The sequence below is a fragment of the Streptomyces sp. NPDC004539 genome, from assembly GCF_040610055.1.
In the GTDB taxonomy this organism is placed as follows: Bacteria; Actinomycetota; Actinomycetes; order Streptomycetales; family Streptomycetaceae; genus Streptomyces.
On record NZ_JBEXLS010000007.1, the window covers coordinates 211,097 to 268,767 of the forward strand.

A 57,671-nucleotide genomic window follows, 5' to 3' on the forward strand; every position below is an offset into this window, starting at 1 on the left:
GTGGTCATCGGCCGCCCGCCGAGCGACGCGGCCTCGCTGCGGGAGCGGACGGCCCTGTCGGGCGCGATCGACGCGGCGCTGGAGGACGACGCGGTGCGGGAGGTCGTCCTCACCGGCGCGGGCGGAGTCGGCAAGTCGCAGCTCGCCGCGGCGGCCTTCCACCGGTTCCGGCAGCCCGGCGGGGTACGGGTGTGGGTGCCCGCCTCGTCCCGCCAGTCCGTTTTCACGACGTACGCGCGCGCGTGGCGGGTGGTCGCGGGCGGGGAGAGCGGAAGCGGCTGGGACGACGAGACACAGGCCGACCTCTTCACGGCCTGGCTGCGGACGACGACGCGGCCATGGCTCGTGGTCCTGGACGACGTCGACGACCCGGCCGACCTGCGGGGCGTCCGGCCGGCCGGTGAGCACGGCAAGAGCATGGTGACGACCCGTCGGCGGGACGCGGCGCTGATCCGCCCGTCCGCACGGATCGTGCCGGTCGGAACCTTCGCCCCCGAGGAGGCCGTCGACTACCTCCGCTCACGGCTCACGGCCGACGAGGACGGCACAGGGGACCTGCGCGCCCTGGCGGACCGGCTCGGACACTTCCCGCTCGCCCTGTCCCAGGCGGCGGCGTTCCTCATCGACACCGGCATGCCCCTGACCACGTACCGCCGCCTCCTCGACGACCAGCGGCAGACGCTCTCCGATCTGCTGCCGGCCACCTCCCCGGCGGACGAGCACGGCGAAACCGTGGCCACCGCCTGGCAGCTCGCCCTGGACCGGGCGGAGACACTCGCGCCCGCCGGAAGCGCCAGAGCCACCCTGGAACTTCTGTCGATGCTCGCACCGGACGGCATCACGGAGGCGCTGCTGCACACGCGGGCGGCTCGCCGCTGGATCGTGCGCGCGGGGGACGGCCACGCCGAACGGGCCGTGCTCCTCTCGCTGCGGGCCCTGCACCGGCTCAGCCTGGTGACCCACGACCCCTCTCGCACACCCGCCTCGGTCGAGGTGCACGCCCTCGTGCAGCGCGCGGCGCGCGAGAGCGTGCCGGAGCAGCTCCGGCCGCGCCTGGCCGTGGCCGCCGCCGACGCGGTCGAGGAACTCTGGTCGGCCACGGCGGAGTGCGCGTACGAGCCCGAGACGCAAGCGGGCCTGTACCGCAGCGTCGAAGCCCTGCGCCGGACGGCGGGCCTCGACCTGCTGGGGGACGGGCGCATGCACCCCGTCCTGCGCCGGATCGGCCCCTACCTGGCCGGACTGGGCCGAGACCTGGCCGCGCGGGACGTCTGCCAGGAACTACTGGCACCGGCACGCGCCCACCTCGGGGACGAGCACCGCGACGTCCTGTACCTGCGCTGCCGCGTGGCCCTGGCCGCCGGCGAACTGGGGGACGCGGCGTCGACCCGGGCGGAGCTGGAACACATCCGCCGGGACGCCGAACGGATTCTGGGCCCGAGGGACCCCGACACCCTGACGGTACGGCTGCACGAGGCCCGTTTCCGGATGGAGGAGGGCGCGGTGGCCGCCGCCCTGGACGACTTCACCGAACTCGCAGGCCGGGCCGCCGACGGACTCGGCGCGGACCACGCCCTGGTGATCGACGCGCAGAGTCATGCCGCTCTCTGCCGCGGCCTGGCGGGCGACGCCATCGGCGCGCGGGACGCCTGCGCCGCTCTCGTCGAGGTGCTGGAGCGGCGGTACGGCCCGGGGCATCCGCTCACGCTGAGCGCCCTCACCGACCTGGGCAGGTGGACCGGCGAGGCGGGCGACACGCGCGCGGCGGTCGACATCTACCTGCGGGCGGTGGCACGCCTGGAGTCCGCTGTCGGCCGCCTCCACCGGGACACGCTCATCGCCCGGCACAACCTCGCCTACTGGCGGGGCCTGGCGGGCGACCGGGGGCTCGCGGTCGAGGAGTTCACCGCCGCCGCCGAGGACGCCGAGCGCGCGCTCGGCGCCGACCATCCGACGACGCTCACCTACCGCGTCAACCTGAACTTCTGGCGCGGCCTCGCCGGCGAGCCGGCCACGGCGCTCACGGAGCTGGCCGCACTCCAGCCCAGGGTCGACGGCGTGCTCGGCGCCGACCACCCGCGAGCGCTGCGCACCCGCCAGCAACGCGCCGAACTCCTGGAACTCTCGGGCGACAGCGCCGAGGCCGCCGCCCTTCTCACCGCGCTCCTGGCCGACATGACCCGCGTCCAGGGCGGCGACCACCCGCGCACCCGCGAGGCCGCGGAGGCGCTGGCGCGCTGCACCGGGCGGGAGGCGGGGTGAGAGCCGGCCGTGGTGCCGACGGTCAGGTGTCCTGAACTGTCGGCGGCAGGGAGGGGTGCGGGGAGGGGCGCAGGGAGGGGTGCGGGCAGGGGACCTGCTCTTCCGCGAGCCCGCGCCTTCCGCGAGCCCGTGCCTTCCGCAAGCCCGTGCCTAGCGCTCGCCCAACAGCCCCCCGGCGTCCCGCAGCACCCCCGAGATCCGTTCCAGCGCCGCCTCGTCCCGGGCGACCGCCTCCAGGACCGGCCCCCGCGCGGTGCCCCAGCGCCGGGCCACCGCCGACGGGTCCTCCCCGGTGAGCAGCCCGGCGGCCTGCGCGGCGGCACCGAGGGCGACGAGCTCCTTGGCCTCGGGGACCTGTACGGGACGCCCGGAGAGGCGTCGTACGGTCTCCTGCCAGGCGCGGCCCCGCGCACCGCCGCCGATCAGCAGGAGCGGCGCGGAGCGGTCCGCGTCCTCGTCGAGGACGAGGTCCAGCGCGCCCAGCAGGGAGTGCACGGCGCCGTCGTAGGCCGCCTGGAGGAGCTGGCCGGCGGTCGTGTCGTGACGCAGGCCGTGCAGGACGCCGGAGGCGTTCGGGAGGTTCGGGGTGCGCTCGCCGTCCAGGTAGGGCAGGAGGGTGACGCCGGTGGAGGGCTCCACGGCCTCCCGGTCGAGGCCCAGGAGGGCTGCGACCTTGTCGACGGCGAGCGTGCAGTTCAGGGTGCAGGCGAGGGGGAGCCAGTCGCCGTGCGCGTCGGCGAAACCGGCCACCGTGCCGGTCGGGTCGGCGGGGCGCCGCTTCGACACGGCGTAGACGGTTCCGGAGGTGCCGAGGCTCAGGACGGGTGCCCCGGGGCGCAGGCCCAGGCCGAGGGCCGCCGCCGCGTTGTCGCCGGTGCCGGCCGCGACCAGGGTGCCCTTGGCGAACGGCAGGCCGCGGCGGTCCCGGACGGTGCCCGCGACCTCGCCGGGGCGCACCACGCGCGGCAGGAGCGCCGGGTCGAGGCCGACGTGGGCGAGGATCTCCTCGTCGTAGCCCTCCGTCCCCGAGGCCCACCAACCCGTCCCGGAGGCGTCCCCGCGGTCCGTGGTGCCCTCGCCGGTCAGCCGCCCGGTCAGGTAGTCGTGCGGCAGCCGTACGGCCTTCACCGCGCGCAGCGCCTCCGGCTCGTTCTCCGCGAGCCACGCCCACTTGGTGACCGTGAAGGAGGCCGCCGGGACGGAACCGGTGCGCTCCGCCCAGAACTTCGCGCCGCCCAGCTCCTCCGTCAGCCGCCGCGCCTGCGGGGCGGAGCGGACGTCGTTCCACAGCAGGGCGGGGCGGACCGGCTCGCCGTCGCCGTCCAGCGTCACCAGGCCGTGCTGCTGCCCGCCGACCGACACCGCCGCGGCCTCGCGCGCGGGCTCACCGCACTGCCTGAGCGCCTCCTGGAGCGCCTCCCACCACTGGCGCGGGTCGCTCTCCCGCCCGGCCCCCGAGGAGACCGTGTGCGCGGCCTGACCGCTCGCGACGACCTCGCCGGTCGCCACGTCGACGACGAGCGCCTTGGTCGACTGCGTGGACGAGTCCACGCCGACGACGAGCGGACCTTCGGCTGCTGACATCGGGCTCTCCCTCAATTTTCACGGCTCGGCGAGATCGGTCTTCCCTCGGATGCGTCCGCATACTAATTTGTAAACGGCCATGACGAAATAGTCGTACGTAGCAAGGAGCCGCGGTATGAGCTACCAGCCCACCCCCGAGGACAGGTTCACCTTCGGCCTGTGGACCGTCGGCTGGCAGGGACGGGACCCCTTCGGCGACGCCACGCGCGCGGCGCTCGATCCGGTCGAGACCGTTCAGCGCCTGTCGGAGCTGGGCGCCCACGGCGTCACCTTCCACGACGACGACCTGATCCCCTTCGGGTCCTCGGACAGCGAGCGCGAGGGCCACATCAAGCGCTTCCGGGAGGCCCTCGACACGACCGGCATGAAGGTGCCGATGGCCACCACCAACCTCTTCACCCACCCCGTCTTCAAGGACGGCGCGTTCACCGCGAACGACCGCGACGTACGCCGCTACGCGCTGCGCAAGACGATCCGCAACATCGACCTCGCCGCCGAACTGGGCGCCGAGACGTACGTCGCCTGGGGCGGCCGTGAGGGCGCCGAGTCCGGCGCCGCCAAGGACGTCCGCGTCGCCCTCGACCGGATGAAGGAGGCGTTCGACCTCCTCGGCGAGTACGTCACCACGCAGGGCTACGACCTGAAGTTCGCGATCGAGCCCAAGCCGAACGAGCCGCGCGGCGACATCCTCCTGCCGACCGTCGGCCACGCGCTGGCGTTCATCGACCGCCTGGAGCGGCCCGAGCTGTACGGCGTGAACCCCGAGGTGGGCCACGAGCAGATGGCCGGCCTCAACTTCCCGCACGGCATCGCGCAGGCGCTGTGGGCGGGCAAGCTGTTCCACATCGACCTCAACGGCCAGTCCGGCATCAAGTACGACCAGGACCTGCGCTTCGGCGCCGGTGACCTGCGCTCCGCGTTCTGGCTGGTCGACCTGCTGGAGAGCGCCGGGTACGCCGGTCCGAAGCACTTCGACTTCAAGCCCCCGCGCACCGAGGACTTCGACGGCGTGTGGGCGTCCGCGGCCGGCTGCATGCGCAACTACCTGATCCTCAAGGAGCGCGCGCTCGCCTTCCGCGCCGACCCGGAGGTCCAGGAGGCGCTGCGCGCGTCCCGTCTCGACGAGCTGGCCCAGCAGACCGCCGCCGACGGCCTCGACGCGCTCCTCGCCGACCGCTCCGCGTTCGAGGACTTCGACGCCGAGGCCGCCGCCGCCCGCGGCATGGCCTTCGAGCGCCTCGACCAGCTCGCCATGGACCACCTCCTGGGTGCCCGAGGCTGATCCCCGACTCCACGCGCGCGTGCCGGTTGGTGTCCAGGGCGGCCGGAACGGGTGACCGTACCGGCCGAACGGGCACGCGCGCGTGGGCGGTACGGGGGATTCGGGGGCGGGGGTGCGGGCGGGGTCCGCTCCGGTGGGCGGGTGGTCGGTGGGCGGGTGCGTCAGCCGGGCCTCCGTCGCGGGCCGTGCCCCTCATCCCCGCGCGTACGGCGTGTACGTCCCCTCCCCGGTGTTCCGTGCGTGGAATACGCCGGAATCATGTCCTCCCCGGCATGACCCGGTACCAAGCTTCCGCGCGGGGCTCGCCGCCGGGTCCCGGGCGGCCTCAGGGTGGATGCCATGGCCACTCCGCCCATGCCTCCGCAACCGCCCTCGGGCGGTGGTTTCGGACCACCGCCGACCGGCGACCACCGGCCCTTCCCGGGCCGCCGCAAGCGCCGTACGCCCCTGTTCGCCGCCCTGGCCGCGCTGCTCGGTGTCGCGGTGGTCCTGGTCGTCGTCCTGACGACCCGGGGCGGCGGCGCGAACGACGACAAGCCGCCGACCGCCTCGACGACGTCGGCCCCCTCCGTCAGACTTCCCAGCGGCCTTCCCACGAGCCTCCTGCCGACCCGGCTCCCCACGCGCCTGCCGACGGCGATACCGAGCGGGCTCATTCCCAGCGGGCTGATCCCGAGCGATCTGGAGTCACTGCTGCCCTGAGGCGTCCGCGTCCTGGGAGCGGTGCCCGACCGTCCGGCGGCTGTGCGCCGGCGGGCGCGTCTGAAGGCGGGCCGGGCTCATGCCGGCGTGTCTCCTCGCTCCAGACCTTCCTCGTCCCCGGACGCCGCCGCCAGAGCCGTGGCCGGGTCCGGGGACGGTCCGCCGACGGGGGTCCAGTGGCCGTTCCGTCTGCGGTAGGGCCACCAGCGGCCCGCGCGGTCCAGACGTATCTGGGCGGGCGCCCCGACCACCGTCCAGCGGTTGGCGCGCGGCCGGAGCGCGGGGCGTTCGTCCGGCTCCCAGGCCGCGTCCAGAGCCGCACGCGCGCGTGCCGCCGCCCCGCCGTCCGGGGTCCACTCCTCCTCCAGGACCGACAGCGCGACCGCCCCGCCCTCCCGCCACGCGCGGACGGCGAGGCCGAGCCCGTCACGGTCACGCCCCGAACCCGCCGCGAGCCGGTCGGCCGCACCGGGGGCCGACGGGTCCTCGGCGGCGAGACGGACGGCGTCCTCGGACAGCGTCCACCCGGTCGCCGGGAGCGGGCCGCGCAACGCCTCCCGGAGGAGCCGGTGCGCCTCGCGGGCCGTGCTCGCGGCCAGGACCTCCAGAGCGGACGGGACGACGCCCCCGGGCGGCTCGGTCCCGGTGTCCAGGGAAGGCGGCACACCCAGGCTCGCGGGCAGCTCCGGCGGGGCGGGCAGCTCGGCGGGCACGGACGCGTACGCCGAGCCGGCGTCGACGCCCTCGGGGCGGGACGGGTGCGCGGGGGCGGCGGCGCTGGCCCGGAGGCCGTCCAACAGAGCCTGTTCGGGGCGCCCGCGCAGCAGCAGGAGGACGAGGGGGTGCTCGTCCAGGAGACGGGCCACCTGGTAGCACAGCGCGGTCGTGTGCCCGCAGTGGTCCCAGGCGCCGCAGTCGCAGGACGCCTCCAACTCGCCCAGCCCCGGCAGGAGATCCACACCGGCGGTCGCCGCGTCCTCCACCAGATGCGCCGGCATCTCGCGGTCGAGCAGCGCGGCGACGTACCCGGCCCGCCCGGCGGCGAGCGCCAGCAGCCGGTCCCAGCCGGCCTCCGACAGCTCCGGCAGCAGGACGTCCGCGCGGTGCGCCGTACCGTCCCGGTCCCGGACGACGGCCGTCGCGCGGCCCGGGCGCACCGACACGGCGCCGACCGCGCCCCCGCGCGCCAGGCGCCGGCCGGCCCGGATCTGGGCGCTGTCCAGCACGCCGTCCTCCAGGGCGGCGACCCAGCCCCGCCCCCACCACGTGCGAGTGAACGCCTGCCCGCGCGCGGGCGCCGCCACCTCGAACGTCGACTCCCCGTACCCCTCACGCCCGCTCATCGCGTCCCCCTCGCAACTCCACCAGTTCGGCCAGCTCGGCGTCCGTCAGTTCCGTGAAAGCCGTCTCGCCCGAGCCGAGCACGGCGTCGGCCAGCTCCCGCTTGCGGTCCAGCATCCGCGCGATGCGGTCCTCGACCGTCCCCTCGGCGATCAGCCGGTGGACCTGCACCGGCCGGGTCTGCCCGATGCGGTAGGCGCGGTCGGTGGCCTGCGCCTCGACGGCGGGGTTCCACCAGCGGTCGTAGTGGATGACGTGTTCCGCCCGGGTGAGGTTGAGCCCCATCCCCGCCGCCTTCAGCGACAGCAGGAACACCGGCACCTCCCCGTCCTGGAAACGCCCCACCATCGACTCGCGTGCCCCGACCGGCGTCCCGCCGTGCAGGAACTGCGTGGCGACGCCCCGCGCGCGCAGATGCCCCTCGATGATCCGGGCCATCGCCACGTACTGCGTGAACACCAGGACGCCCGCACCCTCGGCGAGGGCGCCGTCGAGGAGCTCGTCGAGCAGCTCCAGCTTCCCGGAGCGTCCGGTGACCCGCGGCCGGTCCTCCTTGAGGTACTGGGCGGGGTGGTTGCAGATCTGCTTGAGGCCGGTCAGCAGCTTCACGACGAGTCCGCGCCGTGCCATGTCGTCCGCGTCCGCGATCAGGGCGAGCGTCTCGCGGACCAGCGCCTCGTACAGGCCCGCCTGTTCCGGGGTGAGCGGCACCGGGTGGTCGCTCTCGGTCTTCGGCGGCAGCTCCGGGGCGATGCCCGGGTCGGACTTGCGGCGGCGCAGCAGGAACGGTCCCACCAGCCGGGCGAGCCGCTCGGCGGCGGCCGGGTCGGCGCCGCCCTCCACGGCACGCGCGTACCGCGCGCGGAACGCGGTCAGCCGGCCCAGCAGACCCGGTGTCGTCCAGTCCAGGATCGCCCACAGCTCGGAGAGGTTGTTCTCGACCGGGGTGCCGGTCAACGCCACCCGCGCGCGTGCCCCGACGGTCCGCAGCGCGCGGGCCGTCGCCGCGTACGGGTTCTTCACGTGCTGCGCCTCGTCGGCGACGAGCAGCCCCCAGGGCACCTCGCCGAGCCGGGCCGCGTCCAGCCGCAGCGTGCCGTACGTGGTGAGGACGAACTCGCCGTCCGCGAGGGCCTCCAGGTCCCGGCGCGGCCCGTGGAAGCGGCGCACGCGCGTGCCGGGCGCGAACCGTTCGATCTCGCGCTGCCAGTTGCCCATCAGCGACGTCGGACACACCACGAGCGTGGGCCCCGCCGACCCGGGGTCGGCCTGGCGGTGCAGGTGCAGCGCGATCAGTGTGACGGTCTTGCCGAGACCCATGTCGTCGGCGAGACAGCAGCCGAGGCCCAGGGACGTCATCCGGGCCAGCCAGTCCAGCCCGCGCCGCTGGTAGTCCCGCAGGGTCGCCGCGAGCGCGGCCGGCTGGGCCGTCGGCTCCCGGTCCCCGGGCGGCGTCAGACGCTCCCGCAGGCCCTCCAGCCAAGCCGTGGACCGCACCTCGACGAGACGGCCGTCGATCTCCGCGGAGCCCGTCAGGGCCGCGCCCAGGGCCTCCATGGGGTCGAGCTTGCGGTCCTGCCGGGAGCGGGCGAGACGGACCTCCTGAGGGTCGATCAGAACCAACTGCCCGCGCAGCCGCACGAGCGGGCGGTTCGCCTCCGCGAGCCGGTCCAGCTCCTCCCGGGACAGCTCCCGCCCGCCCAGCGCGAACCACCAGCCGACGCCCACCGGAGCGTCGGCCGACAGGAACGACGGCGGCCGTCCCCGCCCGTCCGGCGGGCCCACCACCGCGCGCGTGGTCAGCGTCCGCGACAGCTCCCTCGGCCAGCGCACCTCCACCCCGGCACCGGACAGCGCGCGCACCCCGTCCCCGAGGAGGTCCTCGACGTCGTCGTCCAGGAGGTCCACGGAGTCCGGGACGGAGGCCGACAGCAGGGGCGTCAGGACGGGCCAGGCGCGCGCCGCGCGGCGCAGCGCCAGCAGGACGTCCATGCGCGTGCGGGAGCCGAAGGCCGGAGCGGTGTCCCCGGCGGCGCCCTCCGGAGCGGCCCACACGTCCGCCGCGTCGGCGACCACCCCGGGATCGGTGAGGGAGTGGACCTGCGGCACCGCGCGCAGCCGTGGCGTCTCCCCGGGACCGTCGAGTCCCGACACCTCGACGCGCAGCGAGATCCGCACCCCGGCGTCGTGCCCCGCCGCGACGTCGGCGGCCCACGCGCGCGCGTGCGGCAGACGCTGCGGAAGCGGTGACCCGTAGGCGGGGCCGCCCGACAGGAGAGGCGCGGCGGGGGAGCGCGGCAGGGTGTCGGCCACCGCGTCGAGGAAGGCCCGCAGCAGCCGCTCCGGGACCGGCAGCCGGGGCTCGGGACCGTCGTCGACGGGCACGGCGTGCGCCTCGGGCAGCATCGCGGCGGCCAGCCGCCGGACGCGCTCCACGTCGTCGGGACCGAGCGGTCCGGCCCGCCACGCGTCGTGGTCGCCGGGGGAGAGGCCGGGCAGCAGCAGGCCGCGCGCCACGAACTGGAGGTTAGGAACAGTTCGGTTGTCTCAGGTGCCTATCTGTCTCAGCAACTCCCCGGCGAGGCTCCAGGATGGTCGACTTCGAACTGCGCGAGCAGTGTCTCAGCGGCAGCCGGGAACCGTTGCTCGTTCGTAACCTTAGAGCCGTTGTACGGCCAGCCTGGAGGCGCTGTGGAGGGAAGCGGTGTCACGATGACCGGCAGACTGCGGTTGACCTGCTGGTGTCGGCATCTGCCCACGCTTCGGCGATTGTGCTGGGGGCTGCGTTGCCGAGCAATGCGCATGCGAGGCGGCGCTGAGCTTGCACACTGACGGGCACCGAGAAGCGTTCATCAAAATTAGAAAGAATGTGCAACGTTCCCTGGCCAGCCCACTCGGCTGTCGGCACGAGGAAGGGCATGCGCACTTCGCCCAACTCCTGCCCGCTGTCGGCACGGGCGAGCCGTAGGGTGTAGTCCTGCCCCGCCGAGATGACGAGCTTGCCGTCTACCCGCAGCAGTACGGGCAAGCTCTCGTGTCCGTGCATCGGATACTCGGACCAGGTTCCGGTTTGCGCGTTCCGCGTGTAACGGAATACCTGGCCTGTGATGCTCGCCGTGAACAGGCTCTGCCCGGGGCCCGGGGTCAGCAACAGTGCCGGGCGGGTCGAGATCTGCTCGGACGAGGCCTTAACCCGGCCTCTCGCGTCGATGATGTGGGCTTCTTGCCCTCGGTTGGTATCGGCCAGAAGCAGAGTGCCGTCGTCGGACAACACCATGCCTCCTAGGGAGGTGCGCACTGAGGTGCGCGAGACTTCCTTGGGTGCGGCGCCGCCGGAGATCTTGTAGGTGATCACCGAACGTCCCCAGAAGGCGAAGAGGAGATTCCGTTCGTCGTCGAAGGCCGCTCCGACGGGAGTCAGGATTTCGTTGCGGGTCTGGGACGACGCGTTTGCCGGGACCGAGGGTCTGGGCAGAGGGAACGGCTCGCCGATACCGTTCTTGCCGATATTCGTGAGCAGGATGCCTTTGGTATTCGTCGGTGTGGCCACGAGATTGTGATTCTGGCTGAAGGCTGTGGGCTGTCCGCCGGTGTTGCGTACACGGTCTCCGAGAGCGCGATATGCGAGGACCTTGCCAGTCCGTGAGTCGGTCAATGTCAGTTGCCCTGGTCCCCATATCCCACCGCCAACGACCAGTACTCGGTCGCGGTGATCAAGCGGGTAGACGGCGAGGGCGGACCACAGCCTTCGGTCGGTGGCGCCCGTCGGTTTCGGGCCTCGGTAGATCCGGATATCGCCCTCCGACGTAGGAACGGCAACGGTGTCTCCGTCACTGCTGGCTGCGGCGATATTTCCGGGGTGGCTGTTGGCCGCGTAGAAGGTGCCGCCGCCCAGAGCATCGCTCTCCTCGTCTAGCGAGGTCAGAGTGTCGACACTGATCTCCTTGACGCCGTTGGCGAGGGCGACCAGCACGGAGTCCGTACCGGGCCGGTACACCGCTCCGGGGTCAAGCACCAGCTGTACGGGCTTCCTGAGCTCTGTGAGGGTGGGAGACAGGAAGTAGAGCTTGCTTCGGTCGACTGCGACGATGCGGCCCTTGCTGACGCACATGACGGACGAGCCGGCCGAGACCAGTTTCGCCACGTGAGAGGGAGAGCTGGGGGCGTTGGCGCTCCACACGGTGACGGTCTTGTCGGTGCCGGTGACGGCGAGAGTGCTTGCAGAGGAGAAACACACCGAACGCACAGGAGATGGACGTCGGCCCAGGACGAGTGGCTTCTCCCCTGGGCGTTCTGCTTTCCGCCAGAGCAGCACTTTGCCGTCTGTGGTTCCCGCCGCCAGGGACTGAGCCTCGGAGTCGAAGGCGAGAGAGACGGCGGACTCAGCCCCGTCCAGGGTTCGCGTGGCCGTGCCGGTCGAGGCATCCCACATCTGTAGCCCGGCTTCACTGGAGACGGCCAGCAGGTGTCCCTTTGGCGCGAAGGTCATGGCGTTCACCGCGTGAGGTGGGTGAGCGGGGGTGACGTCCTCGACCTGTTGGGTGTCCCACAGGTGCAGGTTCCGGTCGGCGCCGACAGCGGCCAGGTAGCGGCCGTCGGCGCTGAGCGCCAGTTGGCGCAGACGGGGCAGGCGGGTGGGAACAATACGGCTGAGGTCCGTCTCGCTTCTGCTGGCCGCCAGCAGAGCTTGCTGGGCGCGCGGATTGTCGGGGTCCAGGACCGAGGCCGCGAGCGCTCTCCGCAGCGCGTCGGCGGGGCTGTCGGGCCCGGTTTGGAGGGCGGCTGAGGCGAGGTCGTCTGCTGCCTGATGGTTCTTGTTGTCCTGGCTGGACTGTAGCCAGTTCCAGCCGAGGCCTGCGGCGGCGGTCAGCATGAGGGCGGTCAGGAGCGAGATGACCGCTGTGCGTCTGCCTTTGGGTCGGCGGGTGGCTTTCCAGGCGTCGGCCACATCGCGGCGAGGTCGAATCATTCGGTCGCCTGCCGAGGACGGGGCGGACGGGGCTGCTGCCGGGCGGTGGCCGATTGCTACTACCAGAGGTGTGCTACTGGGCAGGCTGAGTTGTTCCGGTGGTGGTGCGGGAACGAGTAGCCCGTTGGGTGCCAGCGCGGCGTGCACGACTGCGGTGGGGTCCTGGCGGCTCACCCGGCGGGTCCGGGGTAGGAACATCCAGGTCAGGCCGACTGCGGCGGCGGCGCCGGCGTCGATAGGCAGGCAGTCGCTGATCAGCTGGCCGTTGTGGCCGAGCAGTTGCCATCGCAGGCCGGTTCCGCGGGGGAAGCCTTCGCGAGCCCTGGCCCAGCTGAAGGCGCGAGCGATCTGAGCCGTGGTGCGTGACGCGTCGCGCAGGAGGGTGGCGAAGAACGCCTCGGGCAGTGCCCGCTCTGCGCTGTCTTCGACGGCGGTGAGGTACAGCCGGATGACGTGTCCGTCTGCCGCATCGGAGATGACAGGGGTCGTGGAGGAGCGGGCGGACTCTGGTGGGTCCGACCTGAGGACTCGGACCAGGTCGTCAACTTGGTCCCATGGCAGGTGTGGGTTGGCGCTGGATAGCGAGTCGGTGACTGTCGGCCCGGCATCGTCCGGCAGCTCCGGCCATGAGCCGCCGCTCTCCTCAGGCCAGACCAAGTCTTCTGGTCGTCCGGAACCGGCCCAGGCGAGGGCTGCGAGTACACGGTGGTGCACCACGCGAAGACCACTCTGGTGAGCGAGGCAGTGTGCGGCGCGAGCCGCGTGCAGGATCGCCTGCATGGCGGGCAGGGCGTGCGGGACGTATTCGGCGAGCAAGCGGCGGACTTGCTCGAGCAGGCTCTCCTGGTCGGACGGTTCGTCGAAGAGCCACGTACTGCCGGCCCGGGCAGCCCGCGAGCAGGCGTCGAACCACAGCCGGTCGTACCAGAGTGCCTCGGCGGCCTGGAGGGGAGTGCAGTCTCCTGCCAGGAGTTCCTTGAGGTGCTGTTCGTGATCACGTCCGGGGGTGTTCATCGGCACCTCTGGTCCGAAGCGGCGGTGTCGGCCAGGTGGCTCACCCGCGACCTGACCGCGTCTTCCGTCAGGTGGACGATCTGAGTGTGTCCTGCGGTGGTCCCCAGTACGAGGTGGCGCCCGTCGGCGGTGAATGCGAGCGAGGCGTATCCCGCGTGGGAGAACGGAGAGTCTTTTTTGCCGAGTACATCGGTGCCGGGCAGCTTCAGCAGCACCGTTCCGGTGCGTGGGTCGGTCAGGAGTGCCTCCTCGTCCATACCGGCCGTTGCCAGTGTGCGGGTGTCGGGGGAGAGCGCCATCGCGACCACGTTCGCGGTGTGCTGCGCAGGAAGGTCCCGGACCGCAGTGAGGTCATCGGTGTACTGCGCGATGCTGCCGTCGGCGAACCCGACGTAGAAGCCTCCAGCTTGGTCCGGGACGGCGGAACCCCAGCCGTATCGCAGCTGTGTCGTCCTGACGGGGCGCTGGGTGCCGGAGAGGCTGATCAGCTTTGCGTCGCCGTCGTGGTAGGTCGCCACCAGCCGGTTTCCTGGCCCTGTGAACGAGAGCCAGGCCACGGACCCCGTGTGGCCGAAGGAGCTCAGCAGGTTTCCGGTAGCGGGGTTCCACTGGTACACGGTGCCTCGATCGCCGCCGGCTGCCAGGCGGTCTCCATCCGCAGCGAAGGCGATCCGGTACAGGCTTGTGCGGCTGGGCGCCTTCAGCGTGCGCAGGAGACGGCCCTTCGGGTAGCTGAACACGCTCACCGAGGCGTCGGTGTGGGAGATAGCGAGCATGTCGTGCTGAGGGGACAGCGCCATGCTCATGGCGTATGCGTTGTCTCGGTGAGCCCGCAGGACGGTCGTCGTCGTGCCGATGTCGGCTCGCACGCGGGTGAGCGTTCCTTCGAAGTCCAAGGCCAGGGCCGACGAGCGCTGAAGGGGGTCCGCCAGCACCGACACGATGGGGCGGTCGAACGCCGGCGGTTGAGGAGCCCGCCATACCGTGACTGCGGCGGAGGTGGTGACGATGCTTGCCTCGTTCGTCCCGGGGCGAAGGGCAAGGGCGGCCGTGAACACGAACCGGTCGCCGAAATAGGGGCTTTCGATCGGGCGCTGCTCTATGAGGTCCCACGCCTGGACGGTATTCATGGGTGAGCCGCTGGTCAGTCCCAGCCCGTTGTTCCGTGCGACGAGGGCCGTACGGCCGTCGCTGCCCAGAGCGAGGCCGCCGATCCCCCATGCGCCATCGCCCCTTTCCGGGGAGATCGTCGCGGTGTTCTCCAGGGTCCGTGTGTCCCAGACGTTCAAGGTCCCGTTGAAGTTCCCGGTCAGCATCAGATGCCGCTGCGGCTGCACGGCGATGGCGCCGACGCTGTTCCCGCGCAGCGGACCGCCTCCGGACTGAAGAGTGCGGGGCGGCGCCTGCCCGGTGAGATCGAGCGCCTGCAGAGCGGGGGTATCGCGCTGGGAGGGCGCGGAACCGACAACGAGGGTCTTGGCGGATACGAACGCCAGAGAGGTGAGCAAGGATCCCTTCACCGGTAGACGTTGCATCTCGGGCGTGCCGACGGTGGCGACGGTGACGACCGGCTTGGTGCCCGCCCAGGCCAGGCGTGTGCCGTCCCGGGACGTGGCGAGTGCGATCACGTCATCCTGGCCGTCGGCCAGCAGCCGCGCAGGTGAGGTTGGAGCGGTGAGATCCCAGAGCCGGACAGTGCCCCGGGAGGTGGTCATCGCCACAAGCCCGCGGTTGCCGAGCGGGACAAGATGGGTGACTTTGTCACCTTTCAGGGATGGCATGCGCGTGCGCAGCTTCTTGTCGCCGGCGTCGTACACGAGGACGCTGTCCCCTTCGGCCACGGCAAGTGACCGGCCGTCAGCCGTGTACGCGACGGCGGCCGAGGCCGCGTCGAGAGAGAGGACGTCGTGCAGCCTGGGGTCGGTGTACGCGGCGGCCAGCAGCCGGGCTCGGGTGTCCTCGGCGCCCGGATGCAGTGTGCGCGCCTTGAGAGCATACGACGCAGCACACTGGGGAGCCGACCCGAGCGCCGCATCAGTCCGGGCTAGCAGATCCGCTACCTCACGGTCGCGCTGCGCTTGCGTGTTCGCCTCCTGCTGCTGCCACGCCCACCCGCCGGTGCCCAGTCCCGTCAGCAGCGCCATCACTGCAGCGGCCAGTCTCCAAGAACGCCGCAGCCTGCTGTGACCGACAGCTTCGGCCACCGAGACAAGGGGGGCGAGATCCGGCGTGCTGCCGGTGCGCGCTCGCTCGGCCGCATCCCGGTCCGGCAGGGCAATCCCCAGCCGTATCCGGGGCTGAGCCAGTGCGGTGACCTTCGTGCCGAGATGCGTGACCGGGCCCAGGAGCCCTGTCGGATCGACGGTGGCACTGAGCACGGCCTGGGGGTCGACCGGACGACGCGCACCCTTGTGAAGGATCAGCAGGAAGGACAGGGCGGTCGCCATCGCGGCCCCGAGGGAACCGCCTTCGACCCGAGAGACCGGTCGTCCGTCGCTATGGGCAAGCTGCCAGGTGAGAGATCCTGTGCGCGGATAGCGGGCCTGACCGGCGGCCCACGAATGAGCAGCCTCCACCGCTTCGTCGAAGGCACGATCTGTTGACGGTGCGGGTGAGCTTGCCGCCAGCGGCAGCCGCCCCTCGTCTATGCTGCCCCCGTTTCCGCTGCCACGCTCGGCCCCTGAAGTTCGGGCGTGATACGTCACCAGCAGAACGCAGCACTCCGCTGTCGCTCTTGGCCCATCGGCGACGACCACCGTCATCTTCACCTTCCGGCGCCTGCGCAGGCGGGGCGGCGACCATGACCGTCCCGCCCACAGGACACGCCGCACCGCGCCCCACTCCTTGGACACAGCCAGTCTCCTCACCATGTGGAATGTCCGCCGCGGACTGCCTTGTCCAGTGCCTGCGCTGTCCGGGAGTCGCTGGCACGCGCTAGGGAACGCTTGGCCACGTCTGGATCGATGGAGCGGGTCAGGAACGGACTCACATACCAGTCCAGGCCGACTGTGGCCGGCCCCATGTCCAGCGCCCCGCTCCCGAGGCCGCCGCCGCGCGGAACGAGCGGAACGGCGTACAGCTCGTGGACGGCATCCAGGGCGGCTGCGGGCCGAGCAAGGAACGTCGCCCACCCCTTCAAGGAGGAGGCGTGCGCCTCGACCCGCAAGGTGGGAGCCCCGGTTGAGCGGTCGTCGTACTCCTGAAGGTCGAACGTGATTCCACCCACCTGCACACGGTGCTGCAGCCGGCTGCGCTCAGCAGTATCGGCGGCCAGTACGACATCGCGGCCCGGAACCCGGACCAGCGGGATATGCCTGACCTGCTGCGTCGGGGCGAGTGAAAACCCATGTGCCCGGGAGCCGCGGTCTTTATCCGAAGGGCGCCCGCCACCGGGAGCCAGAGAGAACGCCGCTTGCCCGTCCGCGTCGGTCACGGCGATGACCGTGCTGCCATCCGACGTACCGTAGGCGATCGCTACATCCCCGACAGAACGCCGCGCACTGCCTTGTTCACGCCAGACGGTGAGCACGGCCTCCACAGCGCCGGGCCCTGTGCCGAGGACGTCCATGGCTACTGTCACAGGGCCCGCCCGCCTCACACTGTCCGACAGCTTCATGCCGTTCGGCAGCGCGCGCAGCGCCTCATCCAGGTACTCGGCGATGGGCCGGGCTCTTGGGCGTTCCGCCGGAACGGATCCCGATGACGGACTCCACTCCGGCGGCAGACCGGGGGGAGCAAGAGGGCTGCGGCCGTCGTACGTCGCGAGGAACTGATCGGGATCGACGGAGACCAGCCAGCCGCGGGCCAGCCCCAAAGCGTCTGCCGTGCGTTGATGGACCATCCCCCTGCTGTCGTCGAAGGCGCGGAGATCCTCAAGTACGGACACCAGCAGCCGCAGCCCTTGGGTGAACCGCGGCAGGCCCAGATCGGGATCCGCTGCTTTGAGTAGCAACGCCCGCACCTGGCCGGAGAGTGGATCATGCTGTGCGGTGAGTGCGGCGGCGTGGATCACAAGCGCGTCGGGAACGTCGGCGAACCGCTCGGCCAGCGCGGACGTCCACGCCGACAGATCGGGGCCGGCAGCTGTTCGGTGAGTCAGCAGGAAATAGCCCAGAAGGCACGCCGGTGCGGCATCCCCCCTAGCCAACAGCTTTTCCCGGCCCCTGATTCGGTCGGCGATCTGCGCGGCCCGCACGGGACGGTGCGCCGTCATATGCGCCAACAGCGCATCGGCATCCCGGTCCGCCAGCTGCACGCGTGCCACGGCTTCCCCGGCGTTCTCGGTGCCTTCGTCGATCGCTTCCAGCAGGACCCGCAGACGGGCACGCGTCATCGTCGGCAGCGCCACGTAGCACGTCGATGACGACGCTGCGTCCTCCTGCCCGTCGGGCGCGGGCCCGGTGAGCCGCAGATACGTAGGCGAGGCCCCGGTGCGTACATCTTTCAGCTCAGTACCCGGTGCGAGAACGGGCCGAGGTGCGATCAATGTACGCGGCTGGTCCCCCTGACGAGCTCGGACGACAGCGACCTGCCACCCGCCTGCGGGCCGCTGGAACAGTGCTTCCCAGCGGGCGAGAGGCTGCAAGAGCCAGTCGATGAATCCGGCACTGTAGGCTGCCAGGTCGCCCGGCCGAAGTACCGGTCCCCGGGACAAGCCCGAGACTGCATCAGGGTTGCGTGAGCTGGGATGCGGCACCGGTTCGAGGCGCACGTCCACCGTGGTGCGATCCACCGGGACCTCACATGTCGCCTCGAGCAGCGGCCCGTAGGGCGGCGTGCCGCGGATGACGTAGGACCCCGGCGCCAGCGGCAGGGGAGTGCGCTGTCCCACCACAGCCACGCCGGTCCACGTCGCTCCGCGGGGCCCGCCGCTTGCCTCCACAGCTACAGGGGTGCCCGGCTCCCCGGCATCAGGCGGCAGGACCAGGCGCACTTTCGTCACCGCGCCTCCCCCGAGTCGGCCCACAACGTGCGTGAGGGGGGACGGATCTCCACCGATCGGGAGGGCGGCTGCATGAAGGACCCGCCGTGCCGGTACGGCACCTCCAGCTCATGCTGTCCCGCAGTGGCCTGCGTATGCCAACTGCTCTGCAGCAGCTGCCATTCATCAGGCTCAGGGGCGGCCGGGTCGTGCGGCTTCAGCGACGGATTCACCTGTCCCGCCGCATTCTCGGGGCGGCAGCGGACCACGACGGACACACGCGGCGGCCCCGTCAGCAGATGCCACGGCTTGATGCCCTGGACGCGGGCGTCCGGCACCTGGCTTGCTACACAGAGTTCGGACACCGCCTCGACCACCCGAGTGAAGAGCACATGCCAGCGTTCCGACTCGTCGTCGTAGACCGCCGCCTGCCCTCGCAGTGCTTCCAGGAGTGCCGCTGTGAAAAAGGTCGGCCCACGCCCCTGCGCCGGTGCCCACGCCCTGGCGCCCCCCGCAGCAGCCTGGAGTACGCCCACTTCCTCACGCCGGTCCGCGGCCGTGGGGGAGAACGCCAACGGCTGGACCCCCGACGGAAGATCGATGAGACTCCACGAGCGCGGCGTGGTGCGGCAGGCGTCCACCAGGAAGTACTGGTCCCTGGCCTGGCACCCCCGCATTGCCTTGACCAGGTGCGTCAGATCCAACGCGGCCTCCAGGGGAGCCTCGTCGATGTCGGCGCCGTAATCCTCCAGCAGCAGGTACGAACTGCCGTACTCCAGACCGTGGCCGCAGAAGAAGAACAGGGCGACGTTGCTGGGGTGGGTGTCGCAGCGTTGCTTCCACTGCCGTACGGCAGCCTTGACCGCGCCGGTCGAAGGCATGCCGACATCGCGGCGGTGCGTGGACTCACTGCTGGGGGCGTAGGAGACAAGGAGATCAATGCTGCCCAGTTCGGCCCCAGGGTGCCGGAGCTCGGTCTCGGTCCAGTCACTGAACGCGGCCGCCGACAAGGGCGGCGACAGCAGTTGCCCCAGACGGAGAAGAGCAGGGCTGACCTCCTCCTGTCCGCCTGGCAGATAGCGGTATCCGCCCACCCCGATGACTAGGGCGTGCACCTGCGGCACCGCGGAGTCGATCCGGTCGAACACAAGGGTCATGCGATCTGCCCGGCCCGGGCGGCCAGCAGGGAGTGGAAACGCGGCTGCAGAAAGTAAGCGCTGTGCGCCTGCAGACGGCCTGTCCGGTAGAGCAGATCCTCCACACCGTCGAAGACCGGTTCGGCCACGAACGCCAGCGGGTCGCTGTAGTCGACCACGTTGAGCCACCGCTGAACCGTTTTCGGACGCGGAACCTTGAGTGCCGCCGGACCGGGCAGGTCGCCTCTGCTCGACGAGAACAGCTTCAGTTCCTCGAAGAGACCCACCTGAGAGCCGACCGTCACCAGGAGAGTGACCTGGACATCTGCCGGGCTGAGCAGGCCGCTCAGAACGTCGTACACGATGTTGCCGCCCATGCTGTGCGCGACGATCACCAGCGGGTCACCCGGCTCCGCTTCAGCCTGAGCAGCCATGATGGCGTTCGCGACGCCTTCTGCGATGTCTCCCCAGCCCGATGCCGACCCGCCGTCTGCGGATGCGCTGCCGTCGCCTGCAGTACGCAGACCGGCCGGCGCAGTGTTCTGCCGGAGATAGGCGAAAATGTCGCCGAGAAACAGCGCCGCCTGCTTTCCCGCCCGGCTGCGAAACTCCTCGGCGCCCGCACCGACCGTGCGGTTCACCACAGCCTGTCCCAGCTTCTGCCCCGCCGCGCGCATGGAGTCCCACCAGCCCAGCTGGTCGCCGAGGCTCTCCCACTGCGTACCCTCCGCCGAGCCCCGGCCGCTGTCTGACGGCTGGTGATCGGCGGCACGTGACAACTCCAGCTCTTGATGGAGTCGTGCGATGAACTCCGCATCTGTGTGCACTGATTCCAGCCACTCGGGATGCGGGTTCGCTGCTGCGTAGGCGACCGCCACGCGGGACATCTCGGCCAGTTCCTCCGAGTCCTCGGGGTGCTCCAGAGCTGTTGCCGCCCACAGCAGGTCGACGGCCTCCCCCAGTCCCAGCCGCGCCGTGGCCAGCACCGGGGGCAGCTGGGTTCCGGAAGGGACAAAGGCAGCCCCCAGGCCCGCCAGGACATCCTCGTGGTCCTCCGCCCCGAGGTGCTCCATGTCCGTGTAGCCGCGCTCGGGGATGCTCGCACCACCCCAGGCGAGCGAGGACGCGATGCCGCCCCAGTAGGGGTTGTGAACGGCGATCTGCCGTCCGTCCGCCCGTACGTGGGGCGAGAGCAGATGGCGGCGGAACAAGTCGTCCCGGGCGCGGGTCAGCTGCGCATGACGGCCGTCGATGCGGTTGCCGACTCCATGGACGAACACCAGAGGCATGGACGCCAACCCCGTTTCTGGGCAGCTAGATGACAATCAGTCAGGAGGGCTGCATGCTAGCGACTGCGGGCAAGAGTGGTGCAGTTATTCATGATTGTCGCCCTACCTCCTTCCCCGCTCTGGTATGCCCCGAAGGGCGGCGCCGCAGAGGGCAGTTTCCAGCCCTTGATCGCGGAGCACTTTCAAAGTGGCCCGGCTCCCTCGCCGGAGGTTAATGAGCCGGGCTCGCCGATGAGGTCCGTGGCGTGTGCAGGCACGCCACCGATGTGCGAGTAGGGGCCCTTGCGCGCAGCGCGGCACCGAGTGGTGGCCCATCGGTGAGCTTGCGCAGGGTGTCACGACGCCCACCTCCAGAAGCTGTCAACGCGACCGAGTCCTGCGCCAGCGCAGAACTGGGGCGGCGGGCAATTGCCCTGGACGTAGGCACGCTTCGGAGGGCACTTTCGGGTGCTACGGCCCCTGCCGTGGCTGTCGGAGGCAACGAAGTGCGGCCCGGCCGCCCGCGATCGGCTGCGGCGGAAGTACTGCGGAACGGCCGAACGGCCCGACTTACCCGCCCGGTGCATCGGCCTCCGTCAGCCCGTCCGAGCCAACCCCGAGAGCGATCGATGCGCCCGGTCACTTCTGCATGCGCCTGCCGCCACTGACGGCTCGTGCGTCCCCGCTGGCGAGCCCGTCCCGACTGCGGTGATCCGGCGCGGTACTCCCGTGACTCCACGGCATAAGAGAACGCTCCTGCCCTGGGCCGGGATTCGGTCGTCAAGTCGCGTGCCACAGACCGAGAAGCCACGATGCGGCCATCCCACTCCAATGCGATCACCGCATTCCGTTGCGATCATCGCAGTTTTTACCGCATGCTGTAGGGCATGAGCGTATTCAGCGACATCGCCGCGATCTGCCACCCGATGCCCGCGCCGGGAGAGTTGCCCGACGACGTCTACAGCGACATCTGCGACTCCATCCACGCCGAGCGGGAGGAGATGGTCCGGAACCTTGAGGCCGCTGCGGATGCCGACTACGAGGAGAACGAGCCGCTGTTGTCGGCGATCGGCATCGCGCGCTCCCGCAAGGAGCGGGCCGAAGCCGAGATCCGCCGGCTGATCGCCTACGGACGGGAGTTCACGCGCCCCCGTCCCTACAAGCTCGCCGATCTCGCGACCGCATCCGGGATGTCGCCCTCCGGGATCCGCACCGCCTACGGTCACGACGAAGTCGCGGACGTGGAGCGCACCCTCGGCCGCACGACGCGAGAGCGGCGTGCGGCCTCCGCCGACGATCCGGCCGACGCGGACAGCACGTCGTGACCCCCGGCCCGTCGATCAGGAAAAGGGGCGGCCGGGCACGCGCCATCCGCTCCGACTCCGCAGGTGAAGCCGCTGCACAGCGCGCCCATCCCCACCGGCACGCCCAGACAGCCCGGAGCGTGACGCCGGCCGACGCGATCCGGCTCAAGGCGGCGATGACTGGGTGGCTCGGCTCGGACCACTGGACCCGCTATCTCGCCGCCGACGGGCTCGGGGACTACGGGAAGATGGCCTGGCCCGAGCGATGGCCGTCCGCCACTGTCCAAGAGCGGATGGCGCTATTCACGCCGGACGATCTCTTCCCCCTGGCCGCATGGCAGAACGCCGACACCGTCTACGCGGACGCGGCCATGTGCGACATGGTGACCGCCGCCGCCCAGACCTTCCCCCAGCAGCGCGTCCGGCACGACGAATTCCTCGCCCCCATCGGCTTCCTGTTCTTCGCCAAGCCCGTCCCGTCGGCCGCGTTCGTGTCCTCACGCCCGGACCTGCCGCCGGTCACCGCCATCACCTGGGCGTGCGTGGACGACGGCGTCAACGCCTTCACCTGGATCCGCCAGCCGCCCGGGGCATACGACATCAACGGCATCACGGTGCAACTCACCGCCCTCTTCCCCCACCTCGGCTACTTCGTTCCGTGGGACAGCCCCGCGCACGCAGGCACGCACAGCATCTCCATCCTCAGAGCCCTCTCCGCGCTCGCCAGACAGCCCCTGACCCGCGAGGACTCCCCGAAGATCCACCAGTCGGTGCGCGCCATCGCCCGCAACGCGAACATCCGCCCGGAGAGCTTCCGCCGCATCGCGCTGCGCCGCCCGGAAATCGCAGCTCACGAAGTCGCCGCGGCCCGGGCCGCCGCCGAAGGCCGCACACCCGCAGGACACTGGGTCCGAGGCCACTGGCGCAACCAGTACTACGCCAGCATCGAGGAACACCGGCCCCTATGGATCGACGGATTCCCCCGCGGAGACTTCAGCCAGCCCGCACCCCAGCCCAACAGACTGCTGATAGCTCACGGTGACCGCACGCTCCGATCCCCGGAGCCGTGACCCGCTGGTTCGCGGTGAAGCGTGGCGTGGATCCGGTAGGGCTCCTCGCGGTGGCACGATCCTGGACGTGATCATCGGCGCGTTCTTCTCCAGGCTCGCGCGTGTCTGTGTGAGAACCCGACCCTCAGCCTCTGCCGCAGGGCAGGCGGGTATGTCGTAGCTCAATGGGATGATGGACGTAAGAGATCAGACGACTCCTTGGGAGCCTCCGATGGATCAGGACATCGAACGCCACTGGCGTCGGGTGATGCTCTGGCAACGGGGGTTCCTGGCGGCGGTGCTGGCAATCGGCCTCGTGGGTGCCGTGATCGCGGCGCGCTCCGGTGACGTCCTCACCGTTGGGCAGTTTGCTGCGGTTGCCGTCATCGCTGTAGGGGGCCTGATCTGGAATGTCGTTCACGTCCGTCGGTGGATTGCCCGGACGTCGCTGCCGACCTCGAACGTCTGAAGGGCCGGCACCCCGGGACCGGGGACCGTCGAGGTTCAAGGCTGCGAGACTCCCCTCGCGATCAAGCCCCGGACCAAAGTCGCAGAGTGTGCAGGTCAGTTCCTCACACCCCCGAGGTCGAGGTCGGCGCCGGGGGCGCGTAGGCACGCCTCTTCGTCACCCGCAGTCGGGCGCCACCTGCCATCGACGTGCTTTCGCACGCGTTGCCGATGGAGCGCAACGCGGCGAGGGAGGGATGTGGTGTCACGCTTCCAGCTGCCGGTGGGCGAAGACGATGTCCCGCACGCGTACGACGGAGGCCGGCTCGATGCGGGCCAGAACGGGCAGCACGTGGTACCAGCCGTCGCCCGCGAGCGCGTCGACAGCGAAGGATCCCGCCTCTTGGGCTGGTCGTGCCGTGTCCGCAGGCACCTGCGAGTGGGCGAGAATCCGGAACGTCTGGGCGAAGGCGGTGCTGGTGGACTCGGAGACACATCTGAGGGACGTGGGCGCGCCGGTGAGGTAGCTGGCCACAGCAGCGAACGCCTTTGCCCGGTCGTAGGGGACGTTGAGACTGCTCGCGCAGCGCCGGGCTGCTTCGAGGTCCCCGAACGCGGCGTGCGCGATGGCCACGGCCGCGGTCGGCAGTTCCCACGGGGGCACGCTCGCTCTGTTGTCTTCCCACTGCGTCAGTGTCTGCCGGGCCTGCTCGCCCTGCCCGGGCGCACTGAGGAGAAGCAGGACGAGGAAGTCCTCCGCATCCAGCGGCGTACGTGTCTCCTTCAGCTGCTCCCACGCGCGGCCGACGGCGTCGCGGAGGCGTTCGGCGCAGGCCGCATCCGTGCCCTGCAGAGCGGCGAGGAGTTCGGCAAGATCGGCGATGCGCCCGCCCGGCCCTTGCGGGGAGGTGCTGGCCAGGAGCAGTTCCCGCTGGTGATCGATGATGTGGGCTGCAGTGGCCGGGTCGTGGGAGCACAGCCCGGCCGCCACGGCGACGAGCGCGCGTCGCTTCCGGTCGCTGCCCGGGCCGTCGGTGTCCTGCACGAGGGAAAGGGCTCGCGGGCCATCGCCGGCATACGCCAGGGCTTGTGCGGCGGCGGCCCGCGCATCGCTGACATCGCGACCTGGCGCGCCGTCACGGACGGAGAAGAACCCGGCGCCCTCGAGCGTCCTCCTGCGCTCGGCGGCTTCGTCGGCCAGCCGCCGGCCGTCCGGGAGATGCCCGGCGGCGGCAGCTGCGACGGCGACACCCGCCAGCGCCTGGACCTGGTGGGTAGGGTCGTGCAGGCTGCGGGCCAAGTGTGCGCCGTCGGCGTGGTGCCCGATCACAGCGAGTGCCCTGCACAGGATGATCAGCCACGTCTCATGCGGCCGGGCGGCGGGCCGGGAGGCTTCGAGTGATTCGAGGGCCTGGAGCAGCCTGCGGCTTGCCTCCTGGGGCCGGTTGTCCTGCGCGAGGCGGCAAGCCTGCTCGGCCAGTGCTTCAGCGGAGGGACGCTCGACCGGGGAGCTGGGGTCCGCGGCGATCACTGCGCGCGCCCCGTCGCGGACGTCCCTGCCGAGGAAGGTGTGCCGTGTGTCGGGCACGCAGGTCAGGAGGTGGCGTGCGACGTCTGTGCGGCCCGTGTTCACCAGGGCGCGTGCGACGCTCGTGAGCATCGGGGCCAGGAGGAAGGCGAGGTTCTGCACGTCGGCCTCGGTGAGCGCGTCGGGGTCACCCAGCGCACTTTCAAGGCGCCGGGCGGCTTGCCGGGCCAGCGCATGCGCGTGTTCCGGGCGGTCGGTGGCCAGGGCTGAGGCCGCCGCGGCGTCGACCAGGCAGGACAGGAGGCCGGTGGGGAACTCGTCGGCGTAGCGGACGATCCTGTCGTGCAGCCGGGCGGCGTGCGGGCTCTCGGCCGCGGCCGCGACAGCAGCCCAGGCCGTCACGGGGGTACTCGGATCGGCCGGGGAACCGGAAGGAACGTCGTCGGCCAGCTGTTCTGCCCGCTCGAGCAACTCCGCTGCCAGCTCCGGGGCATGGGCGCGGCCGGCGAGAGATGCCTGCGCCGTCGCCTCACAGCTCAAGGTCACGTTGTCGTACGGAGTCGGAGAGCGCAGCGAGCTGAGCAGGGCTCCTCCTTGCTCCAAGTCGCCAACGGCATACAGGGCCACCGCGGCTTCCGCGGTCGCGGCCTCGGCGTCGTCCTCGTCACCGCTCGGCGGCGCCGACTCCTCACGGGCCTGCTGGGCCCACCTCGCCGCGTCCCGCGCGGCCTGGACGGCATGCGGGTCCCCGGTTTGCGCCAGCACGCGGGCGACCTTCGCCAGACGCACGGCCTTCGCCGCGGGATACGGCGCCACCAGCGCGAACCGCAGGGCACGCTGCGGATGCCCGAGCCGGGCAAACGCCGCGGGGAGATTCGCTGGTACGCCCTGGGCCCGCTCGTTCAGCACGGCCCGGGAGGCCGCGAGCCCGGCCAGTCCCTTCAGATCCTGCGGGCACCGGCGCCGGACCATCTGCGCGTTGAGGTCGATCTCGGAGAGCGCCGCGTCCAGGGACGCACGGGCCAGCAGAGCCTGCTGGCGACGCGGATCGAGAGCGACCAGCGCGGTCAGTCGTTCGCCGTCACCGATGCTGTGCAGCATGTGCGGGTAGTCGTAGAGCAGGTAGTCGGGAGTGCCCTCCGGCCAGCCCCGGGCACGGTAGCCGTCCGCCCAGGTATGGATCTGCTGTTCGAACCTGGTCACGTCGCCCAGTGCGGTCAGCGCCTCCCGGCGCAGTTCCTCATGACCCAGCGCGTGGGAGACCGGACCGGCCGACATGTCCGGCAGACGGATCCGGCCGTGGGAGGCGGGCAGGAAGCTGCGGCCGGTGATCCCGCGCAACATCGTGTCGACCTCATACGGCAGCACACCGACGAATGCGGCCAGGTCGGCAGCGGTCAGGCCGCCTCGTGCCGCCACCAGCAGGCCCAGCAACGGAACGCCGACCTTGTCGTCCTCCAGCAGCCGGTGCAGCTCGCGGCGGGCCAGGGCGCTGATGCCTCGGGCATCGGGGTACGGGGCGAGCGTGCGGATGATCTCCAGGCTGTGCAAGGGGTGGTCGGGGGCGACGTCGTCCGGGACGGGCGGGTGGGGCCGGCCGGTGACCACGATGCGCATGCCCGTCGGCGGGTGGCGCGGCAGCAGCGCGGCGATACTGCGTTCACCGGCCGCCGCGCCCTGGTCCTCGTCCAGACCGTCCACCACCAGCACCAGGCGCCTACCCCGGCTGCGGCACGCCTCGGCTGCGGCCCGGCACAGTTCGGGGAGGTCCTGCGCGCGGATACTCACCGCACCGGCCTCACGCCCGGCGAGGACGGCCAGTTGCCGCATCACCGTATCGAGGAATCCCTCCCGGTCGTTGCGGCCGAGCCGGTCGGTGATGAAGTAGCTGACGATGTCCACCGTGGCCGGCCGGTGACGCAGGACGAACTCTGAGACCAAAGCCGACTTCCCCGCCCAGGCCGCCGCCTGCCACCACACGTACGCGGACGCGCTGGGGAGATCGGGGCCGGTGCAGAACTCGGTCAGCTCCCGCAACTCCCCCTGCCTGCCGACCAGCTGAGCGGGCCGGATGTTCTGCTCGATCCAGTCGTCGTACCCGGTGAACGCCAACTCCTGCGCAGGCACAGGCAGCGGGGCCGAACGGGGAGACTGGGCCTCTTCCAGCAAGGTGGTCCATCGGCGCTCCTCGAAGCGTTGACCGGCCCACTCGCTCCACACTCTGACGACGGCCATCAGCTCGGGCTCACTGCCGGGATCGGGTGTCCGCGCCCTGCCCCACTCCTCGTCGAGCCACTCTCCCAGCCGGTTGCCCAGCGACTTGGGGTCGCCCCCTGCCCGCTGGGCGACGTAGCGGCGCGAATACCGCTGCCTGCTCCTCCTTCGCGCGGTCTTGGCCCTCTCCTCAAGTGCGCGCAGCGCGTCGTACAGGGCACGGGCCCCCGCCGGCTTCTCCATCCGCGCCCCCTGATTTCCGGTGCCCGCCGTGCCCGGCTGCCCGCTGCGGGGACGGCGGGCACCCCCGATGACCAGGAGCGTAGAGGGAGTTTGCCCGCTGTGCCCGCCCTTTCGGACAACCCCCTCGCTCGCCCGGCACGGTCGTTGTGCCCGGCCGCTGGGGCCGGGTGAACTTCCAGGAGGGGACCTCATGGACAAGCCCATGCCCATCACCCGTCGGCTCGCCCGCGCCGCCCTGTTCAGCCTCGTCAACGGAGCCGCCTGGGCGGCGGGTTCGCACAGCGTGGCGGGCCTTGTATGGCTGGTGCAGCACCGGTAGCCGGCCCGGGACGGGGCGGGCCCGGAATGCACTCCGGGCCCGCCCCGAGCCCGCTACGTTCCTCTCATGGGTCTTGCCGCGCAGTACTTCCACGAACGCGATTCCAACCTCCGCCTGGACGTCACCTCCGCCGAGGCACTGTGGGAGTGGGTGAAAGCTGGCGGCGCCGACCGGCTGGTCTCGCACGCGTGGGCGCTGACGCCGGGCAAGGACGTCTTCTTCCGCGGGCAGCCCAGTACCGACTACGGCCTGTCCTCCAGCCTGTACCGGGTCTGCCGCGCACGGCCGGCTGCGCCGGAGGCCGGTGTCCCCAACCAAGTGGACGAGCACGTGATGGCGGGAACGGAACGCGCGGTCATTGACGCCATGCGGCGCGAGGGAGTGGGACGGGGCATGACGGACGGCCAGCTCCTTGCTGTCCTGCAGCACCACGGCATTCCCACCCGGCTCATCGACGTCTCCGAGTCGCCGCTGGAAGCGCTGTTCTTCGCGGTCGACCAGCAGCACGGTGCCGACGGGCGTCTGTTCATGCTCCATCTACACCGCGACGACGACCTTCGGGTGGACACGATCGACTTCTCCCAGGAGGCGCTGGAGTGGGCCGATGCCACGCACGGACGGCGTCGCGCCAAGGGGGAGTGGACACGGCAGGTGGCCGTGGTCGACCAGGCCCCGCTCGATCCGCGGATGCGGGCGCAGCGCGGGCGTTTCCTCGTCGGAGGCCTCAACCGGCGCTACGGCGGGCGGTCCTACCGGATCGAGGGACTGAACATTCCGGGAGACCAGTACCCCGACATCTCGACGCTGGGGGTCAACTTCCTCAACAGCGCCACGGGGAAGCCGAACATGAACTGGTCCGCGACGGGCTGGACGCTGCGTGTGAGCTCGTCGTGGAAGCCTGAACTCCTGGAACGCCTGGCCGGGGAGGGCATTGATCACGACGCCATGTACCCGCCGCTCGGTGAAGTCCGACGACTGGGGCTGAAGGTGGCCCGCGACGCCGCGAAGATCCTCACCGAGACGTCCGTGTCCTGATCCGGCAGGCGTCGCCGACCGGACGCCGGCCGTCCCGCTCATCGCCGCCTTCGGGCTCAGCGCTCAAGACGCCGGCGAACGGGTGCCGGTCGGCGCGGGTACGGTGGGCGGGTGAGTGACACCCGCTCCGGACCCGGGACGGCCGGGGCTTCCCAGACGGCCGTGTGTGGGGTGGGACCCGAACTCGGCGAGGCTCTGCGGGCGCAGGGGCCCGCAGGGGAACGGGCCCTGGATCTGCTCCTGGACGCGGCCTCGATCCTGAATCACCCTGATCGGCTGCGCCGCCCCTACGAAGTGGCGCAGTCATGCCTGCGCGGTGCCCTGGACAGTGTCCTGAACAACATCGCGGGCGAGGATTTTCCCGGGCCGAGGCGTGCCCGGCAGGCGGTGGTCGAGGCCGCCGGGGCCGTGGCCGATTCCTGGGGCCGTCACCAGCAGGTGACCCAGGTGGACCTGGATGCGCTCCTGGACGCGGTCGGTGAACTGCGCGCTCAGCAGGCACACCGCGGCGGGTTCCGGGCGCGGCAGGTGGGGCAGCTGGTGTTCGACCAGACCCGCCTGGAGATGGGGCTTGCCGAGCGGGCAGCCGCCCGTACGACCTGGGGAGCGTTCTACGAGACGGCGTCCGGGGTGCTGCACGGCTCCGGTAGCGGCGCTGACGAGACGCGCCGCCAGTTCGACGGCGTGGTCGCCGCCATGGAGGGAGTCTTTCTCGAACTGCCGGAGCGAGTGGACCGGCTGCGTGTGCTGGCCCGGCTTGCATCTCCCGTCGCCCGGGACGCGGACGAGGTCGCGTCGATGACCGACCCGCGGGCCGGAGCCTACTTCTTCCGGGCCGCGGTGAGCGGGCGGTGGCTGGATCTGCTGCCGCTTGAGCGGCTGCTGCCCGAACAACGGCGCTGGCCGGCCGCTCCGTATCTGCTGAGGCTGCTCGCCGAGGAGCCTCAGCGGCTGTGCACGTGGGTGAACAGGCATCTGGACGCGATCGATGAGCAGGGGCCCGGGGCGCGGGCGCAGGCCATTGCCCTGGTCAGCGCGGCTCGCATGGAGGCGTGCGCCCTCGTGGTCACGATGGTGCGGCGGTGGCCGCAGCGGGACATCCTGGTGCGCGCCGGGGACTGGGCCCGTGATGTCCCGCCGGCCGAGCGTGACGGGCAGTGGGTCCAGGTCCTGGAACACATCCTGAAAGGCAGGGAGTTCACCGCGCGGGAGGTGTGGGAGAGCGGTCATCTGCTGCGGATCCTGATCAGTACCGCGCATCCCGGCGGCCGACTGCGTACCGGAGCGGACCGGCTCGGCGTGATCATCCGTTTCGCGCTGGCCGGAGTCCTCGGCGACTACCTCGGTGACGACGAAGAGCACTGGGACCTTGAGACCTCCAACGATCTGCGCGAGGTCACGCTGGACAACCCGCCGTATGCCGTGAAACTGACGCTGGTGCGGGCCGTACTTGACCTTGCGCTGGCCGAAGCCGAGCTCGCCGTCCCGGTCGCCCAGCGGCTGCGCGCGGTACACAGCAAGCTCGCGGAGTCGCCGCTGCGCGCGCGGCTCGCAGCGGTCCATCTGACGGAGTCGTTCCCCCACGACAGCCGGCGCTCCGACGCCGAGGCCGCCTGGTGGGACACGGCGATCACCACCGCGGGCCGGGTGGGCGGCGCCGCCTTGCCGAGCGCGGACATCGCCGACTTCATCGCCCTCCTGGAAGCCCACTGCCCCGAAGGACGGCGAACCTCGCTCGAGACGGCCCTCACCATCACCCTGGGAACACCGCCTGCCCCGGACGAGATCGCCGCCTGGCGCGCCGCCGATCCCACAACGGTGCCCAGCGCCTGGCGTATCGCGCGGGCCCTGTCCCCGGTGCTGCCCGCCCCGGTGCGCGCCCCGTGGCGGGAGGTGCTGCAAGCACTGGAGGACCAGTACGGGCCGCCCCCGCAACGACCCCAGCCGGCCGTCCGGATCACCTCCTGGACGGAGAGCCACGGCGGACTCTCCGCCGCCGCCTTCGCCGCGCACGCCGGGACCGACGGACCGACCGCCGCCGTGGCAGAACTCGCCCGTACTCCTGTGTCCCGTGAGAACGACGACGAGGCCGATGAGGCGCGCGCCGGCCTGCTCGGTGAGCTCGTCGCCCAGGACCCGAACACCTGGGCCGCAGGCCCGGGGGCCGTGGCGGCCGCCGCCGCCCGCCCGGTCCTGCAGGCCGCCTACTTCAACGCCCTTCACCTCGCCGCAGGCCAAGCCCTTCTCGACGCGGCGCTGCTGGCACCGGTCGTTCAGGCCGCCTTCGTCGTACGGCCCCCGGCCCAGGACCGCACGCCGGGCGCAGAAGCCCTCCAACGCGTCATCACCAACCTCCTGCACCGTCTCTGGGACACCGGCGGCTCCCTGCCACAAGCCGAACCGGACGCCGTGGCCTGGCTGCAGCGCCTGGTCACCGGCTGGACCATGCCCCGCCGGTCCTCCCCGTCCCCCGTGATCGACGCCGTGCAGACGCCCGGCGGCAGTGCTCTGCTCTCGCTGACCGCCTGGGGAGTGCAGCAGGCCGCCCGCACCGACAGCGGCCTTCCCGAGGAGAGCACCCACATCCTTCAGGCACTGCTCAGCGCAGACGCGGACGACCAGGCCCTGGCCGTCATCGGGTTCTGCCTCCGCCAGCTGCACCACGCGGACCCGCGCTGGACGGCCGCCCACGCCGGACCGCTCCTTGCCCTGGACGCCCCGTGGCGGCCCGCCCGCAGCTGGCTCACCCGCGGCCGCCCCGACCACGCACTCCTCGCTCGCCTGGACCGCACCGGCCTGTGGGACGCGCTGTGTGCCCCACAGGCCGAAGGCGCGCTCGACAAGACCTTCCTCGCCCTCCTAGACGACACCACGCCCCTGGGCCCCGCCGGCACCTTCCTCACCGGCCTTGCTGACCGCCCCGGCGGGCCGGAAGCCGTCTCCGTCCTGCTCTCCCGCCTCGCCACCTTCATCGCCCGCCTGGACCAGCCCGGCCCGTGGCCGGGCCGTGCCGCCACCGTGTGGCGGGCCGCCCTCGACGCCCGCCTGCCGGCCCGGGCCTTGCACGGCGCCGGCCGCTTCGCCTACGCCGACACTCTCGGCGAGAACACCTGGCTGGAGCTGACCGCCCGCACCGTTCTCCAGCAGCCCGCCCTCGAAGCCCCTTACCGGGTAGCCGAACGCGCCGCCCGCACCCCCTCCAGTCCGTCCGCTCCCCTGATCGCCGCGGCCGCCCTCGCTACCGACCCTGCGGACGGCTTCCACCACGCCGAGACCATCCGCCACGCCGCGGATCTGCTGGCCCGCCTCCCGGCCTCGGACACCGCGGGACACGAAACACTCCAGCGCGCCCTGATCAATGCCGGAGCCATCGAAGACGCCTACGGGGAACAGCCGCGGTCCCCAGCACACCCATGAAGGAGGCCGACGGGCTGCGAAAGACACACAGGGACGGTGTCCGCCTGGCCCACCGGTGTCACAGGCCGCCCGGCCAGCGCGGCGGGTCGGCGAGATGGAGCCGGGCGAGATCGTCGTGGAGCCAGGCGTAGGCGTAGTCGATCGCCGGGGTGTCGCCGTACATGGCCGGCTCGGACACCGCGGGCTCGGTGTGAGGACGTGCCCAGCACGACACCGGCTTGGCCCCGTCGTGCCCTGCGGCGGGGACGGCGGGCTGATCGTCGTCCTGGACCAAGGTCACGTCGACCAGGGGCGTGCCGGGCACGGTGCGGTCCCGCAGGTGCAGCAGCAGTGAGGGACATCCGTCCGGGTCGGAAGGCACGCGGAGCACTCCGCTGATCTGCGCCGCAGAGGCGGTCAGGCCCAGGGTGTCGTGCAGCAAGGGGAACCAGGCCGTCACCAGGGCGCGGTAGATCTCGAACGCGGCGGTGAGGACCTGGCAGATCAGCCGATGGAACTGCGGGGGCGAGTAGGCGTTCCAGATCCACTCACCGCCGTCGCGGTCGGGCACCGGATAGGGGCGGTGCAGCATGCCGTCCACGCCCACCGCGCTGCCCCGCTCCAGCAGCTCCTGCAGACGGCGCAGTTCGGCGGGGGTGGTGTCGAGTCGGCCGTTGTGGCTGATGCGAACCGCGGTGGGGCTCTTGTGGAGTCGGGCGCGGATGGCGGCGAGAGCGTCCTCGGCGGGCAGCGGGACATGATCGCGTTCCTGTCGGCTGAGCAGGGCCTTCGCGGTCAGGTAGAGGCGTTCGGCGGTGTGCGGACGGCAGTCGGGAAGGGGCAGATCCTTGCCCGTACACAAGTCGGTGAGTCGGTCGGCGACCAGGCCGAGAGCCCAGTGCCAGGGCCAGGCTTCGTGGTCGGCGGCCACAAGCCCGTACCAGGGCTGTACGGGCCGAGTCCGGTTGTCGCGCTCAAGGCACCGGTGCTCGAAGGGAATCCGCAGCGCGGGCGTCTCTGTTCCACTGCGGAGCAGCAGCTGGGCACTCAGCCGGGCACCGTCCCAGCGGGCGTCGACCGTCAGCGGACCACGGCGGCGGTAGAGCAGACCCGAGGCGGGGGCCAGCCGGTCCGTCCAGGTGTCCCAGGCCTGCTGCATGCGGCGGACCGTCTCCGCCCTCGGACGGCGCGGAAGCGGCTGTACCTCTGCATCAGCAGCCCACAGGTCATGGTGGTCGGGAACGGCCTCGTGGACGGCCCATGCTGCCGCCCCCGGGTGGCGCGCCACGATCCGCCGGATGAGATTGCTGCCCTGGTCCCAGCTGCCGGCGGCGACCGCCAGGGCGAGCCCGCTCCGCCAGACTGCCAGCTGGTCGGGATCGTCGAGAACCGTAGCGGGGAACTCGCCGGCGAGCACGGCCTGGCCGGCGAAGTACTGCTCCAGCACGGGCAGCGCAAACTCCACCGTCCGTCCCCGGACGACGACGAGACGGCTGGCCCGGAGGGTGTCGATGCTGCCGGCATCACCCACCTGCGCCACTGGTGCCCGCCCGCCCGCGGCAAGCGAGGCCGCGGCGAGCCGGGTCAGCAGACGGCGAGCATGCGGCTCGGGCGCGCCGGAGAGCCGGATACCGTGCTCGGCCAGCGCCTCCAGGAACGCCACCGGCCGTGCGGGAAGACGACGGTCCTCACGCTGCAGCGCGGCGGCGATCACCGCGAAGAGAGGACGCCGCAGCGCCTGGCCGACCTCCGCGCTCACCCCCCGCAATGCCCCAGCACGCCCGCCCAGCCGCACGATCAGGGCCTCGGCTGCCTCCGTCGACAGGGCAGGGCACACATGCCGCTCGCCGTCGGGCACACCCGTGAGGCGGAAACCGGACCGGACGGTGACGATGACCCGCCACGAAGGGTGCAGCACGGCCAAGGACTGGGCCTGGGCCAGCAGGTCCTCGCCCCGGGTCGGACCGGGCTCGTCCAGGCCGTCCAGCACAAGCCGTACCGTGCGCTGAACAAGATCACCCACCGGGACTGCGGCTTCCTCGATCGTCCGCCGCAGATCCGCCAGGACATCTCGGGCCCGAAGGAACACAGGGATCGCAGCCTGTGGATCTGAACGGGCCGCAGCGATGTCGGCGGCATACAGCCGCTCTACACTCAGTGACTTGCCCGATCCGAGATCACCCTCGAGCACCGCGAACCCCGTCTCGGGAAGACGACTCCACCACGCCCGCGGATCTCCCAGCGAGGCGTCGTCAGCGCAGCCGACCGCATCCTCGCGCTCGGCGCCCGCCGCGATCCACCGGCTCACTATCCGATGCCGGCTCTCGTCGGCCATCCGGTCCAGCACCGCCGCCCCGGCGGCAAGGGTCTGCGGGCGTCGAAGCGGAGTGCGGGGAGGCTGTGCCTCGTCCAGCAGAGTGCGCCACCGGCTCTCGCTACACCGCTCACCGGCCCACTCGCTCCACAGCCTGACCACGGCCATCAACTGCTCGATGCTGCTGGGGTCCGGCGTCTTCGCCTTGTCCCACTCCTCGTGCAGCCACTCCCCAAGGCGCCTGTCCAACGACGAACCGCGACCGCATGCCTGCTGCACGACGTCACGACGCGAATACCTCTGCCCCGGCTGCCTGCTCCGGGCGACCCTGGCCTTTGCCTCAAGAGCCCGCAACTCGTCGTACAGCACCCGGGCCCTGGGCGGCCTCCCCATCCACGCCTCGCTCTCTTCATGCTGGTGTTCCCGGCCGCCCGTTCCCGCAACGGCGGTCAACTGCAGGGACCAGACCAGTCAGAGGAGAGTAGAGCGAATTCACCTTCAGTGTCGCTCAGCGCTCACGGTCGCGCCGACATGCACGCGGGCGCACGCATCCCTTCTGTCGTGCCCTCTGGAAAACTGGATACCTTCACTCGATCATGAACTGGACTCCCGGTACGGGACAGGCCGAGCGCCCGAGCGCTTTCGGGGTACTACCACACGCCCTCCCGTTCGAGTGGATTGCCACCCTCACACCCTCGCGAGGCGCAGCATCCTGGCAACATCGGAAGTTCAGATGACGCCGCTCGGGCTCGGCAGCCTGGAAGCACGGAAGCGCGCGGTTCACGGTCTTGGGGGATTTCGACGTGAGGACGCAGGAGAAGCACGAGATCGCTGCGGTGGACTCGATCGCCGGCGTCGCGACGATGCTCATCGACACCGTGCTCGACCACCCGCACTTCCCCCTTGAGTAAGTGTTCGGAACGGTTCTGGCGCAGCTGCCCGAGGTGGACGCGGAGGCGGACCGGAGCACCGAGATCGTTTGTATGCGGCAGCAGCAGTGGCTGCTGCTGAACTGGCTCGCCGGTGTCAACGAGTCGATTCCCGGGGACATCGAGAAGGAGACCGTCACCTGGGTTCGCCGCCAGGTCGGCCCCGCAGCGGCCCGGGAGTGCGAGGCGCACGCCTGGGTGCTCGGCCACCCCACGGGGCCGGTGGACACGGTCGTCCAGGACCGGAACCGAGTCGTGCGCATCACCGCGTGGTCGCGTCTCCTGGCGGCCGTCACATGCCTCCACGGCGACGGAACCTCGGCGTGGCTGCGCCGTTTTGACCCGTCCGACATGGTCGAGGAGAGCACGCTCGCGTGGCTGACGGGCTGCGAGCCGCCCGGCTGGGACCCTCTGGCCTGGCCGCCCGATCCCCGTACTTTGCCGGAGATCCGCCGCAAGCTGATGAAGTTCGTCGACCACCCCGAGAGCCGGGCAGAGGCGACGGCGTTCCTTGGCATCTGCGGCCTGAGCATGGGCCCGGCCCCGCACGGAAATCCGGCAGCCGGCGACATCCTGGCCGACCAGGAAGTGCAGCGCCTCTCCAAGGCCCGGCTCTACTTCGTCGACGGCGACATGTGCTCCGTCGCCCTGCGTAAAGCGACCCGTCCACGGGCCACCCCGCTGTCGGCCCACCGGGTGCCCTCGCCGAACGGCCTGCTGTTCTTCTCCGATCCGGTGTCCCTCGCCACTCCTGGCCAGTCCGACGTCGTTGCCGCCGCCTGGGGCCTGTGGGACCCGGACTCACACCCCGATGGCTGGGTGCGGTTGAACGACGCCGACACCTATGAGCCGGTCGGGTTCGCAGCCGGCCCTCACTGGTGGATCTCGCTGTACCACGTCCAGGACTCCGTGATGGAGGACGAGCGCGACACCCCTCCCCTGGACCTCAGCGACACTCATGTCGTGTCCGAAGGCCAGGTCTTCGCACCCCCTTCCGACGCCTACTCCAGCCAGCACGCGGCCCGCGTCCTGATCGCCTGTTGGGACCTGATCACCCAGGAACAGATCGGCAAGCCGATCACCGACACCGCGCTCCTGACGCGCAAGCCCACCAAGACCCGCGCCGACCGAAGGCGCGGAATCGAGGACGACGGAACGGTCCGCCTGGTCACCGTCCGCGGCCGCGCACCACAACCGTCCGGTGAGGCAGGAAACTCGGCAGTCGTGCCTGCCCAGGGCTCGTCCATCCAGTACAAACACCGGTGGACCGTCCAGGAGCACAGCCGGTCCCACTGTATGAACCCCCGCAGTCACGCCGACAGCAGCTGCACGCACGAGGACATCACCATCCTGGAGTTCGTCAAGGGACCCGCGGACGCACCGTTCCTGCGCCGAGACATCGTGCACATCCTGCGTAAACTCGACCGGTAGTCCTGCTTCGGGCACATGCCGCACTCCACGTATCCCTGCCGAGAGCAGGGCCGTGCTGACGTGACGGCCGACCGGGCCGATGCTTTCAGCCGGGGAGGTTCTGCTCGCCGTCTGCCGCCGTGGCCGCATCCGACCGCGCGTCCGTCATGGGGTCGTCGATGATGAGGCGGAACCTCCAACCCTCAAACGAGGACAGGGCCTCGCCCAGTTCTTCCCACGACAGCATCTGCCCGTCGACCACGGCCCGTACCGGGCCACCCTCAAGATCCCCGACCAGCCGCCCTGCGGCTGTCCTGCCGGCTAGTTGCCACCCCGGGCCCGGTGAGGCCGGTTCCAGATAGCCGAAGCTGATCTCAGCTTCGGCCTCTGCCCTCACCTGCGCGGCCAGTTGGTTTGCGTCCGCGTCGTGATCGCCAAGCACGGCGAACTCGAACCCGTCGTCCCTGTCCCGGCGCTCTTCGACCAGCTGGACCGCGATCCCGGTGGGAGCCCGCCACAGTCGGTAGCGCATGACATGCCGACGCCCGTCCCTACCGACGACTTCTACCGGGGGCGGGGCGAGCGGGAGGCGCGGCATCCCCGTCACCGCCGCGATCCGCTCATCCAGGCACGGATCGCACAGGGGGCCCTCGTCGTTTAGCCACTGATCCGCCGGACGTCGGCCGCACTCCCGGCACCCGGTCGCAGCCTGCTGTTCGTCCATGAGATTCCCCACCATACGGTCAGCACGGCTTGACGTGTGGCGACCGAGCCGAGACTGGGGTTGGGCAGGGGCAGCCTGGACCGGTTCCCGGTTTTGAGCGGCCGTATCCTCGCCGACCGCTACTGGTCAACGACGGCCGGCGGCGGAAGGTTACTCCCGGGCAGGCCCCGGAGCGCCGCTAGCTCGGACACCGGGCAAGGCCGCCGGCGTTCTCCGAGCCACCGAGCTGGTCGCTAACGACACGGGGGCGCGCTCGGAAGCGGCATGGCGGTATGGCGCGGCCAGGGCTGCACACTGCGCGTCACCGCCTCGACTGCGGTCCACCGTCAACTCGTCGCCCTGTGCGAGCTCGTCGAGGGCGCTCGGAGCACCTCGTCTGTACCCGGCGCAGCGCCCAGGGCCCCCGCGAGTAGGAGAACCGCGTCAACGCCGTCCCGGGCGCCACCGCCGGAGGCGATCGCCGGAGCCTCGCCTCATCTGTTGTCTGGCGAGGTGCGGCTCTTGACGGTGATCCAGGAGCGGGCACATCGTGGCGCATTGCACCAACCTGTCCCAAGGGGAGATTGCTTTGTCTTCCGAGTGGCGCTACTTCGTCCGTCCTGACGGTTCCTTCTGGCGCACGCCCAACATCGACGGGTCTCTCGACTCGGTGACGGACGAGGAACTGGCGGGCATGGATCGCACACTTGACCGGCGCCGCGAGGAGAAGACACCAGTGCCGTGCTCGCGGTGCGCACGGAAATTGCTGCTGCACTGGAACGGGCCGGCGCCGGGCGTGATGCTCGAACTGTGCGAGGGCTGCGACAGCGGCCGTCCGGCCGCGAGCGACCTGATCCGCTGGATCGGCGATCCCGCCCGGCGTTCGCAGGACCTGCCGCTGCTCTTCGAGATGTGGGAGACGGAGACCATGGAATCCATGGGCTGGGTTTTCGTCCCTGCCGACGACGATCCGCTCGGACAGAACTGATGGATCTCACGATGATCGCTCTCAACGCCCACGGCTGGACCGGACGTTCCCGCGAAACGCCATCATCGGTCCTCGGGGCGGGGTAGACCGTTTGCATGGAACCGGACGAAACCACTCTCCCGGACATTTGTGATCTCTGCGGGCAACTGCTGGAGGAAGAGACGGAACTGCTGGCGCTTGTCGAGGACTCCTCCGCCATTCACACCAGCGACGCGAAGATGGACGGCAAGCGGCTGGTGGCGGTGTGCTCGCCCGAGCACCTCAAGGAGTTGCAGCGGCAGTACGCGGAACGGCCGTACTCCGAGCCGGAGTTGTGGGCAGGGAAGATTGCCCGCGCGGTGCTCGCCTATCCGAACGGGATCAAGCCCAAGCAGCTACGGCGTGAGACCGGGTTGACTGATCAGCAGATCGAGGCGGCCGTGACCTGGAACAACGAACAGGCCCGGCAACGACGGACCGACGAGTCCGGCGGACCCGAGTAGGCAGGCTTCCTGGCGGGGCCAGGAAGCTGTCGGCTGCCAGCTAGAACTATGCGTAGCTCCCCGGCGTACATAGAGGCCGATGACGCCCGCGGGCTCTGTCCCGATGCTGAGTAGCGCAGTGCGGCAGCGAGGTGCGGGCCTCGGCAGGTGCGGGCTCCATGGCTCGGCTGCGGGAAGGGTGGAGTCGGCTACTCGTGGTCTTGGGTGGGCAGGACCGTCATGCGGCGACGTCCGAGACGCCTTTTGAGCGTGAGGTTCTCGGCGTAGAGATTCGCCGTTACCGTGGCGAGGGCGTCGAGCTTGCCCTGGGTCTGTGCCGCCTGCTCCCTCGCCTTGCGCAGCTGCTTGCGGAGCTCGGTGATCGTCTCGTCGCGCTGGACCTCGCCGGGCGTTCGCAGGACTGGGCGGGCGACCTTCGCGTCCCATTCGGCGAGGATGTCTTCGGCGCGGTGCACGGTCGCGTGGCTGACCTGGGCCTCGCGGGCGAGGTTCTCCTTGGTGAGGGCGCCGTCGGTGTGCAGGGGCTCGCCGGCCAGGAGGCGGGTCATGGCTGCGCGCAGCTTGGCGGCGGACGCCGCGGATACCGGCATCAGGCCGCCCCGTCCTCGTCGAGGGCGCGGGTTACGAGCCGGACGTCGGCGAGCCGGACGAGGACGGCTTCGCGACGGGGCGGCGAGAGCGTGGAGTCCTTGGCCATGGAGTTGAGATCGTCCTCCTCGGCGACCCAGTACGGGGCGTGCTTGCGGGTGATGGTGGAGTTTCGGCAGCGGGCGGGCTGGCAGGCGCCGAGGAGCGGTGCCACGCCCCGCTGGTCGTCGGGGAGTTGGTCTTGGCATTCGGCCTGCGGGGCGTCGAACATGCAGTGGTTGAGGGTGCCCAGGAACAAATTGGGGAACTCAGCGGAAAGCAGCGCGGCCTCGACGCGCTCATCGGCGATGTGCGCGCGGAGCTGGGGGTCGCCGTTCATGGAAGCGATGACCTTGTCCAGACCCATGTGGAGTCGGGTAGCACCGGGTCCGACCGCGACGCGCTGCCCAGCGCGGCGGTCGCGCAGCAGCTCCACCAGTTTCAGGGCGGCCGCGTTCTCCAGGTCCTTGTCGAACTCCTTGGCCCAAGCGGTGTCCATCTTCCCGTAGGCGTCGGTGACGCGGTTGGACATTGCGCGGCGGGCTGCGTGCTTGAGCTGGAGCCCGAGCGCGATCTCCGCGTCCGGGTCGCGGGCGGTCAGGCTGGACATCGTCTTTCGGAACATATGGGAGCGCACGTGCGCGGGCGGGATCTTCTCCAGCCCGTACTGGGCACAGACCGCGTTGACGCCCTGGACGAAGAAGTCGAGCTCGCGTTCGGAATCGATGCCGTGCCGTCCCGCGCGCTCGCCGCGTGTCGGCTGGAGGGTGGCGAAGAGGTGGGTGGGATGCCAGGACAGGCGCTCGGCGACGGCGATGGCCTCGGCGGCCGGCTCGATGATCCACCAGTGCAGTTCCGGGCGGGCGGGATCCTTCTTGGTCTTGTGGGAGACCACGGCCGGGGAGCCGAAGTAGGTGCGCAGCGAGTCCCGTTGAATCTCCTGGATCTCTGAATCACGCATCATGGTGATCGCGCTCAGGAGGACGTACACGGCAGCGCGCAGCATGTGGAGTTCGAAGGCGAGGCCCTCGGCCGTGATCTCCATCCGCCAGGGCCCGCTGCTGCCGTCGGGCCGCCGGACACTGGCGGCGTCGGGGCACGGCAGCGGAAGGGACCGCCACCCGACCCCTGCGGCCGTGTCGACGACCGTCGTCCGCCCGGCGGATATCGCCTCCTGCAGCCACCGCGTGCGTTCACGGCCCGTTCTCTTCTCGGGCGAGAAACGGCGGGCGTAGCGCTGCCGGTCGACGCCAGCGGGCGGACTTCCCCAGATCATCCGGGCGACGGTCGCAAGGACCGGCTGGCTCGGCTTGCCGGGGTCGTCCGGGGCGTACACCGGCACCAGGTGCGCCGCGTCGGCGAGCCACCGGCGGACGTCCTCGTCCAGCTCCTGCCTGCCGGGGTCCTGCCTCTGGCGGTGAGGGGCGTGGGCCGGGGCCGCGGAGCTCTTGGCGTAGCGCATGCCCACCCGCACGGTGTGGATGCGGCCCGAGGCGATCGCGGTCAGGACCGTGGCACGGCGCGCCGCGGCTCGGTGGCTGCCGTTCAGGGCGAACAGGGTCCGGCTTGCACCGTCCGTAACCTGTCTGCTGAGGACGGTCCACATAGGGGTTCCGGCAGCGTACGCCTGGGTGTCGTGATCGTGGACGGGCACAGCGTTGTCCGGGTTGTTCAGCCATGTGGTCAGCAGGGCATCGACGTCGTCCAGACGCGGCGGCTGCGGCCCCGGTGCGGGAGGACGGTCGGAGTGCCGGGCCGCCTCGCGGTCGAAGTGGTCGCGCCAGCGAAAGATGTCCGGTGCGAAGGTGTGGATGTAGGTCCAGGCGGCCCGCAGGACCGGCCACCAGGTCTCGGGCGGGATGGAGGGGGTGGCCAGTCCGTCTGGGGTGGTGGCGTTCTCGCCCTTGGCTTCGATCGCCTCCTTCCCGACCTCCTTGGCCGTCTTGCCCTCCCAAGGGTCGGTGAAGGGACTGATACCGGTGATGACGGGGGCGAGCTGCCGCAGCCGTCGAACCGCGCCCACATGGGTGGCGATGGTTTTGCCCGTCGTGACCGTGGCCGCCTTGTGCGCGACTGCGTCGTACCAGTCCTCGGGATCCCACAGGCCCAGGTCGGCGGGCAGACGCCGCTCCCGGCCCCACCGCATGATCACCCGAAGTTCACCCATCTCGGCCCGGATGGTAGCCAAGGACCGGGGCACCGCGGACAGGAAGATCGCAGCCGTGCGCAGCGTGGGGTGGGCGGGGTTGAGCAGAGCGAAGCAGAACTCACGCAGCTGCAGATTCATCAGAAGATCGTCGGCATAGAACGTGATGGTCCAATCGCCGGGCGCCTTGTTGGCGGGTCTGCCGATGCAGTCCGCCTGCCAGCGATGAGTGTCGCCAAATCTCGGGACGTCGAAGCCATCGAGGAGCTGGTAGCCGCCGTGGCTGAAGACCAACTCGTCGTCGCGGAAGGTCACCGAGGGCAGAGGCGCGGCAGCGGGCCGGGGCATCATCGGTCGTACTCCGTCCGCAGTCCCAGAGGAAGATCGAGACGCACGCCGAGTTCGACGATCTCGCGGCGTGCGGCGGGCACGAGCTCGGCGCACTCCTCGAACACCTCGGCCAGCGCGGCGGCCTGCCGGCCCCACAGCGCCTGCCAGCGGGGCGGGGCAAGCCGGGCACGCATTGTCTCGATGTGGTCGGACAGCAGGAGCAGGCGCGGCAGGTGCGAGGTGAAGACCACCGCGTTGCGGCAGAGCATGCACATCGCGGGCGCGACGTGGCAGACCTTGTTGTCCCGCCGGTGCGGTGAGGAGTGCGGGTTACGGCAGTTGACCAGTCCCATGTCCAGCTCGCCGGCCCGCAGCAACTTGGCCTCCTCGACACTCAGCCCCAGATCGGCAGCGACCTCCGGTTCCTCCAGCCGCGCCTCGGCCTCGGAGGTGACAAGCACCGGGCGCTCGGACAACCGCTCGAAGACCCACCGCTGGGCCTTGTTGATCGCGCGGCCGGCCAGGACGTGTGCCGTCGTGCCGTGCGCGTAGTGATTGCGGTAGACCTCCACATGGTGGTCGTCGCCCGCAAGATCGCTCACCGTGCCGCCGAGGGCGACAGCCCGCACCGTCTTGGTCGTCTTGCGCAGCCGCCGCACGTCATACGGTGCGGAGACAGCCAGCGGGCCGCCCGTGCCTCCCGGTGGGTCGCCGATCCAGTCACTGAAGCGACGCCCACTGGGGAGGAACGTGGCCACGCCCGCGTCGAGTACACCTGACCAACGCCGTTCCACGGCAAGGAACAGCCACGGCTCGGCTTCGGGAAAGACCTCACGCGTCAGTGCGGTGACCGCCAGCAGCCGCCGTAGCAACCCCGGGACGTCCCACGCCCCGTCTCCGAGGAAGTCCACGGCCCCTGCCGCCTGGTCTTCTTCTGGATCAGCATGGAGATCGGCGCGGATGCGTTCAGCGCGATCCTTGCGCTGCACCAGGCGCACGCCGCCATCGGTAAACTCAAGATCGGGTAGATGCAGGTCGTGGAGCTCCTCGGGGGTGGTGTCGCTCATCCCCAGCAGCAACAAGATCCGAAACGCCTGGAGGTCCGTCTCCGCTGGGAACAGCAGTGCACCGACCGCCGGAATCAGGTAACGCAGCCCCCGCTTCAGCAAGGTCCCGTCCTCCGCCGCGGGCAGCAGCGCCTTGACCTCGGACGGCCACTTCTCGGCGCTCTCCGGCAGCCGCGGCTTGAGCAGGCCCGTGGTCAGCAGCCGCGAGTGGGCCGCCCCCACCAGGTTGGCCGGCTCGTGCCAGTCTCCGTCCGCGCGGGGATCGACGCCCCGGGCCAGCAGCTCACTGCCCCGGACAAGCCGCGCCTCCAGCGCCCGCACCGCCGCGCGGGCAGCGTCCCGGAGCACGATCCGCTCCGCGTTGGAGTACTCATCCAGGGGCTCGGACGTGTAGCCGGGGTAGGCGGCCGGAGCCAGGGCCCGCAGCCGCAGTGCCTCGGCGACGGAGTCGCCACGCTGCACCCGCTGCTCGAGCAGCGTCAGCAGGGAATTCACCTTCACATACGGCCGGTTGGAACGCAGCCCATGCCTGTCCCGAAGCTCCTGCTCCCACCCGTGGATCGCCTCCACCAGTTCGGCACCATGCCGTTCCAGGCGGGCTTCGGCGGGGTCCAGGCCAACGGTAGGAAGATGCTCATCGGCATATGTGGCGAACGCACGGACAGCCTGCGCCAAGTCAGCTCCGCCGTCGCTCCGCTTCATCGAACGGGTGTAGATCAGCCATTCATCGGCGAGTTGAGCCGCCAGGGTGCCGCATCGGAATTTTGCCGGGTCCACGCTCCGCCGCACCCAACCACCCCGGGTCTCCGCCCGCAGCTCCCGGACGCCGATACGGTCCGGCTCCGGAACCGGCATCGGTGTCCGAGCACTGGCCCGGATGCGCGTCTTACGCTCGCCGCGGCGGGCCATCAGGCAGCGCTCTCAGTAAGCGCGGCCGCGTAGTCGGCGTACGTCCGGTCCTTCTCGTTCCATTCGGCGATGGCCCGGGCGACCAAGGCGTTGGTGCCACGGATATAGGTGAGGTACCGCAAGGTCGACTTTGGTCCGCTATGACCCAAAAGGCGCATCAGGATCAGCAGAGGGTTCCGTGAGATGTGGTCGGTCAGGTAGGCGTTGTGGCGCCCGGCGAGGTACTGCTCGGCCTCCTCCTGGAGAATCAGCTTGGTCAGCAACCGCAGCATGTAGATCGCGAATGTGTGCCTTGTGTCGTGGATCCGCAGCCGCGTCGGCATCACGAAGCCGACCTCGTGTTCTTCGGACAACCGAAGGCTCCGCAGGTGCGCCTCGTCGAATATCTGCTCCCACCTCTGCGAGGACGGCATCCGGCCTCCCCGGCCGACGAACATCGCCATGGACTCCAGGCCGTGATCGCCTTCCACCACGGCGAGCCGGCGTATCTTGGCCGGCATGGCCTCGACCCGGTAAGTCTTGCGGCGGCCGTCCAGCATGCCGCTCACCTTCATCCGCCGCGTGTTGATGTCATCGACGATGAACAACTCCTCCCTGCGACGCCACAGCGCCTTCGCGGAGGCCCGCACCATCGCCGCCCGCTCGGTGCGGCGGTACATGTCCAGCTCGCGCAGCGTCGGATCCTGAATCATCACCACGCGGTGGATTCCGAATTTGGCGATCGCCTGTAGCGGAACCTCGGCCGGCGTGGCATCACGCCGCGGACGGCCCACCTCCATGTCGAGCAGGCAACTGAACTCCTGCAGCCGCATCCCTGTCGTAATCGCCAACTCAGGGCCGACACTGTTGCGCAGCGGGGAGCGACCGGGGAACGACCTGTCCACGCTGCCATCGGGGAGATACCCACGTAGCCCCACCTGCTTGAGGAACCGCCACTGCCGATACGTCAGGTTCCGCACGTCGAGCTGAGTCGTCGCACCCCAACTCAGGACGTCCTTACCGTTCCGGCGCCGGAAGTAGGGGCGCGTCTCCAGCAACTTGGCCTCGTCGACCGCCCAGCCATAGAAGTTGTTGAGGAACGCCCGGCGCCTCTTCCACGTCGCCGGAGCATCCGGCGACTCCCGGTGCTCGGTACAGTCCTCCCGGTAGGCCACAAGATCTTCTTCAAGCGCAGACAGCAGATCGGTCGGCGGATCGAGCTCACACTCCAGGAACTCGGTCACATCGAGCGCGTCGTAGGTGTAATCCTCAAGCGACTTGGCCTTCAGCGTCTTCGCCATCTCCAGGAAGAAGGAGACCAACGGCTCCGAAGGACGCATTCCTTCACCAAGGAAGAAGGGCGTGCCGTCCTTCAACGCCCCCGGACGGTTGACATACGCCGCCGCGTCCAAATCCAGGCCAGGGGGCGCCTCGTAGAAGCGACGCACCTTGGCACGCGACACGAAGAAGTAGTCCATCCCGAACCGCCATGATCATGAGACAAGCAGGAGGGACGCAACCTAACAGCCCCACCTGAAGCCTCGGCGGCCCTGCGGATCACTACTGAGACAGTCTCGGGACCTTGGCATAATGGAGGGCCAGGAGCGTGGCCGCGCCCCAGAAGGCCGCCGACGGGCAGGCGTCCGGCGCGACCCGCGCGCGGGTGAGCAGCGGCAGCGCCTCCCGCACGGGCACGAGGGCGGCGGGCACCTGGGCAGCCTCCACGCCCGCGCCCGCGCGACGGACGACGCGCAGGCTCCCGGCGGAGCCGACAGCGGGCGGGGTGGTGCCGTCGGGGTGCCAGAAGGCGATCCGGCCGGTGCGGGCCGGGTCGCCGGGCACGAACACGGCGTGGCAGCGGAACGGTTCGGGGACGCCGGGCGGTGCCTGCGAGGGGAGCCTCTGCGCGGAGATGATCCTACTCCTCAAGTTTGACTAGCTAAGCCGGGGCCGCCGAGGGTACAGCATGGGAAGGGGCCGACGGCAACGGTCTCTCAGGGACGTCTCGGGGTCGTGTCTCAGGGACGTCTCAGGGTCGGCGGCTGGAACCGCGGGCCGCGTGGAGCCGTTCTCAGAGCAGAGAGCGGCAGTGGCCGCGAAGGAGGCGACGCACATGTCGAAGAACGCGAAGATCGCCGCAGGAGGGGTGGCTGCCGGGCTCCTGCTGCTGATCTGGCTGCCCTGGTGGGCGGCGCTGTTGATCGTGGTGGGCATCCCGACTGCCGCCTACCTCACGCTGGACCCGTCCCAGCGGCGCAGGCTGCGCCGCATCAGTCGCAAGGAGCTCGGCCGCTGAGAGCGGGGCCGGACCGCCTCCCGCCGGCGCGGGGGCGGTCCGGCTCAGTTCGGCCGGACGGCCATCCGGTCCAGCGCCGCCAGCAGCCCCGGAAGCTCGGGCCCCCGGCCGACCGGCAGCACCTCACCGGGCTTGTCGTCGAGGAGCACGAAAGCGATGTCGTCGGTGCGGGCCACCAGCGACCAGCCGGGCCCGTCGGCGCGCAGCGTCCGCGCGTCACCCGGCGCGAAGGACGACCGCACCCGGCCCAGCGGAGGCGGCGTCTCGACATAGGCGCGGGCCTCCGCGAGGACCCGCCGGACGTCGCTGGGCCGCTCGGCCGCGTCCTGCTCGCCGCGCGGCGCGAACTGCGAGTCGTCGATCTGCTCGCGCCACTTCGTCCACTGCACGGCTATCTCGTCGGCCCCCAGCCGGCGCTGCGCCGAACCCCAGCCCCCCGTGTCCGGCGGGACCAGCGCGGGCCCGTCGGCGACCTCCGGAGCGGGGTCGTGCGGCGCTGGCACTCCGGGCGCCGCCACGGCCACCGCGAGCGGCCAGCCCGGCAGACCGGCGACGACCGTCCGCTCGTCCGGCGACAGGTCGTACTCCATCCCGCAGTCCCAGGAGGCGATCGCGACCGCCACCAGCGACACGTCGTCCACCACCACGGTCCACCGCGCGCCGGTGCCGTCCTGGCCGAACACCAGCCCGTAGCCGTCCGCCAGCGGCGCGAGGCCGAGCGCCGCGCACGCCTCCGGATAGTCGTCGCCCAGCGCGCTCGGGAACTGAGCGGGCGTCAGCAGCACCGCCGTGAGCACATACAGCGCGTCCTCGGCGGCGACGACGTCCTCGTCCGTTCCGGCCATCCCAGCCTCCCCGCGTGTTCGTCCGACGGCGCGCACCCTAGTGCGCCTGTGAGCCGCTTGTCACGACTCCCAGACGGACCCGGAGCTGCTGGTTTCGCCAGAACGCGCGAGAACACGGACGAACCGGGCCGTGTCAGGCGCCGGGCAGCCCGAGAAGTTCACGGGCGACGGTCCGCGGCGACTCCTCGCGCTCCCGCGCGAGCGTGACCACCGCACGGCACGCCAGCTCACGGACCCCGAAGGAGAGCGCCTCCGGGGAGACCCACCCCGCCGCCTCCTCGATCCCCTCCTGATCGTCCCGCGCGCACGCCACGACGTACACGGCCGCCGCCTCGAACAGATTCGGCACCCGCTCCCGCCGGTCCTCGGCCGCCCCCGGCGCCCTGCCGGTCAACTTCCTCCAGGCCCTACGGAACCCGCCCGCCACATGGACCACCCTCCTCCTGCTCGCCGATCCCGAGCCTCCCAACGTAGGGTCGGAACTTTTCCGACAGAAGGGGGCCGGTCGGGCTCAGCGCTCCCGGACCGCCAGCGCGAGGAAACGGCCGTCCTCGTCGGCGTACGACGTCATCCGCCACCCCGAACCGGCCAGCAGCGGGCGCAGGTTCGGCTCGGCGCGCAGGTCGTCCGGGGTGAGCAGGCGCCCCTGACGCACCGCCAGCGCCGCACGGCCCACCGGGTGGAAGAGGGCCAGCCTCCCGCCGGGGCGGACCGCGCGCGCCAACTCCCGCAGCCCGCCGGAGGGATCGCCGAGGTGCGAGACGAGACCCGCCGCGAACACCGCGTCCAGCGACGCGCCCCGCAACGGCAGCGCGCGGACGTCCGCCAGCAGCAGCCGCCCGTCGAGGTCCCGTCCGGCCCGTACGGCGGCCCGGAGCATCGCCGGGGTCAGGTCGGCCCCCAGGACGGTCCCCGAGGGCCCCACGGCGGCTCTGAGGGGCGGCAGGGCCCGTCCGGTGCCGCAGCCGGCGTCCAGCACACGGTCGCCCGGACACAGCTCCAGCGCGGCCACCGCGGCGGCGTAGGCGGGGCCGTCGCCCGCGAACTTGGCGTCCCACCCCGCCGCGCGGGCCGTGAAGAACTCCTGGACGTGCGTGCGGTCGTCACTCATGCACCGCATGATCCCGCACGGCCACGGGAGCGCCTGTAGCGAGCACGTCCGGACGCGAGGTGATCGACCGTACGTACTTCTCCGCCAGATTGCGGCACTTTCCGAAACGTGCTCCCTTTCTGCACCCTTGCCAGGACTAGCGTCCCTGAGCCATGGGACACCTGGACCACGCAGCCTTCGGCTGGCTGACCCCCGTGCTGTCGTACGTGATGGCCTGCACTGGCGCCGCCCTCGGGCTGCGCTGCACCGTCCGCGCGCTCGCCGCCACCGGGCGCTCACGCCGCAACTGGCTGATCACCGCCGCCTCCGCCATCGGCACCGGCATCTGGACCATGCACTTCGTGGCCATGCTCGGCTTCGCCGTCAGCGGCACCGACATCCGCTACGACGTGCCGCTGACCGTCCTGAGCCTCGTCGTCGCCATGGTCGTCGTCTGCGCGGGCGTGTTCGCCGTCGGCTACGGACGCGACCGCACGCGCGCGCTGCTGACCGGCGGCCTCACCACCGGGATCGGCGTCGCGAGCATGCACTACCTCGGCATGGCCGCCGTCCGGCTGCACGGAGAGGTCCACTACGACCCGATGACGGTCGCCCTCTCCGTGGTGATCGCCGTCGTCGCGGCCACCGCCGCACTGTGGGCCGCGCTCAACATCGAGTCACCCGTCGCGGTCACCGTCGCCTCCCTCGTCATGGGCGCGGCCGTCAGCAGCATGCACTACACCGGGATGTTCGCGGTGAGCGTGCACGTCGAACCCTCCGGGGCGCCGTTGTCCGGGGCCACCGCGATGCAGTTCATCTTCCCGCTCGCCGTCGGCCTCGGCTCCTACCTCTTCCTGACCTCGGCCTTCGTCGCCCTGTCGCCCACCACCAGGGAACGCGAGGCGACCGCCTCCGCCCAGCAGGCCGTGACACCCGTCGCCACCCGCGCCTGACGGCGTCCGAGCCCCCGACCCACCCGCCAGCGAGGAGTCCATGCGTACCCCCAGGAAGGCCACCGCAGCCGGCACCGAACCGCCGCCCCCGGTGCGCGGACGCCGCGCCCACGCCGGGCCGCCCGCCGACGAGCACCGGCGCGACCCCGAGGACATCACTGCGGGACCGCCCCCGCGCGCGGACCGCTGGCGAATACGCCCCCGCACCGTCCGCGCCAAGATCGTCTGCCTCCTGATGGTGCCCGTCGTCTCCCTGCTCGCCCTCTGGGGGTACGCCACCGTCACCACCGCCCAGGACGTCTCCCGGCTGCGCCAGATCCAGCGCGTCGACTCCGAGGTCCGCGCACCCGTCGCCGACGCCGTCGCCGCGCTCCAGGCCGAACGCCTGGCCGCCGTCCAGTACGCGACCGAGCCCCGGGCCGGCCAGGACGACACCCTGCGCCGCCTCGCCGCCGCCACCGACCGCGCTGTCGCCCGGCTCCGGCTCGGCGACGACAGCACCGTCGCCGACGCCCAGGAACTGCCCGCCGGGGTCGCTCAGCGGCTCGACGCGTTCGTCACCGGCGCCGGACAACTGCGCACGGTGCGCGGCGCGGTGCTCGGCGGGACCGTCGACTGGTCGCAGACGTACACCCGTTACACCCGGACCATCTCCGCCGCGTTCGCCGTCGGCGGCGCCCTCTCCGGCGTCCAGGACGCCGAACTCGGCTCCGACGCGCGCGTACTGCTCGAATTCTCCCGCGCCGCCGAAGCCCTCGCCCAGGAGGACACCGTCCTCGCGGGCGCGCGCCTCGCGGGCCGCCTCGACACCGAGCGGCTGCGCCTGTTCGGCGGCGCCGCCGAGACCCGCCGCACCCTCACCGAGGCCGCCGTGGCCGACCTGCGCGGACCCGAACAGGCCGCCTGGCGCACGCTGGCCCGGGATACCGCGTACACCGCCCTGACCGCCGCGGAGAACCGGGTCCTCGCGAACGCCCCCGGCGAACGGGCCCTCGCCGCGGCGCCGGAGGCCGCCTGGAACGCCGCCCACGCGCGCGTGCAGGACGGGATGCGCACCATCGAGACGGACGCCGGGCACGAGGTCGTCCGCCGCGCCGACCCCTTCACCCGTGGACTGCTCACCCCGGCCGGCGCCGCCGTCCTGCTCGGCCTCGCCGCCGTCATCGCCTCGCTCGTCATCTCCGTGCGCATCGGGCGCGGCCTCGTCGTCGAACTCGTCAGCCTGCGCAACGGCGCCCTGGAGATCGCCCGCCGCAAACTCCCCGAGGCCATGCGGAAACTGCGCGCGGGCGAGGAGATCGACGTCCGCGCGGAGGCCCCGCCGGGACCGCGCGCCGAGGACGAGACGGGACAGGTCGCCGAGGCCCTCACCACCGTCCACCGCGCCGCCCTGCGCGCCGCCGTGGAGCGCGCCGAACTCGCCAGCGGCATCTCCGGGGTGTTCGTCAACCTCGCGCGCCGCAGCCAGGTCCTGGTGCACCGTCAGCTGAGCCTCCTGGACAGCATGGAGCGCCGCTCCGACGACCCCAACGAACTGAGCGACCTCTTCCGCCTCGACCACCTCACCACCCGCATGCGGCGCCACGCGGAAAGCCTGATCATCCTCTCCGGCGCCGCCCCCGGCCGCGCCTGGCGCCGGCCCGTCCCCCTGACCGACGTGGTGCGCGCCGCCGTCTCCGAGGTCGAGGACTACGCGCGCGTGGAGGTACGACAGCTCCCCGCCGCGTCCGTCGCCGGTGCCGCCGTCGCCGACCTCACCCACCTGCTCGCCGAACTCGTCGAGAACGCCGCCCAGTTCTCGCCCCCGCACACGCGCGTGCGCGTCACCGGGGAACCCGTCGGCAACGGGTACGCCGTCGAAGTCGAGGACCGGGGTCTCGGCATGGGCGACGAGGCGCTCGCGCGGGCCAACCGGCGCATCACCCAGTCGGAGGCGCTGGACCTCTTCGACAGCGACCGCCTCGGTCTGTTCGTCGTCAGCAGGCTCGCCGCCCGCCACGGCATCAAGGTCCACCTGCGCACCTCGCCCTACGGCGGCACCACAGCCGTCGTCCTGCTGCCCACCGCCCTCCTGGACACCGGCAAGCCGGAACGTTCCGCCCAGGAAGCGGTGTCGAGCGGCGCCCCCGAGTACGGCGTGGAACCCGCGTACGCGCGCGTGCCGGACGATCACGACCACGAAGCCGCACCCGCCGCCCGCCCCGCACTGGTCGGACCGGCACCGGCCCCGGCAGCGGTGACGGCGTCCGCGCCGGCGCAGGCACACTCCCAGCCCTCCGGCCCACCACCGCCCGGAGTCACCCCTCTGCGCCTGCACCGCCCGCCGGACGACGCACAGCCCCCGGCGGAACCCGACGACGACCTCCCGCGCCGTGTGCGCCAGGCGAGCCTCGTCCCCCAGCTACGCGGCCCGCGCGCGGAGGAGGAGCCGCGTCCACGCCGCCCCCGCGACGACGGACGCACCCCCGAACTCGTCCGCGACCGCATGACCGCCTACCGCGCGGGCTGGGCCCGCGGCGGCGGCAGACAGCCCGGCCGAGCGGCCGGGACGCCACCCGGCAACGAAGGAGACCCCGCATGATCCAGGACCCCGGCACGAGGCCGTCCCAGCGGTCGGGGGAACTCGACTGGCTGCTGGACGACCTCGTGATGCGCGTGAGCGAGGTACGGCACGCGGTCGTGCTGTCCAACGACGGCCTCGCCGTGGGCGCCTCCACCGACCTCGGGCGCGAGGACGCCGAACACCTCGCCGCCGTCTCCTCCGGCTTCCACAGCCTCGCCAAGGGCGCCGGACGGCACTTCGGGGCCGGCGGCGTGCGCCAGACCATGGTCGAGATGGACGACGGCTTCCTCTTCGTCGCCGCCGCCGGGGACGGCTCCTGCCTCGCCGTCCTGACCGCCGCCACCGCCGACATCGGCCTCGTCGCCTACGAAATGGCCCGCCTGGTCAAACGCGTCGGCGAACACCTCCACACCCCGCCCCGCGTCACCGCGCGCCCGCCCGCCGCCGGATGAGGCACCGATGACCGACCAGCCGATCAGCGCCCAGTGGTACGACCACGACGCCGGGCCCCTCGTCCGGCCCTACGCCATGACCGGGGGACGCACCAGACCCGGCCCCACCGGGGTCCGCTTCGACCTCATCGCCCTCGTCACCCTCGACCCGGGCGCGCCCGGCGCCGACGGCGACCACGCGCTCGGCCCCGAACACCGGGCGCTGATCGACCTGTGCCGGGTCGAGACGCAGTCCGTCGCGGAGCTCTCCGCCGGGACCGACCTGCCCGTGGGCGTGGTCCGGGTGCTCCTCGGAGACCTCCTGGAGACGGGCCGCGTCACCGTCAGCCGTCCGGTGCCGCCCGCGCACCTGCCCGACGAACGGATTCTGCGAGAGGTCATCGAAGGGCTGCGGGCGCTGTAGATGAACACCCGTCACCACGCGCGCGTATACGTACGCATCTCGCGCCCACCAGGACACCGGAAAGAACAAGAACGGTCACGAAAGACGGATTGCGATCGAACCTCCCGCCGAAGGGCCGCGGTCGCCATCCTGCTGCCCCCGGACGACACCCACGCACGCCGGCATCCCCGAGAGAAGTGATCCATGGCCTCCGAGCACCCCGACGCCACCGGCGAGACGGCCCCGCTGGCACTGAAGATTCTGGTCGCCGGCGGGTTCGGCGTGGGCAAGACGACCCTCGTCGGAGCGGTCAGCGAGATCAAGCCGCTGCGCACCGAGGAACTGCTCAGCGAAGCCGGACAGGCCGTCGACGACACCGACGGCGTCGACCAGAAGGTCACCACGACCGTCGCCATGGACTTCGGCCGGATCACCATCCGCTCCGGCCTGTCCCTGTACCTGTTCGGCACCCCCGGCCAGGACCGCTTCTGGTTCCTGTGGGACGAACTCTCCCAGGGCGCCCTCGGCGCCGTCGTCCTCGCCGACACCCGGCGCCTGGAGGACTGCTTCCCGGCCGTCGACTACTTCGAGCACCGGCACATCCCGTTCGTCGTCGCCGTCAACTGCTTCACCGGTGCCCGCGCCTACGCCGCCCCCGACGTGTCCCGCGCCCTCGACCTCGACCAGGGCACCCCGGTCGTCCTGTGCGACGCGCGCGACCGCGACTCCGGCAAGGAGGTCCTCATCCGACTCGTCGAGTACGCGGGCCGCATGCACACGGCCCGCCTCCTCGATTCGGTGAGTTAGTCGGCCACCGACTTCTGCGCCAGTACCTTCTCCACGGCGACCCGCACCAGCAGTTCGCCGGGTACGCCGTTGCGGGCGCCGAACTCCTCGGCGCGGTCCTCGCCCATGTAGCGGGCGCCGATCCTGGCCGCCCAGTGGCGGACCTCGTCGAGGTCCTCGGAGAGCGTGGCACGGCCCTGGACCACCACGTAGTCGAAGGGCGGGCGGTCGTCGTCGACACACAGCGCGACACGGCCGTCCCGGGCCAGGTTCCGCCCCTTCACGCTCTCCTTGCCGGTGTTGAACACCAGGTCGTCCCCGTCGAGCAGGAACCAGATCGGGGCCACGTGCGGACTTCCGTCCGCGCGGACCGTGGACAGCTTCGCGGTACGGGTGCCGTGCGAGACGAACGCCCGCCATTCCTCGTCGGTCATCTTCTGCGCCATGCCGCCATCCTCCTTGCTCGGGCGCCCGAAACTGCGGAAGGCTGGCGGGCAAGTCCTCGCACGGGCGGGACCCAACGGGGAGACGCACGCGGGGAGAGCGAAGCATGGGGCAGAACCAGGGACTCGACTGGCTGCTGGACGACCTGACCGGACGCGTCGAGCACGTACGGCACGCACTCGTCCTCACGACCGACGGGCTGGTGGCCGGCGCCAGCACCGGACTGCGCCGCGAGGACGCCGAACACCTCGCCGCCGTCTCCTCCGGCCTGCACAGCCTCGCCAAGGGCTCCGGCCGCCACTTCGGCGCGGGCCGGGTCCGGCAGACCATGGTCGAGTTCGACGACGCCCTGCTCTTCGTCACCGCCGCCGGAACCGGCAGCTGCCTGTGCGTCCTCACCGGCGCCGAGGCCGACATGGGCCAGGTCGCCTACGAGATGACGCTGCTCGTCAGCCGCGTCGGCGAACACCTCACGATGGACGTCCGCCAGCCCGAGCGAACTCCCCTCACAGAGCGCTGACCTGCGTATTCTTCATTGTATACAAAGTTATCCACAGGCTCGCCACGAGATCCGCAGACACGGCTACGGTTTTTCCCAGGGCACCGCGAACGGCGCGGAGCCCGACACGGAACGGGGGAGACCAGCCATGTCTCAGCACACCGACACACGACCGCATCCGCCCACCTGCACACCCGCCCGGGCGGCCCGCGAACTGGGCGTCAAACGCGCCGAGCTGGACCTCGCCGTCCACCTCGGGCGGGTCCGGACAGTCCCGGACGAAGGAGGCGGCGGCCGGCGCGTCCCGCACGCCGAGATCGAACGGCTGCGCGCCGAACCGGACTTCCCCGAGTCCTTCCTCGAAGAGGTGCGCACGGTCGGCACCGGCGAGGCCGCCCGCCTCCTCCAGGTCTCGCCCGCCCGCTTCTCCCGCCTCGCGCGGCTCGGCCTCGTCGTGCCGGTGCGGTTCTACCTGAACAGGTACCGGGCCGTCGTCTGGCTCTACCTCGCCGACGAACTCCGCCGGTTCGCCGCCGACGGGAGCAACGCGCCCATGCTCAGCGGCCGTACCCCCACGGACCTGAAGCAGCGGCTCACCGAAGGGACCGACCTCAGGCCCCGCAACTGGCGGGGCCGCCACCTCGGCTTCCTGCTCCGCCAGACCGAGACCCCCTGGCAGCGGGCCGGCGCCCTGGCCGCCCTCCTCGACCCCGCCCAGCTCGCCGAACTCGTCCCCGACCCCTACGAACGGGCCCACCTCAACCGCTCCCGTCCCGCCCTCCCCGCCCCCGGCACCCCCGGCTCCCCGTCCGCCCTCCTCACCCTGGCCATCACCACCGCGGACGACCCCGACGAGATCGCCTGGCTCCGCGCGGACCTCACCCAGGCGCTCACCGAAGCCCGAGCGACCTGCCCGGCACCCCGCCCGACCCACACCCCCGGCCCGAAACCCCGTCCCGACTCCGACACTGCCTGCGCACCCGACACTGCCTGCGCCCCCGAGCCCCCGACCGCCCCCGAGCCGTCGAGCGCCCCTGAGCCCTTCAGCGCACCCGAGCCCCGGACCGTGTCCGACCCCGAGCCGAAACCCCGAGCCCACCCCGCCCCGACCCCCGCCCACGCGCCCCGCACCCAACCCCCACCGACCCCCGCCCCCGAACACGCGCCCCGGCCCGAGCAGACACCCCGCCTCCTGCCCGTCCGCACCCGCCGCCCGCTCCTGAAGTGGCTGCGCCGAAAGGAGAGGGCGCGGCAGCGGGCCTGACGAGGTCCGGGCGCACCCCTACAGCGCCCGGAACAACCCCTCCTGGACGACGGACACCAGCAGCCGCCCGTGCAGGTCGTAGATACGGCCCCGGGCCAGTCCCCGCCCACCCGTGGTGATCGGCGACTCCTGGTCGTACAGGAACCACTCGTCCGCCCGGAACGGCCGGTGGAACCACATCGCGTGGTCCAGGGAGGCCATGTCGAAGTTCCGCGGCCCCCACAGCGGTTCGACGGGGATACGGACGGCGTCCAGGAGGGTCATGTCGCTGGCGTAGGTGAGCGCGCAGGTGTGGACCAGCGGATCGTCGCCCAGCGGCCCCACCGCCCGCATCCACACGGCGCTGCGAGGCTCGGCCTCCTTCAGCTCCTCAGCCGTCCAGCGCAGCCGGTCGACGTACCGGATGTCGAACGGCTGACGCCGGGCCATCCGCTCGAACTGCTCGGGCAGCGTCCCGAGATGCTCCTGGACTTCCTCCGCGACGGTCGGCAGCGAATCCGGGTCCGGGACCTCCCGGGCCGGCGGCAGCTGCTGCTCGAAGGGACCTTCCTCAGGCTTGTGAAAGGAGGCGGTGAGATTGAAGATCGTCCGGCCCTGCTGGACGGCGGTGACCCGCCGGGTGGTGAACGACCGCCCGTCGCGCACCCGCTCCACCTGGTACACGATCGGCACCCCGGGCCGGCCGGGACGCAGGAAGTACGCGTGCAGCGAGTGCACCGGCCGGTCCCCCTCCGTGGTCCGGCCCGCGGCGACCAGCGCCTGCCCGGCGACCTGCCCGCCGAAGACCCGCTGGAGGGACTCCTGGGGGCTGCGGCCACGGAAGATGTTGACCTCGATCTGCTCCAGGTCGAGCAGGTCGACGAGTCTCTCGGCGGGGTTCGTCATGAGTGTGCTTCTCCTGTGCTGGTGGCTCTGCTCAGAGCTGTCCGACGGACGTGACCCGGACGACCGCGCGGCCCTCGGCGTCGGACGCCTCCAGGTCGACCTCGGCACTGACGCCCCAGTCGTGGTCGCCGTTCGGGTCGTCGAAGATCTGCCGGACCCGCCACAGCCGGTTCGCCGGCTCCTCCTGGATGACGAGCAGCTTCGGACCGCGGGCGTTGGGGCCGGTGCCGAGGTCCTCATACTCGTCCCAGTACTTGTCCATCGCCTCGCCCCACGCGTCCGCGTCCCAGCCGGACTCGGCGTCCAGCTCGCCGAGCGCGTCGACCTGGTCGAGGGCGGCGAGTTCGACGCGGCGGAACATCGCGTTGCGTACGAGGACACGGAAGGCGCGTGTGTTGAGGGTGACCGGCTTGACCTCGTCGGCCTTCTCCTGCGCCTGTTCGGCGGTCATCTCCTCCGGGTTCGCGAGCTGCTCCCACTCGTCGAGGAGACTGGAGTCGACCTGCCGGACCATCTCGCCCAGCCACTCGACGATGTCCTGGAGGTCCTCCGACTTCAGATCGTCGGGGACGGTGTGGTCGAGCGCCTTGTACGCGCTCGCCAGGTAGCGCAGGACGATGCCCTCGGTGCGCGCCAGCTCGTAGTGGGACACCAACTCGGTGAAGGACATGGCCCGTTCGAACATGTCCCGGATGACGGACTTCGGGGACAGCGGGTGGTCGCCGACCCAAGGGTGGCTCTTGCGGTACGTGTCGTACGCGTGGAAGAGCAGCTCCTCCAGCGGCTTCGGGTAGGTGATGTCCTGGAGGCGCTCCATGCGCTCCTCGTACTCGACGCCGTCCGACTTCATCAGGGCGACCGCCTCGCCGCGCGCCTTGTTCTGCTGGGCGGCGAGGATCTGGCGCGGGTCGTCGAGCGTGGACTCCACGACGGAGACCATGTCGAGGGCGTACGACGGCGACTCGGGGTCGAGGAGCTCGAACGCGGCGAGGGCGAACGTGGACAGCGGCTGGTTGAGCGCGAAGTCCTGCTGGAGGTCGACCGTGAGGCGCACGATACGGCCCGTCGCGTCGGGCTCGTCGAGCTTCTCGACGATGCCGCCGTCCAGCAGCGAGCGGTAGATCGCGATCGCCCGGCGGATGTGCCGCAGCTGCTGCCTGCGCGGCTCGTGGTTGTCCTCCAGGAGGTGGCGCATCGCCTCGAACGCGTTGCCGGGGCGGGCGATCACCGACAGCAGCATCGTGTGCGTCACCCGGAAACGCGAGGTCAGCGGCTCCGGGTCCGACTCGATCAGCTTCTCGAAGGTGTTCTCCG

41 protein-coding genes and 1 pseudogene (2 of these 42 running past the window's edge) are annotated in these 57,671 nt (G+C 71.2%); 20 read left to right on the plus strand and 22 right to left on the minus strand.

Annotated features, from left to right (window positions below; genetic code table 11):
• Window positions 1-2,262, plus strand: partial view of a tetratricopeptide repeat protein gene (locus ABZX85_RS17315; protein WP_355868517.1) — the 3' portion only. Its footprint begins 360 nt before the window's first position; only the last 2,262 of its 2,622 coding nucleotides appear in the window; the start codon falls outside the window, past its left edge; the stop codon is at window positions 2,260-2,262.
• Between the two features lie 150 nt (window positions 2,263-2,412).
• On the opposite strand, the gene xylB is transcribed toward ABZX85_RS17315, so the two are convergent.
• The gene (gene xylB, locus ABZX85_RS17320) at window positions 2,413-3,846 is read right to left on the minus strand and encodes a xylulokinase (RefSeq protein WP_355868520.1); all 1,434 of its coding nucleotides are present in this window, start codon (window positions 3,844-3,846) and stop codon (window positions 2,413-2,415) included.
• A 115-nt stretch (window positions 3,847-3,961) separates the two neighbouring features.
• Between xylB and xylA the strand changes: the two genes are divergently transcribed.
• Window positions 3,962-5,128, plus strand: a complete 1,167-nt coding sequence (gene xylA, locus ABZX85_RS17325; RefSeq protein WP_355868523.1) for a xylose isomerase — start codon at window positions 3,962-3,964, stop codon at window positions 5,126-5,128.
• Between the two features lie 339 nt (window positions 5,129-5,467).
• Window positions 5,468-5,830 (plus strand): hypothetical protein, encoded by a 363-nt coding sequence (locus tag ABZX85_RS17330; RefSeq protein WP_355868526.1) that lies wholly within the window; start codon window positions 5,468-5,470, stop codon window positions 5,828-5,830.
• 77 nt (window positions 5,831-5,907) lie between these two features.
• Here the strand turns inward: ABZX85_RS17330 and ABZX85_RS17335 are convergent, their stop codons facing one another.
• From ABZX85_RS17335 to ABZX85_RS17365, 7 genes and pseudogenes are all read right to left on the minus strand, one after another.
• Window positions 5,908-7,173 carry an SWF or SNF family helicase gene (locus ABZX85_RS17335; RefSeq protein WP_355868529.1) on the minus strand — a complete coding sequence of 422 codons (1,266 nt, stop codon included), beginning with the start codon at window positions 7,171-7,173 and terminating at the stop codon, window positions 5,908-5,910.
• A pseudogene (locus ABZX85_RS17340) lies at window positions 7,160-9,697 on the minus strand (DEAD/DEAH box helicase); the annotation flags it as partial. The pseudogene ABZX85_RS17340 and the gene ABZX85_RS17335, both read right to left, overlap by 14 nt.
• Window positions 9,698-9,878: 181 nt before the next feature.
• Window positions 9,879-13,154: a WD40 repeat domain-containing protein gene (locus ABZX85_RS17345; protein ID WP_355868532.1), complete on the minus strand. Its 3,276-nt coding sequence runs from the start codon at window positions 13,152-13,154 to the stop codon at window positions 9,879-9,881.
• Window positions 13,151-15,601: a WD40 repeat domain-containing protein gene (locus ABZX85_RS17350; protein WP_355868535.1), complete on the minus strand. Its 2,451-nt coding sequence runs from the start codon at window positions 15,599-15,601 to the stop codon at window positions 13,151-13,153. The genes ABZX85_RS17345 and ABZX85_RS17350 overlap by 4 nt, the downstream gene beginning before the upstream one ends.
• Before the next feature lie 416 nt (window positions 15,602-16,017).
• Entirely contained in the window at window positions 16,018-17,502 is a 1,485-nt protein-coding gene (locus ABZX85_RS17355; RefSeq protein WP_355868538.1) for a hypothetical protein, read from the minus strand.
• A gap of 590 nt (window positions 17,503-18,092) precedes the next feature.
• The gene (locus ABZX85_RS17360; protein WP_355868541.1) at window positions 18,093-19,232 is read right to left on the minus strand and encodes a caspase family protein; all 1,140 of its coding nucleotides are present in this window, start codon (window positions 19,230-19,232) and stop codon (window positions 18,093-18,095) included.
• Entirely contained in the window at window positions 19,229-20,500 is a 1,272-nt protein-coding gene (locus tag ABZX85_RS17365; protein ID WP_355868544.1) for a hypothetical protein, read from the minus strand. Before ABZX85_RS17365 ends, ABZX85_RS17360 begins: the two co-directional genes overlap by 4 nt.
• 866 nt (window positions 20,501-21,366) lie before the next feature.
• On the opposite strand from ABZX85_RS17365, the gene ABZX85_RS17370 reads away from it, so the two are divergent.
• The 3 genes from ABZX85_RS17370 to ABZX85_RS17380 all read left to right on the plus strand — a co-directional run bounded on the left by ABZX85_RS17370 (window position 21,367) and on the right by ABZX85_RS17380 (window position 23,301).
• Window positions 21,367-21,804: a hypothetical protein gene (locus ABZX85_RS17370; protein ID WP_355868547.1), complete on the plus strand. Its 438-nt coding sequence runs from the start codon at window positions 21,367-21,369 to the stop codon at window positions 21,802-21,804.
• A 119-nt stretch (window positions 21,805-21,923) separates the two neighbouring features.
• Entirely contained in the window at window positions 21,924-22,853 is a 930-nt protein-coding gene (locus ABZX85_RS17375) for a hypothetical protein (RefSeq protein WP_355868550.1), read from the plus strand.
• Between the two features lie 211 nt (window positions 22,854-23,064).
• Window positions 23,065-23,301, plus strand: a complete 237-nt coding sequence (locus ABZX85_RS17380; RefSeq protein WP_355868553.1) for a hypothetical protein — start codon at window positions 23,065-23,067, stop codon at window positions 23,299-23,301.
• 243 nt (window positions 23,302-23,544) lie between these two features.
• Here ABZX85_RS17380 and ABZX85_RS17385 read toward each other — a convergent pair whose 3' ends face one another.
• Complete coding sequence (locus tag ABZX85_RS17385; protein WP_355868557.1) at window positions 23,545-27,264, minus strand: hypothetical protein; 3,720 nt, start codon at window positions 27,262-27,264, stop codon at window positions 23,545-23,547.
• Window positions 27,265-27,454: 190 nt separating this feature from the next.
• Between ABZX85_RS17385 and ABZX85_RS17390 the strand changes: the two genes are divergently transcribed.
• The 3 genes from ABZX85_RS17390 (at window position 27,455) to ABZX85_RS17400 (ending at window position 32,035) form a co-directional block, all read left to right on the plus strand.
• On the plus strand, window positions 27,455-27,583 hold the full coding sequence (locus tag ABZX85_RS17390; RefSeq protein ID WP_355868560.1) for a hypothetical protein: 129 nt from the start codon (window positions 27,455-27,457) through the stop codon (window positions 27,581-27,583).
• Between the two features lie 66 nt (window positions 27,584-27,649).
• Window positions 27,650-28,618, plus strand: coding sequence for an FRG domain-containing protein (locus tag ABZX85_RS17395; RefSeq protein WP_355868563.1), 969 nt, complete (start codon window positions 27,650-27,652; stop codon window positions 28,616-28,618).
• Window positions 28,619-28,729: 111 nt separating this feature from the next.
• Complete coding sequence (locus ABZX85_RS17400; protein WP_355868566.1) at window positions 28,730-32,035, plus strand: hypothetical protein; 3,306 nt, start codon at window positions 28,730-28,732, stop codon at window positions 32,033-32,035.
• A 58-nt stretch (window positions 32,036-32,093) separates the two neighbouring features.
• On the opposite strand, the gene ABZX85_RS17405 is transcribed toward ABZX85_RS17400, so the two are convergent.
• Entirely contained in the window at window positions 32,094-34,577 is a 2,484-nt protein-coding gene (locus tag ABZX85_RS17405) for a hypothetical protein (RefSeq protein ID WP_355868569.1), read from the minus strand.
• A 662-nt stretch (window positions 34,578-35,239) separates the two neighbouring features.
• Here ABZX85_RS17405 and ABZX85_RS17410 point away from each other — a divergent pair.
• Window positions 35,240-36,688, plus strand: coding sequence for a hypothetical protein (locus tag ABZX85_RS17410; protein WP_355868572.1), 1,449 nt, complete (start codon window positions 35,240-35,242; stop codon window positions 36,686-36,688).
• A gap of 85 nt (window positions 36,689-36,773) precedes the next feature.
• Here ABZX85_RS17410 and ABZX85_RS17415 read toward each other — a convergent pair whose 3' ends face one another.
• Window positions 36,774-37,391, minus strand: coding sequence for a hypothetical protein (locus tag ABZX85_RS17415; protein ID WP_355868575.1), 618 nt, complete (start codon window positions 37,389-37,391; stop codon window positions 36,774-36,776).
• 529 nt (window positions 37,392-37,920) lie between these two features.
• Here ABZX85_RS17415 and ABZX85_RS17420 point away from each other — a divergent pair.
• Entirely contained in the window at window positions 37,921-38,358 is a 438-nt protein-coding gene (locus tag ABZX85_RS17420) for a DUF6300 family protein (protein WP_355868578.1), read from the plus strand.
• 95 nt (window positions 38,359-38,453) lie between these two features.
• Entirely contained in the window at window positions 38,454-38,840 is a 387-nt protein-coding gene (locus ABZX85_RS17425; RefSeq protein ID WP_355868581.1) for a hypothetical protein, read from the plus strand.
• Between the two features lie 188 nt (window positions 38,841-39,028).
• On the opposite strand, the gene ABZX85_RS17430 is transcribed toward ABZX85_RS17425, so the two are convergent.
• The 5 genes from ABZX85_RS17430 to ABZX85_RS17450 all read right to left on the minus strand — a co-directional run bounded on the left by ABZX85_RS17430 (window position 39,029) and on the right by ABZX85_RS17450 (window position 45,827).
• Window positions 39,029-39,430 (minus strand): hypothetical protein, encoded by a 402-nt coding sequence (locus ABZX85_RS17430; RefSeq protein ID WP_355868584.1) that lies wholly within the window; start codon window positions 39,428-39,430, stop codon window positions 39,029-39,031.
• A complete protein-coding gene (locus tag ABZX85_RS17435; RefSeq protein WP_355868587.1) occupies window positions 39,430-41,961 on the minus strand; it encodes a hypothetical protein in 2,532 nt (843 codons plus the stop codon). Before ABZX85_RS17435 ends, ABZX85_RS17430 begins: the two co-directional genes overlap by 1 nt.
• A complete protein-coding gene (locus tag ABZX85_RS17440; RefSeq protein WP_355868590.1) occupies window positions 41,961-43,787 on the minus strand; it encodes a hypothetical protein in 1,827 nt (608 codons plus the stop codon). The genes ABZX85_RS17435 and ABZX85_RS17440 overlap by 1 nt, the downstream gene beginning before the upstream one ends.
• Window positions 43,788-43,918: 131 nt before the next feature.
• The gene (locus ABZX85_RS17445; RefSeq protein ID WP_355868592.1) at window positions 43,919-45,376 is read right to left on the minus strand and encodes a recombinase XerD; all 1,458 of its coding nucleotides are present in this window, start codon (window positions 45,374-45,376) and stop codon (window positions 43,919-43,921) included.
• Between the two features lie 82 nt (window positions 45,377-45,458).
• Window positions 45,459-45,827 (minus strand): hypothetical protein, encoded by a 369-nt coding sequence (locus tag ABZX85_RS17450; protein ID WP_355868595.1) that lies wholly within the window; start codon window positions 45,825-45,827, stop codon window positions 45,459-45,461.
• Window positions 45,828-46,011: 184 nt separating this feature from the next.
• Here ABZX85_RS17450 and ABZX85_RS17455 point away from each other — a divergent pair, with 184 nt between their 5' ends.
• Window positions 46,012-46,194, plus strand: coding sequence for a hypothetical protein (locus ABZX85_RS17455; protein WP_355868598.1), 183 nt, complete (start codon window positions 46,012-46,014; stop codon window positions 46,192-46,194).
• 44 nt (window positions 46,195-46,238) lie between these two features.
• Here the strand turns inward: ABZX85_RS17455 and ABZX85_RS17460 are convergent, their stop codons facing one another.
• The 3 genes from ABZX85_RS17460 to ABZX85_RS17470 form a co-directional block, all read right to left on the minus strand.
• Window positions 46,239-47,039, minus strand: coding sequence for a hypothetical protein (locus ABZX85_RS17460; protein ID WP_355868601.1), 801 nt, complete (start codon window positions 47,037-47,039; stop codon window positions 46,239-46,241).
• Window positions 47,040-47,172: 133 nt separating this feature from the next.
• Window positions 47,173-47,433: a hypothetical protein gene (locus ABZX85_RS17465; protein WP_355868604.1), complete on the minus strand. Its 261-nt coding sequence runs from the start codon at window positions 47,431-47,433 to the stop codon at window positions 47,173-47,175.
• 117 nt (window positions 47,434-47,550) lie between these two features.
• A complete protein-coding gene (locus tag ABZX85_RS17470) occupies window positions 47,551-48,150 on the minus strand; it encodes a class I SAM-dependent methyltransferase (RefSeq protein WP_355868607.1) in 600 nt (199 codons plus the stop codon).
• Between the two features lie 152 nt (window positions 48,151-48,302).
• On the opposite strand from ABZX85_RS17470, the gene ABZX85_RS17475 reads away from it, so the two are divergent.
• From ABZX85_RS17475 to ABZX85_RS17495, 5 genes are all read left to right on the plus strand, one after another.
• Window positions 48,303-49,082: an MHYT domain-containing protein gene (locus tag ABZX85_RS17475; RefSeq protein ID WP_355868610.1), complete on the plus strand. Its 780-nt coding sequence runs from the start codon at window positions 48,303-48,305 to the stop codon at window positions 49,080-49,082.
• A 40-nt stretch (window positions 49,083-49,122) separates the two neighbouring features.
• Window positions 49,123-51,663 (plus strand): sensor histidine kinase, encoded by a 2,541-nt coding sequence (locus ABZX85_RS17480; protein ID WP_355868613.1) that lies wholly within the window; start codon window positions 49,123-49,125, stop codon window positions 51,661-51,663.
• On the plus strand, window positions 51,660-52,097 hold the full coding sequence (locus ABZX85_RS17485) for a roadblock/LC7 domain-containing protein (protein WP_355868616.1): 438 nt from the start codon (window positions 51,660-51,662) through the stop codon (window positions 52,095-52,097). The genes ABZX85_RS17480 and ABZX85_RS17485 overlap by 4 nt, the downstream gene beginning before the upstream one ends.
• A 7-nt stretch (window positions 52,098-52,104) precedes the next feature.
• The gene (locus ABZX85_RS17490; RefSeq protein WP_355868619.1) at window positions 52,105-52,500 is read left to right on the plus strand and encodes a DUF742 domain-containing protein; all 396 of its coding nucleotides are present in this window, start codon (window positions 52,105-52,107) and stop codon (window positions 52,498-52,500) included.
• 183 nt (window positions 52,501-52,683) lie between these two features.
• Window positions 52,684-53,286: an ATP/GTP-binding protein gene (locus ABZX85_RS17495; protein ID WP_010355426.1), complete on the plus strand. Its 603-nt coding sequence runs from the start codon at window positions 52,684-52,686 to the stop codon at window positions 53,284-53,286.
• On the opposite strand, the gene ABZX85_RS17500 is transcribed toward ABZX85_RS17495, so the two are convergent.
• Window positions 53,283-53,711, minus strand: a complete 429-nt coding sequence (locus ABZX85_RS17500) for a PPOX class F420-dependent oxidoreductase (RefSeq protein WP_355868623.1) — start codon at window positions 53,709-53,711, stop codon at window positions 53,283-53,285. The two genes, ABZX85_RS17495 and ABZX85_RS17500, sit on opposite strands and share 4 nt — an antisense overlap.
• A gap of 104 nt (window positions 53,712-53,815) precedes the next feature.
• On the opposite strand from ABZX85_RS17500, the gene ABZX85_RS17505 reads away from it, so the two are divergent.
• On the plus strand, window positions 53,816-54,229 hold the full coding sequence (locus ABZX85_RS17505) for a roadblock/LC7 domain-containing protein (protein ID WP_355868626.1): 414 nt from the start codon (window positions 53,816-53,818) through the stop codon (window positions 54,227-54,229).
• Window positions 54,230-54,356: 127 nt separating this feature from the next.
• Entirely contained in the window at window positions 54,357-55,472 is a 1,116-nt protein-coding gene (locus ABZX85_RS17510; RefSeq protein WP_355868629.1) for a DUF6397 family protein, read from the plus strand.
• An 18-nt stretch (window positions 55,473-55,490) separates the two neighbouring features.
• Here the strand turns inward: ABZX85_RS17510 and ABZX85_RS17515 are convergent, their stop codons facing one another.
• Entirely contained in the window at window positions 55,491-56,357 is an 867-nt protein-coding gene (locus ABZX85_RS17515; protein ID WP_355868632.1) for an acyl-CoA thioesterase II, read from the minus strand.
• Between the two features lie 31 nt (window positions 56,358-56,388).
• Window positions 56,389-57,671: the 3' portion of a DUF3516 domain-containing protein gene (locus tag ABZX85_RS17520; RefSeq protein ID WP_355868635.1), read on the minus strand. The gene runs 1,231 nt beyond the window's last position; the window shows 1,283 of its 2,514 coding nt (coding positions 1,232-2,514); the start codon falls outside the window, past its right edge; its stop codon occupies window positions 56,389-56,391.

Bases quoted from the DNA above. Each gene is read 5' to 3' on its own strand.
- xylB (WP_355868520.1), bottom strand. From the start codon at position 3,846: ATGTCAGCAGCCGAAGGTCCGCTCGTCGTCGGCGTGGACTCGTCCACG.
- xylA (WP_355868523.1), top strand. From the start codon at position 3,962: ATGAGCTACCAGCCCACCCCCGAGGACAGGTTCACCTTCGGCCTGTGG.
- ABZX85_RS17330 (WP_355868526.1), top strand. From the start codon at position 5,468: ATGGCCACTCCGCCCATGCCTCCGCAACCGCCCTCGGGCGGTGGTTTC.
- ABZX85_RS17335 (WP_355868529.1), bottom strand. From the start codon at position 7,173: ATGAGCGGGCGTGAGGGGTACGGGGAGTCGACGTTCGAGGTGGCGGCG.
- ABZX85_RS17345 (WP_355868532.1), bottom strand. From the start codon at position 13,154: ATGAACACCCCCGGACGTGATCACGAACAGCACCTCAAGGAACTCCTG.
- ABZX85_RS17350 (WP_355868535.1), bottom strand. From the start codon at position 15,601: ATGGCGACCGCCCTGTCCTTCCTGCTGATCCTTCACAAGGGTGCGCGT.
- ABZX85_RS17360 (WP_355868541.1), bottom strand. From the start codon at position 19,232: ATGACCCTTGTGTTCGACCGGATCGACTCCGCGGTGCCGCAGGTGCAC.
- ABZX85_RS17365 (WP_355868544.1), bottom strand. From the start codon at position 20,500: ATGCCTCTGGTGTTCGTCCATGGAGTCGGCAACCGCATCGACGGCCGT.
- ABZX85_RS17370 (WP_355868547.1), top strand. From the start codon at position 21,367: ATGAGCGTATTCAGCGACATCGCCGCGATCTGCCACCCGATGCCCGCG.
- ABZX85_RS17380 (WP_355868553.1), top strand. From the start codon at position 23,065: ATGGATCAGGACATCGAACGCCACTGGCGTCGGGTGATGCTCTGGCAA.
- ABZX85_RS17385 (WP_355868557.1), bottom strand. From the start codon at position 27,264: ATGGAGAAGCCGGCGGGGGCCCGTGCCCTGTACGACGCGCTGCGCGCA.
- ABZX85_RS17390 (WP_355868560.1), top strand. From the start codon at position 27,455: ATGGACAAGCCCATGCCCATCACCCGTCGGCTCGCCCGCGCCGCCCTG.
- ABZX85_RS17395 (WP_355868563.1), top strand. From the start codon at position 27,650: ATGGGTCTTGCCGCGCAGTACTTCCACGAACGCGATTCCAACCTCCGC.
- ABZX85_RS17415 (WP_355868575.1), bottom strand. From the start codon at position 37,391: ATGGACGAACAGCAGGCTGCGACCGGGTGCCGGGAGTGCGGCCGACGT.
- ABZX85_RS17425 (WP_355868581.1), top strand. From the start codon at position 38,454: ATGGAACCGGACGAAACCACTCTCCCGGACATTTGTGATCTCTGCGGG.
- ABZX85_RS17430 (WP_355868584.1), bottom strand. From the start codon at position 39,430: ATGCCGGTATCCGCGGCGTCCGCCGCCAAGCTGCGCGCAGCCATGACC.
- ABZX85_RS17435 (WP_355868587.1), bottom strand. From the start codon at position 41,961: ATGCCCCGGCCCGCTGCCGCGCCTCTGCCCTCGGTGACCTTCCGCGAC.
- ABZX85_RS17445 (WP_355868592.1), bottom strand. From the start codon at position 45,376: ATGGACTACTTCTTCGTGTCGCGTGCCAAGGTGCGTCGCTTCTACGAG.
- ABZX85_RS17455 (WP_355868598.1), top strand. From the start codon at position 46,012: ATGTCGAAGAACGCGAAGATCGCCGCAGGAGGGGTGGCTGCCGGGCTC.
- ABZX85_RS17460 (WP_355868601.1), bottom strand. From the start codon at position 47,039: ATGGCCGGAACGGACGAGGACGTCGTCGCCGCCGAGGACGCGCTGTAT.
- ABZX85_RS17470 (WP_355868607.1), bottom strand. From the start codon at position 48,150: ATGAGTGACGACCGCACGCACGTCCAGGAGTTCTTCACGGCCCGCGCG.
- ABZX85_RS17475 (WP_355868610.1), top strand. From the start codon at position 48,303: ATGGGACACCTGGACCACGCAGCCTTCGGCTGGCTGACCCCCGTGCTG.
- ABZX85_RS17480 (WP_355868613.1), top strand. From the start codon at position 49,123: ATGCGTACCCCCAGGAAGGCCACCGCAGCCGGCACCGAACCGCCGCCC.
- ABZX85_RS17485 (WP_355868616.1), top strand. From the start codon at position 51,660: ATGATCCAGGACCCCGGCACGAGGCCGTCCCAGCGGTCGGGGGAACTC.
- ABZX85_RS17490 (WP_355868619.1), top strand. From the start codon at position 52,105: ATGACCGACCAGCCGATCAGCGCCCAGTGGTACGACCACGACGCCGGG.
- ABZX85_RS17495 (WP_010355426.1), top strand. From the start codon at position 52,684: ATGGCCTCCGAGCACCCCGACGCCACCGGCGAGACGGCCCCGCTGGCA.
- ABZX85_RS17500 (WP_355868623.1), bottom strand. From the start codon at position 53,711: ATGGCGCAGAAGATGACCGACGAGGAATGGCGGGCGTTCGTCTCGCAC.
- ABZX85_RS17505 (WP_355868626.1), top strand. From the start codon at position 53,816: ATGGGGCAGAACCAGGGACTCGACTGGCTGCTGGACGACCTGACCGGA.
- ABZX85_RS17510 (WP_355868629.1), top strand. From the start codon at position 54,357: ATGTCTCAGCACACCGACACACGACCGCATCCGCCCACCTGCACACCC.
- ABZX85_RS17515 (WP_355868632.1), bottom strand. From the start codon at position 56,357: ATGACGAACCCCGCCGAGAGACTCGTCGACCTGCTCGACCTGGAGCAG.